We start from the raw sequence: 46508 nt of genomic DNA, 5'->3' as shown, positions 1-46508 counted from the left end.
CCCACGGCTACCCGCTGGCCGATCCGATCGTCGGCCTGATCATCACGGTGGCGATCCTGGCGGTGCTGCGCGGTGCCGTGCGCGACATCTTCCGCCGGCTCATGGACGCGGTGGACCCCGCGCTCGTCGACACGGCGGAAGCGACGCTGGCCGCCCGCCCCGGCGTCCGCAGCGTGCGCAGCATCCGGATGCGCTGGATCGGGCACCGCGCAGCACCGCCAGGATCGCCACCGTGATGATCAGGCCGACGATCGGATCGGCCAGCGGGTAGCCGAGCGCGACGCCGGCCGCCCCGAAAAGCACTGCGAGCGAGGTGAATCCGTCGGTGCGAGCGTGCAGGCCGTCGGCGACGAGGGCGGCCGAGCCGATCCGGCGGCCGGTGCGGATCCGGTAGACGGCGACGATCTCGTTGCCCGCGAAGCCGATGAGCCCGGCGGCGGCGACCCAACCCACGTGGCCGATGGCGACGGGGTGAATCAGCCGCAGGACGGCCTCGTAGCCGGCGACGATCGCCGACAGCGTGATCATGCCGATGACGAACAAGCCGGCGATGTCCTCGGCGCGGCCGTAGCCGTAGGTGTAGCGGCGGGTCGGCGCGCGGCGGCACAACGAGAACGCGATCCAGAGCGGGACGGCGGTGAGCGCGTCCGAGAAGTTGTGGATGGTGTCGGCGAGCAGCGCGATCGATCCCGACAGGACGGCGATCACCACCTGCACGGCCGCGGTAGCGCCCAGTCCGACGAGGCTGATCTTGACCGCCCGGATGCCGATCGCGCTGGATTCCAGGGCGGTGTCCACGCTGTCGGCGGCGTCGTGGCTGTGCGGACGCAGTTGGGCTACGAGGCCGCGAATCCCGTGCGCATGTGCGTGCTCGTGGTGATGGTGTTCGCTTCCCGCGCTCATCGGAGCGCTGTCCGCGTACCTGCATGCATACGCAGATAATAGGGCACGCGAGTGGTTCTCGCGATCGCGGACGAGGGCTAGCGGGTCGACGATCCGCGCGCACCCGCGCCTAGCAGTTGACGTGCGAGATGCAGCGTTGATTAGGGTGCTGCGGCGCCGGAAAGCGGAGCTTTACTACCCAGGGTCCGCACCGCATCCTCGGCCAGCAGGTTCTGCCGTTCACCGCGGAGCTCCGCTGCCAGGTCGTGCTCGAGCGCCGGCACTTGCAGCCCGCGGCGGCGCAACTGCCGATCCAGCGCGGCGATGAACAAGCCCTCGCCCGCGCGACGGCACCCGAGAACGGCGCGCTCGTTCATGACGTCGCGCGTAAGCGCGGCGGCGGGACAGGCCGCGACCACGTCCAGCGACGCTCGCATATCCAAAGTGGTCACTACCCCGCACGACGGCGAGGCGCCGATGCCCACGATGCCGGCCACCGTGAACCCGGACCGCTGGTAGTCGGCGACGTCGCGAACCGCCTGCTGCGCCAATCGCCGATACACGAGGCGGGTCCAGGCGACAAACGCGCGCAGCAACAGGCCGCGGAACGGGTACAGCAGGCCGCCCTTGGAGTGGTAGAGGGGCAGGCTGTGGGGTTTGAGCGCGCCGCCCCAGGCCAGCCGCTCCGGGCAGGGCAGCTGGTGAATCCCGTAGCCGGCGCCGATCAGCTCCTCCACCGCCTCCGCCACCGCACCCGGTCGGGTGGCACCCCCGGCGTAACGCGTGTTCTCGTTCAGCAGGCAGTGCGAGACGAGCATGACCCGTCGACCACGCTCGTCGCGCAGTTGGTCGAGCAGCAACCGCGGTCGTCTGCCACGCATACCGAGAGCATCGACGTCCGGCTGCCCGTTCAGTAGGGGAAAACGTCATCGAAGGCTGGTCCTCTTGGTTCTGGTGAGGTGCCCGCGCCACGCGGCAGATTGGGACGAGTTGTAGCGACTCAGGACGGAACCGACGTGTCAGTGCTGCAGGAAGTGTCGTTCGAGTCCGGCGGGGTGCCGTGCGCGGCCGATCTCTATTGGCCGGCGAACGCGGGCAACGGGCTCGCCTGCGTGGTGATGGGGCACGGCGGCAGCGCCACCAAGCGCCTCGGTCTGCCCGCTTACGCCGAGAAATTCACGGCGGCGGGCCTGGCGGTGCTGGCGTTCGACTATCGGCATTTCGGAGCGAGCGGTGGCGAGCCTCGGCAAGTCATCGACGTCGACGAACAACGGGACGACTACCGCGCGGCGGTGCGATACGCGCGCGGTCGTGACGACATCGATCGGCGTCGGGTTGCGCTGTGGGGAACGTCTCTCAGCGGCGGCCACGTGCTGGCGGTTGCCGCCGACGACCCGGATGTCGCCGCCGTGGTGTCGCAAGTCCCGCTGATCGACGGCTGGCACCGCGGCCGCGGACTACGCGAGCGTCTCAGTTGGGATGTGGCATGGCGGACGCTGCAATTCACCGCCGCCGCGGTCCGCGACGCGGTTGGGGCGAGGTTGGGCCAAGGGCCGTATCTGGTTCCTGTGGTGGATGACTCCGGCGGGACCGCGGTATTCACTGAGCCAGAGGCCGGATTCGCGTTCGAGGCGCTCGGCGGCGAAGCCGTCGGTTGGCGCAACTCGCTGGCTCCCCGCATGCTGTTCGCATTGCCGCGCTATCGCGAAGGCACCGCGGAGAAACTGCACATGCCCGTCCTGATGTGCGTGGGGGACCAAGACCTGCAGGCGTCACCCAGGTTCGCGGTACGGATCGCCTCGCTGATGAATAACGTTGAGCTGCACCGCTACCCGGTCGGGCACTTCGACGTCTACACGGGAAAGCTGTTCGAGGAGATCAGCTCGGTGCAGACGGAATTTCTGCACCGTCATCTGGTCTCGGTGGACGGCTGACGCAATTCAGGTCCAGGGGCCGGGGAAGTGTCCGTCCTGGTCCTGCACCATCACGATGTCCTTGCAGTCGCCGTTGAGGGCCACGGCATTCTCACCGCGGCAGATCAGCGTCCAGCCCGAGATCCGCGCGAAGGGCCGGACCGACCAGGTGGTGGCGATCGGTTCGGTGGCGGGCAGGGCGAGGACGGCGAACGTGTTGCCGACGTTGGTGATGTAGAGGTGGTCTTCGAAGAACGCCATCTTGGCGATCGACATCTTCTTCGCGTCGTCGCGCGTCTTCAGGAAATCCCACTGCTGGCTGCGCAGGTTCCACACCCCGAAACCGAACGGGGAACTGTCCGAATCATGGCCGTCGACAAACAATTTCCCGTCGGACAAGGTGGCGGACAGCCCGCCGCCGGGAATGCGGTCGGAGTCGCCGACCTTGATGACCGCTTTGGCGTTCAGGTCGTAGAACATCGTCGACAGCACGGGCGGGTTGTAGGAATCCCAGCGCGTGATCTTCACCAATTTGTCCGGGCCGTCGGACAATTCGGCGTCCACGCTGCGGATGTCGTTGTCCTGATAGATGGCCTCGCCGCTGGGCCGGCGCAGCTCGGCGCCCGACGTCTTGGCGGGGTCGGTGTTGCGCTGGAACGCGAGAACGTCCTGCCAGGCGCGCCCGGATTGTGGATCGTTCCAGGGCATCGAGAGATCGGTGCCGGACAGGATGACGGTCCGGGGCGGCGAATTGGGGGCGTGCCCGTCGGTGAAGGCGTTGACCCACGCCACGCCCGACGCGGTCGAGGACAGCGACCAGTCCTTCGACGAGGTCAGCTTCAGGTCCGGTGTCGGCGGCTGCAGCTCCTTCGTTGCCAGCGGTTGGCCCGCCTTGAAGTCGAAGGCGTACGCGGTCGCCTTGGCGGCCGCGGGTTGTTGGGCCTGGGCGGGTTTGACGGTCGTGACGACATAGACGACCCGCATGTCCTCCGCCGTGCCCGTCAGCGCGCAGATGGCGCCGGTCAGGTTCTCACCGGCGGGGACCACCGGGAGGGCCGGCGCCACGTATTGGCCGGTCTTCGGATCGAATATTTTCGGGCGGATGTCGTCGAGTGCGGATTTGCTGTCGGAAAATTTCTCCGGACAGCCGAAGTACGCCGTTCCGCCGTAGCTTTTCCAATCCTTCTCCAAGGGACCGGTGATGGGCGCGGGTGCGGCGACGGCGCTGGGCGCGGTTTTCGCCGAAGAAGTCGAGGTGGTGGGCGTCGCGGCGGGTGGGGACGCGGTTTCCGAACACGCCACGAGGGCCAGGCAGGCGGCCAGCGCGGGCAGGGCAGACCCGCATTTGGCCGCAGTTTGCCCCGGAAACGCACGCATCAAAAAACCCCCGTTAAGTTCGTGTAACCAGTGAGCGTAAAGCGGGCGGGGACCAACCGCGACTTGTGTCAGGCGGTCTTCGTCACACCGACGCCTATCGGTCGAACTCGATGGGCAGGCTCTTCGGGCCGCTCAGGCTCACCATCGGCTTCCACGGGACCGGCCCGGCGGTGCGCGGGTTGAGCAGGCGCCCCGCGATGACGTTCAGCGCTTCGGCGATCTCGCGCCGGGCCAGGTTGGCCCCCAGGCAGTAGTGCACACCCCCGCCGAACGTCAAGATGGGCGGGGCTCCCTCGCGGGCGATGTCGACCCGGTCGGGGTCGTCGTAGACCGCGGGGTCGCGGTTGGCGGCCGCCGTGTTGACCAGGACCATCGTGCCCGCGGGAAAGAGGTAGCCGTCCAGCTCGGCGTCCTCGACCACCAGGCGCAGGGTCCCGCCCGCGATCGGCGAGTGGCGCATGGTCTCCTCGACGGCGCGCATCGCCAGCTCGGGGTGCTCCTTGAGCAGGTCCCATTGCTCGGGGTGCTCGCAGAGGACGTGCACCGACGCGGCCACCTGGTTGCGGGTGGTGTCAGTCCCCGCCAGCAGCAGGCCGCCCGCCAGCATCCGCAGCTCGGCGGTGTTCAGGCGGTCGCCGTCATCCTCGGCGCGGATCAGGTCGGAGAGCAGGTCGTCGGTCAGGCTGTGCCTCCGCCGCGCCACCATGTCGTCGACGTAGTCGTCGAGCTCGCCCCACGCCCGCATGACGACGGGCTCGACCTCCCGGATGTCGACGCTGAAGCTGAAGGCCTTGAACACGTCGTCCGCCCATAGCGAGAACTGTTGCCAGTCCTCGCGCGGGGCCCCGAGCAAGGCGCAGATGATCGGCACGGGGTAGGGGCGGGCAAGGTCGGCGACGACGTCGCAGCGACCCGCGTCGATGACGGCATCGATGAGCCCATTCATCACGTCGACCATGGTGTCGTGCAGCCGCAGGGTCGCGCGGGGGGTGAACGCCTTGGACGTCAGGCTGCGCAGCCGGTGGTGCGCGGCGCCCTCCAGGCACAGCAGGCTGTTGACCACCTTGTCCCACAACGGGCCCGACGTCACCCCCTGGGCGAGCAGGTTGATCCCCGGCGGGATCTGGAATCGCGCATCGCGGAGGACGGAGCGGACCAGGTGGTAGGAGAGGACCTCGGGCCCGTGCGGGCCCATGGCGACCGGGGCGTGCCGCTGCGCCGCCTGGAGGCGGGGGTAGACGTCGGCGGGGGTTTCCTCGGCGTGGTACGCCAGCGTCGGCAGGTCGGCGTCGAAAACGCTTGTGGGGGCGGTACCGACGGCCATGACGGTCTCCTCGAGGTCGCGCGAAGCGAGGCGCCCGCGACAACTTTCACACAATGTATGACCGGCTGGGTTGTGTGTCAACGATATTGCGGGCCCAAGCCGGCCCTCGCCATACGTTGGAGCCGATGTGTGTGGTCGCCAGGGTTGCGGTCACCCGCTCCTTAACGCGCCGACCAGCCGGCCGCCGATCAGCAGGACCGCGAAGACGCCGCCCGTGACCCCCGAAATGAGCAGTGGCAGTTGGCCGTTCGAACCCCACAGGGCACCCGCCCACAAGCCGGCCACCAGCACGGCCAGGCCCACGGCGCCCTGGAACACGCCCTGCGCGCTGGCCTGGTGCCCCGGGTCGACCAACCCCGAGATCCAGGCCTTCCCGACGCCGTCGGTGCACCCGGTGAACATTCCATAGGCGCCGATCAGCAGCCATGCCGTGACGGCGTCCGTGGTCAGCCCCAGCCCGACGTAGCCGATCGCAAAAAAGGCCAGGCCGATGCCGAACAGCGCCGGCCTGCCGATGCGGTCTGCGAGCGCTCCGGCCGGGTAGCTGGCCAGCGCATACACCGCGTTGTAACCGACGTAGGCCAGGATCACCCCGACCACCGAGAAGCCGATCTCGTTGAGGCGCAACAACAACAGGGCATCGGGGAAATTGACCATGCTGAAGACGACCAGGAGCGCGGTCACCCGCCAATACGGCCTCGGCAACGAACGCACACCCGCCCACATGGACTGCCGCCGCTCCCGCGGGGCCCGGCGCCCGCGCTCGCGCACGCCGAAGACGAGTGCCACCGACAGGACGGCGGGCACGATGGCGACATACAGCAACGGCGCGATCCGATGGTCCAGCAGTTCGTAACCCACCAGCCCGAGCAGCGGACCGACGACGGCGCCGAAGGTGTCCATCGCGCGGTGGAAGCCGAAAACCCTCCCGCGCAAGGCGTCATCGACGTCATCGACCAACAGCGCGTCGCGCGGTGCGCCGCGAATGCCCTTGCCGAGCCGGTCGACCACGCGACCCGCCAGCACGCCCGGCCACGCCCCGGCCACCGCGATGATGACCTTGCCGAGCGCGGCCATGCCGTAGCCGGTGGCGATCAACGGGCGCCGGGCGAACCGGTCGCCGAGCGGGCCCGCCGCGAGCTTCGTCAGCGACGCCGCACCCTCGGCCGCCCCCTCGACTGCGCCCACCACCGACGGCGGGGCGCCCAGCACGGCCGTCAGGTAGATCGGCAACAGCGGGTACAACAGCTCGCTGGCCGCGTCTTGCAGGAACGAGACCCCGGAGAGCACCCGGACGTTGCGGGTCAGCCACCGGGGCCCCGAGATGGTTTCAGTCTTGCGCACGCAACCGCACCATCCGCGTCGTCGACGTCTCGTCCAACTCGACGACATCGGAGCGCGAACGCAGGAAATCGCTGAATGACCGGAATCCCAACGACCTTTCGCTGAACGACGGGTCCATCCGTTTCATCTGGGCCTTCACCGCGGAGTTGTGCAGCCAGTCGACGTCGTCCTTGTCCAGGCCGATCTGCAGCGCACGCGTCAGCAGCGCCGTGGCGGCCGCCTGGGGATCGGGCGGCTCCGGCTCCTCGGGCGCCGCATCCTTGGCACGCCCGGAGCGTCGCTTCGCCGGCTTGGCGTCGGCTTCGGCGGCCTGCGGTGCGAGCGCAGGCACGCCCGGCAGCGAGTCGTAGATGACGAACTCGTCGCAGGCCGCCGCCAGCGCCCGGCTCGACGCGCCGGCCACCCCGATCCCCACCACGTACCGGCCCAGCCTCTTGCAGCGCTGGGCCAGCGGGATGTAGTCGGAGTCGCCGGCCACGATCACGACGTGGGTCAGGTCGGGCAGCCGGAACATGTCCTCGACCGCGTCGACGGCCAACCGGATGTCCGCTCCGTTCTTGCCGTAGGCCGCCGCGGGGAACAACTGCACCAGGTCGACCGCGCGGCCCACCAGCTGCCCGCGATAGCCGGTGTTGATATCGGCCGACCAGTCGGCGTAGGCGCGGGTGAGCACCAGCGTCCCGAACGACGATGCGAAGTCGAGGATGGCGCCGACGTCCACCGTGGCCCGGTCCAGCCGCTCGCCGTACTGCTCGAGGCCCTTGGCCTTGTCCCGCTGGAACGAGTTGCGACCGTGCACCTGGTCATATCGCGAGATCACGATGTTGTCGAAGTCGAGGTAGACGGCCACGCGGGCCGCAACCGGTTCGGTCATGCAGTAGATCATCGCTGAGGCGTCCGGCACTGTGGCGGCCGGAAGCGTTTTCCCTCACAGATTCGCCCACACAGGCCTCTAAACGACGCCGGAGCGGGTACACCGGGGCCATGAACGAGTTGAAGTATCTCGAGCTGCACGGCGACCGGGTCGCCTACCGCGACGAGGGTGACGGCGAGGTGCTCCTGCTCATCCACGGCATGGCGGGCAGCTCAGAGACGTGGCGGTCGATCATCCCGCCGCTGGCCAAGAAGTTCCGGGTCATCGCCCCGGACCTGCTCGGCCACGGTGCATCGGCGAAGCCCCGCACGGACTATTCGCTGGGTGCGTTCGCGGTCTGGCTTCGCGATCTGCTCGACGAGTTGGGCGTCAGCCAGGCCACCTTGGTCGGTCAATCGCTCGGCGGCGGCGTCGCGATGCAGTTCGTCTACCAGCACCCCGACTACGCCAAGCGCCTGATCCTGATCAGCAGCGGCGGGCTGGGGCCCGACGTCGGCTGGGTGCTGCGGCTGCTGTCGGCGCCCGGGGCGGAGCTGGTGCTGCCCATCATCGCGCCCAAGCCGGTATTGGCCGTCGGCAATCGGCTCAGGTCGTGGTTGCGCGGGGCCGGCATCCACTCGCCGCGCGGGGCCGAAATGTGGAGCGCCTACTCGTCGCTGTCCGACGGCGAGACCCGGCAGTCGTTCCTGCGCACGCTGCGGTCGGTGGTGGACTACCGGGGCCAGGCGGTCAGCGCGCTCAGCAGGCTGCGGCTGCGCGAGGACCTGCCGGTGATGGCGATTTGGGGCGAGCGGGATGCCATCATCCCCGTCGACCACGCGTACGCCGCGCACGAGGCCCGCACCGACGCGCGGCTGGAAATCCTGCCCGACGTGGGTCACTTCGCTCAGGTCGAGGCGCCGAACCAGGTGGTGGAGCTGATCGAAGACTTCATCGCGACCGGCGACCGCCACGAGACGGATACCACCCAGCTGCGGATGTGAGCTGAGGGGGCGGCGCAAAGTAATTCCGCTCCGCCGCGCGGGCCCGTCGTAAAATGACGGGCGATGCGCAAAGCCGCGCGTTCCACGCTCCCGCCGGGGCCCCGGCTGCCCCGGGTTCTACAGGCCGCGTTGATGTTGCACCGCGGGTCGCACTTCGTTGCCGCCTGCCGGCGTCGTTATGGGAACGTGTTCACGCTGCGCGTCGCGGGGATGGGCACGCTGGTGTACTTGGCCGACCCGGCCGACATCAAGACGGTCTTCGCCGGCGACCCGCGCGTTTTCCATGCCGGAGAAGCCAATTCGATCTTGAGCGGATTGCTGGGCGAGAGCTCGCTTCTGGTGATCGACGAGGATGTCCACCGCGACCGGCGCCGGCTGATGCTGCCGCCCTTCCATCGGGACGCCGTCGCTCGCCAAGCCGGGCAGATGGCCGACATCGCCGCCGCCAAGATCGCCGAGTGGCCGGTGGGCAAGAGCTTCGCGGCCGCGCCCAAGATGTCGGAGATCACGCTGGAGGTCATCCTGCGGACGGTCATCGGTGCCACGGATCCGGCCCGGCTCGCCGCCCTGCGCGCGATCATGCCCCGGCTGCTCACGGTGGGCCCCTGGGCGACTCTGGCGCTGGCCAGGCCGGAGCTGCAGCGTTACCTCCCGTGGCGGGCGCTGCGGCGCCGGATGGCCGAGGCGGACCGCCTGCTCTACGCCGAGATCGCCGAGCGCCGCGCCGACCCCGACCTGGCCGAGCGCACCGACGTGCTGGCCATGCTCGTCCGTGCCGACGAGGGCGGGCACCCGATGTCGGACCGCGAGTTGCGGGATCAGCTGATGACGTTGCTGGTGGCCGGGCACGACACCACCGCGAACGGGTTGTCCTGGGCGCTCGAGCGGTTGACCCGCCATCCGGCCGTGCTGGCCAAGGCCACGGCCGCCGCCGAGGCCGGCGCCGGGAGCGATCCGGCCGGAGACGAGTATCTCGACGCGCTGGTGAAGGAGACGTTGCGGATCCGCCCGGTGGTCTTCGACGTGGGGCGGGTGCTCACCGAACCGGCCGACGTGGCCGGCTACCGGCTGCCGGCCAGGGTCATGGTGGCGCCCGGAATCGGGCTGGTGCACACCAGCGCCGCGGTTTATCCGGACCCGCACCGATTCGACCCCGACCGCATGCTGGGCGCCACCCTCACCCCGACGACCTGGTTCCCGTTCGGTGGCGGCAACCGCCGCTGTCTGGGCGCCGGGTTCGCCTCGGTCGAGATGCGCGTGGTGTTGCGCGAGATTCTGCGCCGGGTCGAGTTGTCTACCACGTCCGCGCCCGACGAACGCCAGCGGCTGAAATTCGTTGTCCTGGTGCCACATCGCGGGGCCCGCATTCGCCTGCGGGCGGTCAGGGACGTTCCCGCCGCGGCGCCCGCCGCCACCGAGGCCCCGGCCCGCTAGCTGTACTGCCCAGGCAGCTTCGACGTCGCCGTCGCAGTCCCTTTCGACTATTGGGATCGGTAGCAAACCCGGCGTGACCTAATGCCAGCACCATAAAGGCGAGCCTTGAAAGAAAAGAAGATTCATGAAAATCACAGCGATAGTCGCGTCCGGCCTCGTCGCCGTCGCGCTGGCGGCGGCCGGATGGGCGCAGGCCGAGACCGCGCCGGCGCCCGTCGGGAGCCGGTTCTACGCGCTGGCCCCCGCCCCGCAGCCCGATCCCGAGGCGGAGGTCGCCGAACTGCAGTGGCAGGTGAACGACCTGCACGACAACTGGGACAACCTCACCCCGGCGGAACGTCAGCAACGGCTGACGCAGCTGCAGCAGCAGTCCACCACGGTGTCGAACGACGTGCAGAACCTGCCTCCTGCGCAACGGCCCGGCGTCGAAATGCGGCTGTTGCAAACGATGCTGGCGCTGTTCGACCTGGTGCGAAAAGCCCAGGGGCCCAACCAGCCGTGCTATTTCCCCGCATGCCTGCCCGGCCTCTGAAACCCGTCGGTGTGAAATTCGGCCGCGGCGGTTTCGCGCCCGCCGAGGTTGGTGGCCGCGGTCACGACGGCCCGCTCGATCTGGCGCAGCGCGTGCACCGCGGTGAGTAATCGGCGGGTGTCGGGCATCGGCGATCCGGCCTCGCCGTCCCGCTGCCGGGCCAGCGTCTCCGCGGCGTCGAGCTCGTCTGCCGCCGACACCATGGTCGGCGCGCGGCCACTGCCGATGGCTGCGGCCAGCGCGTCGATGTTGCGCCGCGTCTGAGCCGCGGCCGCCGAAAAGGCCTGGGCCAGTTCGAAGGTGAGCGGCTGGGCCCCCAGCGGATCCTGGTATCGCTCGCTGCTACGCGCCAGGCTGCGCCCGTACCGGTCGCACGCGGCGAAGATGCGCAGGGCGCGGCGAATGCTGCGCCGGCCCGCCAGGCCGGCGACGCCCGCCAGCAGCGGCTTGGCGGTCACCCGGAACTGCTGGAGGTCCCGGTCCAGTTGGCGTGCCTGCTCGGACGGGCTCCCGCTCGCGTCGTCGCCGAGCATCGTCCCGGTCGACACCTCGACGAGCGCCGACAGGCTGGCGAGGAACGTTCGGGTGTCGTCGCGGATCGCCTCCCTGGTGTGCGTCGGCAACACGACCACGGCCACCGTCGCCCCGATCACCGCGCCGAGGGCGGTCTCTTCGATCCGCAACATCAGCACGCCGAACGAGAATTGCCCGAGCAGGCCGTACAGCAACGCCAGCATCGTCGTGATCCAGAAGGTCATCAGGCTGTACGTGACCGTCATGAAATAGAAGGCGCAGAACAGGCAGACGAAGATGCCGGCGAGCGCGGCCGTCTTGTCGCCGGCCAGCAGCGTGGCCACCAGCACGCCACACGGCACGCCGAGCAGGGTGCCGAGCAGGCGCTGCCAGCCTTTGGTCAGGGTTTCGCCCCACGAGTTCGTGCCGGCGAAGATGACGAACGCGGCGATCACCGCCCAATACCAGCGGGCGGGTGACACCAGCTCGCCCGCGATGATCGCGAGCGACGCGGCGACGGCGACCTGGATGGCCTGCCGGGTGGTCGGCCGGAGGCCCTGCGACGGTGCCTCGTCGGCGGGCTCGCCGGGCGCGTCCGTCGGCGCGCCGTCCGAGGCAGGCGGGCGCTCGCTGTCCCGGTTCTCCAGGGCGCCCGCCTGGCCGGCCGCGGCACGGTCGACAATGGCCCGAACGTCGGAAGTCGCTGTGGCGGCGTTGATTATCGCCAGGGCGAGGCGGCGCACGGCGGCGCTGCCCGGATCGTCACCGGCGGCGCCGCGCTGCTCGTCCAGCAGCCGTTGCGCCCGCGCGCCGGCTTGGCGGAGGCCGTCGGGCTCGGGCAGGCGGATGGCCCGCGCCAGCCGCGACAGCGCGTCGACGAGCGCGACCCGCGTCGGTGCGGGTATCGCGCTCGGGTCCTCCGACATCAGCGCCGCGGCCCGCCGCCCGGCCGTCGCCACCCACTCGATGGCCAGCTCCGCGTCCAGCAGCCAGGGGGCCAACTGTTCGGCGGTGACGCCGGGCCACAGCATCGCGGGGTCGGCCTTGTCCTCGATCTGGCTCTGCACCATCAGCGCGGTCTCGTTGAGCCGGGTGGTGCGCGCCCGCATCCGGCGCCTGCGCCGTTCGTCGAGGCGGCCGGTGCGGACGGCGTCCGCGGTGGTGTCGACGACGATCGCCATCCGCGCCCGCAACGCACGGACGGTCGCCCGCAGCACGCGGTCCGGCCGATCGGGCATGACGTAGGTGGTCATCACGAACGTGCACACCGTGCCCACCGCGACCGCCCCGATCATCCACGGCAGCTCCGAGACGCTCGCACGCAGATACAGCGTGAAGAAGTAGGACATGAAGGCGACCATGCCCAGCGCCCGGCCGCGCGCCCCGAAGCGGCGGACGTAGGCGGCGGTGAACACGACGAGCACGAACACCGCGTCACTGAACACCTGGTGGGGCGCGAGCGCCGCCGCGGCCGCGATGGCCACGGCGGCGGGCACGGGCAGCAGCGCCATGGTGATCCGCTGCTGCCCCGGGTCCGGCTCATTGACCGATCGGGAAGCGACCATCGTGATGACGACGCCCAGCAACGCGACCGTCAGCGGCTGCCCCGTCGCACGGGTCGCGGCGTACAGGACCAGCAGCGAACAGCCGAGCGCGGCCGTCGTCCGCGTCGCCATGCGCAGCCGGAGCAGACCGGGATCGGAGCCGACCACCCAGTTGCGCGCCCGTTCGTAGAAGTCGGTGATCGCCGCGCCCCCCTTCTGGCCTGCCGAACGCATCATGGGTTACCCGAACTTCGGCACAAGCTAGTCTTCGACATCGTGACAGCGCCGACGCGGGCCAAGCTGGCCGACGGCCGTGACCTGCTCTTCTTCGCGCTGCCCGGGCACCGCCCGGCGCCGGTCGACGACCGCAGGCCGCTGCCTGCGCGCGACGGTCAGCGATCCGAGCTGCGGTTCGACCAGACGACGGGGCAGTGGGTGATCGTCGCGGTGCTGCGCCAAGACCGCACCTACAAGCCGCCCCCCGACCAGTGCCCGCTGTGCCCCGGCCCGACCGGGCTGACCAGTGAGGTGCCCGCGCCGGACTACGACGTCGTGGTCTTCGAGAACCGCTTCCCCAGCCTGTCCGGCTCGGGTCCGGCGCCCGCGCTCCCGGGTGCCGGCTTCGTGTCCGCTCCGGGGCACGGGCGCAGCGAGGTGATCTGCTTCTCCAGCGACCACACCGGCTCCTTCGCCGGGCTGGACGTCGCGCACGCCCGGCTGGTCATCGAGGCGTGGCGGCACCGCACCGGCGAACTGTTGGCCGCGCCGGGCATCGAGCAGGTGTTCTGCTTCGAGAACCGCGGCGAGGAAATCGGGGTGACGTTGACCCACCCGCACGGGCAGATCTACGGCTACCCGTATCTGACGCCGCGTACCGCCGCCATGCTGGGGCAGGCGCGCGAGCACCGAATGCGCCACGGCACCAACCTCTTCGGCGACCTACTGGCCGGCGAAATCGCCGACGGCAGCCGAATCGTCGCGCGCGATGACCTGTTCACCGCGTTCGTGCCCTTCGCGGCGCGGTGGCCGGTCGAGGTGCACATCTACCCGAACAGGTTCGTGCGCAACCTCACCGAACTCGGCGAGGACGAACGGGAGGGTTTCGCGCGGATCTACCTGGACATGCTGCGGCGATTCGACCGGATGTATTCCTCACCGCTGCCCTACATTTCGGCGTTGCACCAGTACGCCGACACCGACGCCCAGGCTGACGGCTACTTCCACGTCGAGTTGATGTCGATCCGGCGCAGCGCCACCAAGCTGAAGTACCTGGCGGCCTCCGAGTCGGCGATGGACGCGTTCATCAGCGATGTCACGCCCGAAAGCGTGGCTGAGCGGCTGCGTGAGCTCGGATGACCGTCCGCTACGCCGCCCCCGGGCGGGTCAACCTGATCGGCGAGCACACCGACTACAACCTGGGGTTCGCCTTGCCGATCGCGCTGCCGCAGCGCACGGTGGTGACGTTCAGGCCCGACGGCAGCGATGCCGTCACGGTGGGCAGTGACCGCGCGGACGGGTCGGTGCGGATCGCGCTCGACACCGTGCCCGGCGACGTGGCCGGCTGGGCCGCCTACGTCGCCGGGGTGGTGTGGGCACTGCGGCGCGCCGGCCACCCGGTGCCCGGCGGCGCGATGCGCATCACCAGCGACGTGGAGATGGGGTCGGGACTGTCGTCGTCGGCGGCGCTGGAGTGCGCGGCGCTGGGCGCGATGGCGGCGGCCGCCGGGGCACGCATCGACCGCATCGAGCAGGCGAGGCTGGCCCAGCGCGCCGAGAACGAGTACGTCGGCGCCCCAACGGGTTTGCTCGACCAGCTGGCGTCGCTGTTCGGCCGGCCGGCGACGGCGCTGCTGATCGACTTCCGCGATCTCACGGTCGAGCCGGTGGCCTTCGACCCGGACGCCGCCGGTGTCGCGCTGCTGTTGATCGACTCCCGTGCCCGCCACAGTCACGCCGGCGGCGACTACGCCGCGCGCCGCGCGTCGTGCGAGCGGGCGGCGGCGGAGCTCGGGGTGTCGTCGTTGCGCGAGATCGGTGTCCGCGGGCCCTCGGTCGTGGCCGCGGTCCGTGACCCCGTCGACGCCCGCCGGGCCCGCCACGTGCTGAGCGAGAATCAGCGGGTGCTCGACTGCGTAGCGGCCCTCCGCGACGCGGACTTCGGCGAAGCCGGGCGGATCTTCAACGCCTCGCACGCGTCCATGCGTGACGACTTCGAGATCACCACCCAACACATCGACCTGATCGCCGACACCGCGGTGGGGGCCGGCGCGCTGGGCGCGCGGATGACCGGCGGCGGGTTCGGCGGCTGCGTGATCGCGCTCGTGCCGGCCGACCGGACCGGCGCGGTCGGCGAGGCGGTGCGACGCGCGGTACGCGACGCCGGTTTCGAGCAACCGGTAATCGCACGGACCCGCGCCGCCGCCGGCGCGGGACCGTGGGATTGACCGAGCCCGCCCGACACGGCCCGTTCCGCACTTAGCGGCCATAGCTGTAACGCGCCCGCAGATAGCTGTAACGTAACGGCTATGCCGGGGATGACATGCGCGATGTGCGGGGCGGGTTTCTCGGCCCGGGCCGATGCCGTCTACTGCTCGCCGGCCTGCCGGCAGAAGGCCCATCGCGTTCGAGCGGCGCGCCGCACGGCCGCGCTGCGGGAAACCCTGCGGCGGCGCTCCGCGACCGGTGCGGGCGCGTATTCGGCCTCTACCCGGTCGCTGCAGCCTTCGGTCGCCAGCTCCATGCAGCGCTCGCGTCAGCAGCTCGACCGGGCGCGCGAACTATGCCGCGTGTCCGCGCTGCGGCTGCAGGAAAGCGACGCCATCCGGAAGGCGTCGCTCGAAGGGAGGGCGGGGTGGGCGGCAAAGTCGGAGACGGGGCGTGCGCTGTGGCGTGGGAACTAGACGGCCAGACGGCGGCGGTGGAGGAGGCCCTCGCCGGCGGCACGCCGCAGCGGGCCGGGTGGTTTCGCTTCTACTTCGAGGACCAGCGCTGGGAGTGGTCCGACTCCGTGTACCGGATGCACGGCTACGAACCCGGAACCGTCACCCCGACGACGGAGCTGGTGATCGCCCACAAGCACCCGGCCGACCGCAACCAGGTCGCCGCAACCATCAACGACATGGTCGAACACCGGCAGGCGTTCAGCACCAGGCACCGCATCGTGGACACTCGCGGCAACACCCACGACGTGGTCGTGGTGGGCGACCAATTCTGCGACAGCAACGGCGAGGTGATCGGCACCCACGGCTTCTACGTGGACGTCACCCCGGCGCGCAGCCGCAAGCGCGAGGAGAGCATCAGCGAGCAGGTGGCCGAGATCGCCGAGCGTCGCGGCGCCATCGACCGGACCAAGGGCATGTTGATGTTGGTTTACGGCGTCGACGAGCTGGCGGCGTTCAACCTACTCAAATCCCTGTCGCAGGTGCGCAACATGAAGCTGGGCGCGCTGGCCGAGCAAATCGCGAAGGACTTCTCGGAGTTGGGCAGGGAGGTCATCACGTCGCGCTCGCGGTTCGACCAGCGCCTGCTCACCGCGCACGATCGGGCCTTCGGCGCCGACAACTGAGCGGCTATCCCACCGGGATCAGGCGCACCGCTCCCAGGTGCATCCGGTCGACCGCCTCGGCGAACTCGTCGCGTGTCGGTATCCGGTGATCGCGGAACTTGAGCCCGATCATCCGCTGCGCGCGCTGGACGCCGTAGGACTCGGCGCAGCGCAGGAAGAGGTCGGACACCGTGGCCCGGTCGCGGATGAGCTCGCCGCGCATCGCGGTCGTCTTGCCGTCGTAGACGACCTGAGCGGGTGCGCCGTCGCGGAAGTTCTGCTTCCAGGGCGCGCCGGTCAGCGCGTAGAGCTGACCGTCAATCACATGGGCGCTCAACGGAATTGAGAACGGCCGGCCCGTTTTTCGCCCGGTGAAGCTCAGCACCATCAGCTGTTTGCGGGCGGGACCGGCCAGCGGGGTGCGCAACAGGAAACCCATCATCGGGTTGACGATGCGCATCAGCGCCGACGGGGGATGCCCGGCCTCTATCTGATGCGACTGCTCGGCCATGCGCTTACCGTAAGGCCAATCGGGCCCCCGGCCTAGGGCCGAGGGGCAGCACGGTCCTAGGTCACGGCGTGATCGTCGTCTGGTCGTCGATGATCTTCGTGACGTCCATCAGCGGGCCCTGATCGGCCTGCGGGCCCTCGGCGTTGAGTTGGAGCACGTAGACGGCGCCCTGGCTGGGGATCACCACCGTCTTCTGGGCGATGACACGGGTGGCGCCGTCCTTCTGATAGGTGCCCCCGATTTGCCACGCCTGGAAACCGCCGAGCGTCGACGCGCTGCCGTCGCCGCTGCCGTCGAACCCGGGCAGGTTCTGCACCTCGCCCGGCGCGTACTGGATGACCTTCGCCGGGTCGACGTTGCCCGACAGCCGGGAGAACAGCGCCGAGACGGTGGGCGCGTCGGCGGGGTTACTGGGCTGGGTCATGACGATGCCGCCATATGACGTGCCCGCGTTCTGGTTGAGCTGCCAGCCGTTGGGCACCGGCAGGTCGACGTTCGGGCCGGGATCGCCGTGATGGACGGGGGTCTCCGTGATGTGGTTGTCCTTCACGTAGTCGGCGATGGTGTATTTGGCTTTGGCGGCCGGTGCCGCGCTGGTCGCCGACGACGTGGTGGATGTCGAGGCGGATGTGGTCGTCGATGTCGTCGATTGATTGCCGGATTTGTGGTCACCGCCGCAACCGACGAGCGCCAAACTCAGCGCCACGGAAATGGTTGCTGTCGTCAAATGTTTCATCGATCCAATCTCCCGAAAATTGGGGCCGGTACCAGCGCCGGCCACGCCGAGACGACAGTAGCCGAAATGGCACCCGCGTTTGCCGATATTTATTTGAACTTTGGGCGCCGCCGTGATCGTCGAAGCAAATCGTTATCCAATTCGGTTGGAAAACGCCCACTCAATACACAGTTGTCCAGTAAGAGACAGGTATGCGGGCACGAAGGACCATCGTCGCGATTCTCGCGGCGTCGGTCGTCTTCATGGCGTTCATCGCTGCCGCGCCGCCGATGGCCTATGACGGCGAGCCCACATTGGTGGCCAGCCCGGTCGACCACGTCGCCACGCTCATCGGCACCGGGACGGGCGGCCGGACGGTGGGGGAGATCAACAACTTCCCGGGCGCCACCGTGCCGTTCGGAATGGTGCAGTACTCACCGGACACGGTGGGCAACTACGCCGGTTACAACTACGACAACCCGCGCGCGAGCGGGTTCAGCATGACCCACGCCTCGGTCGGCTGCGCGGCGTTCGGTGACATCTCGATGTTGCCGACCGGCAACGGAATTGGCATGCAACCCTGGAAGTCCTGGGAGCGGATCGCCCACGACGACACCGAACAGGGTGTGCCGGGCTATTACACGGTGCGGTTTCCGGATACCGGGGTGAAGGCCGAACTCACCGCCACGACGCGCACCGGCGTCGGCCGGTTCAGCTACCCGCACAACGGCCGCCCCGCCCTGCTTCAGGTGCGATCCGGCGCATCGCTGGCCGGCAACTCCCGCGCAACCATTCAGATCGGCGAGGACAACACGACGATCACGGGCTGGGCCACCAGTGGCGGATTCTGCGGCAAGAACAACACGTACACGGTCTATTTCGCGATGAAGTTCAGCCAGCCGTTCACCGCCTACGGCGCATGGGATGGCTTCGCGGTTTACCCCGGCGCCCGCAGCGCGAATTCCCCGTACAGCGGCGGATACGTGCAGTTCCCGCCCGGCTCGGTGCTAGAGGTGCGTACCGCGATCTCCTACGTCGGCATCGACGGGGCGCGGGCGAATTTGGCGGCCGAGGGCGGCGCAAGTTTCGACGACGTGCGCGCCGCGGCGTCGCGGGAATGGAATGCCAGCCTGTCACGCATCGCCGTCGCCGGCCGCAATGTCGACGACCTGGACACCTTCTACACCTCGCTGTACCGATCCCTCTTGCACCCCAACACCTTCAATGACGCCGACGGCCGATACGTCGGGTTCGACGGCGCCGTGCACACCGTGGCCGCGGGGCGGACGCAGTATGCCAACTTCTCCGACTGGGACACCTACCGCTGCCTGGCGGCGTTGCAGGCGCTCCTCTTTCCAGACCGGGCCGGCGACATGGCCCAATCGCTGGTGAACGACGCCGAGCAGAGCGGCGCGCTGCCGCGCTGGGCGTTCGCCAACGCCGCGACCGCGGAGATGAGCGGCGACAACGTCGTGCCGCTCATCGTGAACCTCCACGCGTTCGGGGCCGAGAACTTCGACACCCGAACGGCGCTGCGCTACATGGTGAATGCGGCGACGAAAGGCGGGGTCGGGCTGAACAAATACGTGGAGCGGCCGGGCATCGCCACCTACCTGGAGCGCGGCTACGCACCCTTCACGCAGGAATTCGGCCTCGACGGCTGGATCGCCGACGCGTCGATCACGCTGGAATGGTCGGTCGACGACTTCGCCATCTCGCGATTCGCCGACTCGCTCGGCGAGGACGCCACGGCCGCCGAATTCCAAGCCCGGTCGCAGTATTGGCAGAACCTGTTCAACCCGAGCACCGGTTACGTCTCACCGCGCAGCTGGACCGGATTCTTCCGCGACGGCCCGGGTTTCGTCGAGCCCCAGTCGAGTTTCGGCCAGATCGGCTACGACGAGGGCAACGCCGCGCAGTACGTCTGGTGGGTGCCGCACAACGTGGCCGGCCTGGTGACCGCGCTCGGCGGCCGTGACGCGGTGGCCGCGCGCCTCGACGCCTTCACCGAGAGACTCAACGTCGGGCCCAACGAGCCCTACCTGTGGGCCGGCAACGAACCGGGCTTCGGGGTGCCGTGGCTGTACAACTACATCGGTCAGCCGTGGAAGGCGCAACACACGGTCGACCGGGTGCGGGGCCTGTTCGGCCCGACGCCGGACGGCGAGCCCGGCAACGACGACCTCGGCGCGATGGCCAGTTGGTATGTCTGGGCGGCGCTGGGGCTCTACCCGAGCACACCCGGAACGGCGATCCTCACCGTCGGCGCACCGCTTTTCGACCGCGCGGTGATCGCGCTCCCGCACGGCAAAGCCATCCGGATCTCGGCGCCCGGCGCGTCCGGACCGTACCACCTCAGGTACATCAGCGGCCTGCGCGTCGACGGTCGCGCCACCGACAACACGTGGCTGCCCGAGTCGTTCGTCCGCACGGGGGGCGAACTGGCGTTCTCGCTGGGCGCTTACCCCGACAAGCATTGGGGTACAAGCGAATCGGCGGCGCCCCCGTCCTTCGGCGCGGGTGGTTCGGCGGTGACCGTCAACGTCGCCAACCCGGTGGTCACGATCGCGCCGGGGAGCACGGGCACGGTGAGACTCGACGCGCAACGGATGGCCGGCGACGGGGGTTACACGGTCACCGGCGCCGCCTCGGACCGCGGGATCACCGTGACGCCCACGGCTGGCCAATTCTCCGCCGACGGGTCGGCGACCGTCGACGTTCCGATCGCGGTCGCACGGTCGGTGCCCGAGGAGTACTACCTGGTCAACCTGACTTCCAGGGTCGGCGAAAGCGCCCGCACGTCAACGATTCTCGTGGTCGTGCAGGCAGGGAGCGAGTGAGCGCGCTCAGCGCCCGTTAGATCATCTCGTTCTTGGTCAGCCAGCGCATCACGGGCCAGCCGACAAACACGGGCAGCCAGCAGGTGAGCACCCGGTACAGCAGCACGGACGGCACCCCGACGGCCGCCGGAACGCCGAAGGCGGCCAGGCCACCGATCAGCGCCGCTTCGACGGCGCCGACGCCGCCGGGTGTCGGCGCGGCGGAGGCCAGTGTCCCGCCGACCATTGTGACCACGGTGACGGTGACGAACGTCGTGCCGCCGCCGAACGCTTCGACGCTGGCCCACAGCGCCAGCGCCGCGCCGAGAGTCGTTCCCGCGCAACCGAGCAGGATCAGCGCCAGTCGCCGCGGCTCGCGGGCCAGCTTCACCAGATCGCCGGTCACCTCGTTCAGCTTCGGGCGCACCTCGGTGGCCAGCCAGCGCCGCGACTTCGGCACGAACAGCAAGGTGCCGACGATGCCGAGTGCCACGCCCCCGATCAGGTACAGCATCGTGGCGCTCGGCACGAAGTGCGACAGGTGCATCGACGCGCCCGCGACCACGCTGAAGAAGATCAAGAGCAAGAGGTGCACGATCACCTGCACGGCCTGCTGCAGCGCGACCGCCGCGGTGGCTCGCATCGCCGACAGGCCGCTCTTTTGCAGATACCGGGTGGACAGCGCGAGCCCGCCGACGCCGGCTGGCGTGGTGGTCGCGGCAAAGGTGTTGGCCACCTGGACGAATGACAGCCGCCAATAGTTGACCGTCCCGTCGGTGCAGGCCCATAGGGCCGCGGCCGCGCCGAGGTACGTCAGCGCCGACACCGCCAAGCCGAGCAGCGCGTACCACCAGTTGGCGGACCTCAGCTGGGAGAAGAACGTGGGCGCGGTGCTGATGAAGGGATAGGCGACGTACACCAGCGCGCCGAAGAGCACCAGCTGGATGAGCTGGCTGCGGGTGAACCGGGTGATGGTCTCGGTCTTGATCTGGTCGGCCCCGGTCTGGCGCTTCACCTCCGCGCGGGCCGCCGAGATGACGGCGCCCGCATTCGGGACGGACCTCCGAATGAGCCGCGGCACAGCCACTTTCGTCAACCGACGCGACGCGCTCAGGATGGTGTCCCTGTCGAACGCGTCGATGGCCGCGGCCACCGCCGATTTGGGGTCATACAGGGCGGAGGTGGTCACCAGCAGCTGCGCGATGTCGGATTGCAGTTGGGCCTCGCTGGCACCGTATTCGGCGTTGTGGAAGCCACCGAAGCGCACCGTGCCCTCATCGAAGGTGATCTCGTTGGCGCGCAGGTCGCCGTGGGCGATCTGCTGGTCGTTGAGCCTGCGCAGCGACCTCCACACCCGGTCCACGGGGGTCGACTGTGCGCACCGACCGAGCGGCAGGCCGTGGGGTGGCTTGTGCGAGTACAGAATCCAGCCTCGGTCGAGGGTGGCGACGGCGATCGTCGAGGTGTTCGCCAGGTCCACCTCCCCGATGGCGATCGTCATCAGGGCGCGGTGCTCGACGGCGCGGCGCATCGAGGTCACCAGCGGCGCGGTCTCGGTGTCGCGCAGCCGCAGCTTTATCCAGAGCTGCCTTAGTGCGCCGCCACTGCGCTGATGCGGTCCGTACAACTCGACGACCGCGGCGCCGTCTGGCTCCGCACAGCCGGCCGAGAGGACGAGCGGGCCGCGGCCGGCCGGGCGGACCACGGTGAGCCGGGTGACCACGAACCCGCGCCTTGCCATCGCGCGGACCGCGGCCTCGAGCGGCACCTCGAGCGCGGGGGTCCCGACCACGAGCACCACCAGCGAGCCGACCAGCCACCCGACCGCCAGGCCCAGCAGGGCGCGCGCCGGCACGATGGCGCTGACCACCAGGTGGATCGGCACGAAGGCCAGCAGCAGCGCCCACCACCAGTGCCGCCACCGCGCGGGCAGCCACGGCCCCGAGACGGTCAGCACCGCCGCCAGCATGCCGATCCAGCGCGGGTCGTCGAGGAACTGGCCCAGCACGGTCTGCAGCCGCTCGGAGAGGTCGAAGTGCCAGCGGGGCGCCGAAAACCCGTTGCCGCCGATCGACAGCGGTAGCGCCGCGAGCACCGCGGCGGCCGCGTACGCCCCGAGCAGCTTCCACTGCCGGCCGACGACCAGGCCGATCAGGATCATGAACGGCAGGGCCAGGATCGCCACGCCGTACGCGAGGTACACCAAATCGGACTGCCGCGGGGAGAGCACGCCGACGATCTGCGAGATCGACTTCTCCAGCGCGTCCCACTGCGGCCGGGTGATCAGCGAACTCGTGATCACCACGGCGAGGAAGGTCGCGCTCGCCGCGAGCCGCAGGATGTCGTTGGTGCGGCGGGTCAGCGGCTGCAGCAAGCTGCCGGAAACGATGACCTCGCGCCCGTCGACTCGCATGGTGTAACGATCCTTCGGATCCGTTCGGCGCCGCAAACAATTGCCGCTTGCCGGCTCGCCGACAACTTAACCGGATAGCCGGTTACGCGATAGCTCCCACCCATCCGGCGCGCGTACGGTCGAGTATGTAGGCGAACTATCGATTCGAGGGGATGCGCGTGGCCAGGACGGAGAACGACAGCTGGGAGATCACCGAGAGCGTGGGGGCCACCGCACTGGGCGTGGCGTCGGCGCGGGCCGCGGAGACGCGAAGCGACAACCCGTTGATCCGGGACCCGTTCGCGCAGGTCTTCCTCGACGCCGCCGGCGACGGGGTGTGGAACTGGCATTCGGCACCGCAGCTACCGGACGAACTCATCGAGGCCGAACCCGAATTGCCGCTGCAGATGCAGGCGATGGTCGGCTACATGGCCTCGCGGACGGCGTTTTTCGACGAGTTCTTCCTCGCCGCGACGCGCGCCGGCATTCGTCAGGCGGTGATCCTGGCCGCGGGCCTGGACGCGCGGGCTTGGCGGCTGTCCTGGCCGGACGGGACGACGACCTACGAGCTGGATCAGCCCCGGGTGCTGGACTTCAAATTGTCGACGCTGACCGAACACGGGGCAGAGCCCGCGTGCAACCGGGTCGCCGTCCCGGTCGACCTGCGCCACGATTGGCCGACGGCCTTGCGCGGCGCGGGTTTTGACCCGTCGGCGCCCAGTGTGTGGTCCGCCGAGGGGCTGATGCCCTACCTGCCGGCCACCGCCCAGGAGCTGCTGTTCGACCGCGTGCACGCGCTCACCGCCCCCGGCAGCCGGGTGGCCGTGGAGGCGCTCGGACCGAAGTTCCTCGACCCCGAGTTCCGCGCCAAGCGTCGCGAGCGGATGGACCGGGTCCGCGCGCTGATGGCGCGCGTCGACCCGGACCGGCAGGTGCCGAGGACCGACGAGCTGTGGTACTTCGAGGAGCGCGAGGACGTCGGCGACTGGTTCCGCCGCCACGGCTGGAGCGTGACGGTCACGCCGGCCGACGAGCTGATGGCCGGCTACGGGCGCACGGCGGCCAAGGAGGTCGCGGATGCGGTGCCGGGCAACCTGTTCGTGGCTGCGGAGCGCCCGCAGAGCTAGAGCAGGGCGCGGCATCCGCGGTAGTGGATCGCGCGCTCACGTGGTAACGCCCTAGCGCACCGCCCCAGGTAAGGAGCGCCCCGATGCGGGTATACCGATTCGACAACTCACGTGGACTCGACGGTCTGGAGATGAGCGACGAGCCCATCCCCGCCCCGCAACGCGGTGAACTGTTGCTCAAGATCCGGGCGGTGTCACTGAACTATCGCGACATCGCGATCCCGCTGGGGCGCTACGTGCGCGACAGCAAGTCCGGTCTCGTGCCGTGCAGCGACGCTGCCGCCGAAGTGGCCGAGGCCGGTGAAGGCGTTGAGGACTACCACCCGGGCGACCGCGTCATGAGCATATTCCAGCCCAGGTGGTTCGGCGGCCCGCTACCGGCGACGGCGAACTCCGACAGCTACGGCAGCGGGCAAGATGGCTGGCTCACCGAATACAAAGTGGTATCGCGGGAATCGGTGGTAGCCACGCCGGACGCCTTGACCGACGAACAGGCAGCGACACTGCCCTGCGCGGCTGTCACCGCCTGGAATGCGCTGGGCGGCCCCACGCCGATCCGCGCCGGCCAGACTGTGTTGACCCTCGGTTCGGGCGGTGTCTCCGTCTTCGCGCTTCAACTGGCCAAACTGCTGGGTGCTCGGGTCATCGCGACGACGTCGAGCCTCGAGAAAGCACGGGCCCTGACGGCGTTGGGGGCCGACGATGTCATCAACTACCGCGACCACCCGCAGTGGAGTGAGCGGGTCCGCGCCCTGACCGACGGCCGAGGCGTCGATCGCGTCGTCGAAGTCGGCGGCCCAGCCACCATCGACCAGTCTTTACGGGCGGTCGCGATTGGCGGAGAGGTGACGCTGATTGGCTTCCTCAGTGAAGCCAACCCCGGCATCGACTACTTCCTCCTCAAGGGCGCCGGCGCGACAACCCGGTCGATCACGGTCGGGGACCGCGGCGATACGCAGGAACTGGTGCGCGCAGTCGGCGCCACGGGAATGCAGCCGGTGATCGACCGGGTTTTCGAATTCGATGATGCCGCAGCGGCGTTCAACCGAATCGCGGAAGGCGCGCACCTCGGGAAGATCGTCATCCGAGTGGGCTGACCAGCGTCGGGGGTTGCCTCGCTGCCTCGAGCCGCTCACCACCGCGACGCTGTCATCTATCGGTGGCGGCCGGACCGCTGAGGTGCATCGTCGTCGCCGCCCTCTCCTTGGGCGCCGCGCGCGTGGGCGCGCCACCGTTGAAATCCGCGGCGCGCGGCGAACGCGCCGACGATCGCCGACACGCACCACACCGCGATCGCCGCGTACGCCAACGGCGACGATCGGTTGCCGATCGACGCGCCCAGCGCGGTGTAGACGAACGCGCGCGGCACGGAACCGACGAACGAGCCAATGACCATCTGCCACAAGGGCACCCCGAACGCCCCGAAGGCATACGACGCGAGCGCATCGGAGATGCCCGGGACGAATCGCTGGCCGACGACCGCCCACAGCCCGCGCCGCTCGATAAGCGCGTCGATGCGGTCGGTGCGTTTGGTGCCCAGCAGCGCCCGGGCGCTGTCGCGCCCGGCCCGCCGGCCGATGAGGCTCGCGACGATCGCGGTGCCTACCGTCGCGCCGAGCGTCACGAAGATGCCGAGGAGGGGGCCGAACAGCAGTCCGCTGGCCGCGGCCAGGATCGAGCCCGGCACGAACAGCGCGCCGAGCACGGCCGACGCCAGCACGTAGGCCAGCGGCGCGGCCGGCCCCGTCGCGGAGACCACGCGTCGCACGTCGTCCACGTGGATGACGCGCGCGATGGCCACCAGGTAGAACATCAGGAGCAGGAAGGCGACGAACACGCCGAGGCGCACGATGTGGACGCGCCGGGATGCGGGTGCCGGTGTCGGCGCGGAGTCGTCGTCGTCGTCGTTGTTGTTGTCCATGCTGACCGCGATTCTTCCGCACCGTGCGCGGCCGTCGTAGAGTGCCACACATCAGGGAGTCGCATACCTGTGAGAGGCGTTCTTCGAGATGTCCGAGCACCCTGAGCGACCGCGCGGCAAGCGGATCGTCGTCTGCCTCGACGGCACCGCCAACCAGATCGGGGCCGGCAACCTCACCAATGTCGCCAAGCTGTTCGAGATGTTGGACAAGGACGATCCGGCCGCCCAACTCGCCTACTACGACCCCGGCGTCGGCACGCTGGCGCCCGCATCGGCGCACTCGTCGCTGTCGCGCACAATCGACCTGCTGATCGAGAAGGCGTTCGGCCTGGGCCTGAAAGGCAATGTGGCGCAGGCGTACCGGTACGTGATGCAGCACTGGCGCCCGGGCGACGCGCTCTACATCTTCGGCTTCAGCCGCGGCGCCTACACCGCGCGCGCGTTGGCCGGCATGCTGCTGCGGCCGGGGTTGCTGCGGCCCGGTTCGGAGAACCTGCTGCCGTACGCGGTCGAAAAGTACGCCATCAACCGATATTTCACCGAGGACGAGTACGCCCACTGGGCCGAGTTCGCCCGCGCGTTCTGCTGGCGCACCGAGGGCGAGCCGCTGTTTTCGACTGTGCGGCAGAACAGCCCAAATCAGGTCTGGCACCACGCGGTGCCGGTCGCCTACCTCGGCCTGTGGGACACCGTGAAGGCGGCCGGCTTCCTGAGGTTCGGCAACCTGCGCTGGCCCTACACCCGCTCGCTGCCCAACGTCGCGCGCATCCGCCACGCCGTCTCGATCGACGAACGTCGCCGGCCCTATCGCGAATACCTTGTCGAACGCCATCCGCTGGGGCTGGAGGAACGCTGGTTCGCCGGCGTGCACGCCGACGTCGGCGGAACGTTCATGCCCGATCACCGGCTCGCGACGATCGCGCTGAAGTGGGTCACCGACGGAGTCGCCGGCGAACTCGCGATCGACGCAGCGGCCTACCGGCAGCAGTGCGCGGTGACCGAAGACTTCGCGGACGCGCCGATCCACCACAACGGCAAGCTCTGGTACCTGGTCGGCTGCCGGCGCCGGCCGATGGGTCCCGACGCGCTGGTGCATCCGAGCGTGCTGGTGCGCCGTCGCGACAACCCCGGCTACTTACCGAACCTGACCGAGGAGGCGCAACGGCTCAGCGCCGACCCGGCCGACTGGACGTCTCCCGCGATGTAAAGGAGAAACCGCCATGGCACTGCGTTCGCTCACCGAGTTGGACCAATACAAAGCCGCGCCGTTCCCGCCCGGCTACCCCGACGACACGCGAACCTTCTACAGCCCGGTCGACCAGGTGCACGAGGCGCTCAAGGCCCTGCTGACGTCGGCCAACAAAAGCATCGTGGTGGCGATGTACGGCTACGATGACGCCGAACTGAATTCGGTGCTGCAGTCGGCGCTGAAGGACGAAAAGATGTACGTGCAAATGAGTCTCGACTCCACCCAGGCCGCGGGGAAGTCCGAGCGGGCTCTGCTGGCCCCGTGGCTCAACGACAAGATCGGCAACAGCATCGCCATCGGGCACAGCGAGAAGTCGGCGATCATGCATTTGAAGATGGTGATCATCGACGGCGTCGACGTCATCACCGGTTCGACCAACTGGTCCACCGGCGGAGAATCCAAGCAGGACAACCAACTCACCGTGATCCGCGACCCGTATGTCTGCGCGGAGGCCCGTTCGCGGATCGACATCATCCACGACGTGATGCTCAAGCAGATGGCCGCCGGCGCGCAATCCGGAGGCGCGCACTAGGGCGACGCCGCACTCAGGACGACTGCAGCCGCTGGGCCAGCCCGCTCGCGCGCACCGCCCGGCGGTCGATGGCCGCCCGCACCGACGCCTCGGTGCCGGCCACCCGGACCTTGGCCTTCGCCCGGGTCACGGCCGTGTAGAACAACTCCCGGGTCAGCAGCCGCGAATCCTCCGGCGGCATCAGCACCGTCACCTCGCCGGCCTGGCTGCCCTGGCTCTTGTGGATCGTCATGGCGTGCATGGTCTCGATGTCCGTGAGCCGGCTGGTCGCGAAGCTCAACGTTCCGGTGGCGCCGGCGATGACCGCCCGCAACCCGTCGCCGCCGACCACGACCACCCCGGTGTCGCCGTTGTAGACCTTGAGCCCATAGTCGTTGGCGGTCACCAACAATGGCCGGCCCGCATACCACGCGGACGACGGCTGCTGACCCGTCTCCTCAGCGAGCCAGCGCTCTACCTGCCGGTTCCAGTGCGACACCCCGTAGGGGCCGCGCCGGTGCGCGCACAACAGCCGGTGCTCGTCGAGTGACGCCAGCGCCGCCCCGGTGGCGCCGAGGACGGCGGCCTGCCGCACCCGCAGCGCGTGCGATACCAGCACCGGGCGCAGCCGGTCGGCCGGCCCGTCGGAATCGAGCCACTCGACGTGCTCGCCGCCGGCCCGCAGCAGCCCCATCACGCGGTCCGCGTCGCCGACCCGGATCGCCTCGGCCAGCGCGCCGATCGACTCGCCGAATCGATGCGGTGTGCGCAGCGCCGCCACCCGCACGTCGGCTCGCGCCGTCAGCCCGTCCACCAGGTCGGCCAGCACCGCGCCGGCCTCCACCGAGGCCAGCTGGTCGGGGTCGCCCACCAGGATCAGCCGCGTATCGGGCCGCACCGCCTCCAGCAGCCGGGCCATCATCGTCAGCGACACCATCGACGTCTCGTCCACGACGATCACGTCGTGCGGGAGCCGGTTGCCGCGATTGTGCTTGAACCGCACCGACGTATCCGGCCGCGAACCCAGCAGCCGGTGCAGCGTCGTCGCCGGCAGCCCGGCCAGCCGGCCCCGGTCCGCCGCGTCCAGCCTCTGCACCTCGGCGGCGACCGCCTCGGCGAGCCGCGCCGCGGCCTTGCCCGTCGGTGCGGCCAGCGCGATTCGGGGCCGCGGCAACCCGGCGCTCTCGGCCTGCGCGGCGAGCAGCGCCAGCAACCGCGCCACCGTCGTGGTCTTGCCCGTCCCGGGGCCCCCAGTAAGCACCGTAACCGCTTGCGAGACAGCTATTTCCGCGGCCGCACGCTGTTCCTCGTAACCCGGGGGGAAAAGCCGATCCAAGTCCGGGGCGTCGCCCCTTACCCCGGGCATGGAGAGCGCGAGCAGGTCGGCGCACACCTGCTGTTCCTCGAGCCAGTACCGGTCCAGGTACAGAAGTTCACCGAACAGCCGCAGCACCGGCGGGGACCCGAGCAGCGGGCTGGCTCGCACGGCGGCCATCCAGCCGGCCGGGTCGGGCCACGGCAGGTCGGCGGCGCCGACCTGCGCCGCCACCGCCCGCAGGTCCACGCACACCGAACCGCTGCGCAGCGCCCGCACCAGCAGCCCGACCGCCAGCGCGACGCCCTCGTCGGGCTCGCCCGCGAGCGCCGTAAGCCGCTGCGCCACATGGACGTCGGCGGCCTCGAACACGCCGGCGTCGGTGTACGTCCGCAGCAGGCCCTCGGCGGTGATCGCCTCCAGCGTCACGCGACCGCCCTCCCATCGAGCAGGTCCGACAGCTCGGCTGTCAACGAGGCGGGCGGCCGCCAGCTGAACACTCCCGACGGATGACCGCCGACCACGGGGGTGGCCGCGCCGCACATTCCGCGCACGAACAGGTACAGGACACCGCCGAGATGCGCCTCGGGGTCGTATCCCGGCACGCGCCACCGCAGGAACCGGTGCAGCACAACGCTGTACAGCAGCGCCTGCAGCGGATAATCCGAATGCAGCATCGCCTCGACCAAGCGGGGCCGGTCGTAGTCGGCGGATGTCAACGGCCGGTCGGGGTCGCCGAGCCAGTTGGTCTTGTAGTCGACGACCAGGTAGCGGTGCCCCCCGCCGTCGGGCACCCGCAACACGGCGTCGACCGAACCGGTCAGATAGCCGCGCAACGGCTGGTCGCCGAGCGGGGGGCTGGCCAGGCGGTCGGCATAGGACGCCAGCGCGTCATCGGCCGGTAGGTGCGCACGCAACAACGCGGCCGTGTCCGCCAGCCGGATCTCGGGTGCGGTGGAACGCAGATCGCCACCGGCGAGCGGGAATTCGAAGTCCAGCTCGCGCAGTCGGTCCGAGAGCCCGATGCGCCGCAGCGTCAGGTCGCCGGCCAGCGGTCCCAGCGGCGTGTCATGCATGGGCACCATGGCCGCCGCGAGCTCGTCGGCGGGCACGTCGACCGGCCACCACACCGAGTGGGTGCGGATGTGCGCCTCGAGCTCGGCGGCCAGATCGGTGGCCAGGGGGTCGGCCGTCTCGAGCACGGCGTGCACCAGCGTGCCGAACTTCGCGCCCATCGGCAGGTCCGCCATCGGCGACGGCACCTGGCGCCCGGACGCGTTCTGCGCCAACGGTATTTCGCCGGCCTCGTCGTCCAGCTCGGTGACCTCCGGCTCGCTGCTGACGCCCGCGCCCGCGGAGTTTTCCGCGACCCGGATGAGGCCGGAGTAGGAGGTGCGCCGCCACCCGGTGTCAATGGCGCGGTGAAAGTGGCGGCTGTCGAGGTCGGCCGGCACCGGCGCCGGCGGCACGGACGGCGCGGCGGCCACCACCGACCGCTCGATCACCGGGCCGCCCGCCGCCTCCCATTCGCGCAAGCGGTCCAGGGCGTCGTCGTCGGGGATCTTCGCCGGCTCGCATCGGTCGGGCACGCACGGCTCTGAAGGCCGCCGGCCGCGCAGCAGCCGCGACAGCCCGCCGTTGGGTTCGTCGAACGCCGGCGACCACCACGCGACGACCTGCGACTGGGCCCGGGTCAGGGCCACATAGGTCAAGCGGCTGTCGTCGCTGGCGTCCTCCTTGCGGCCGAGTACCTCGACGGCCTTGAAGTCCGGGCTGTCCTTGCCGCCGATGTGCAGGCAGCGCACGCCGGCGTCGTGGAACAACACCACGTCGCGGTCCTGGGTGTTGCGGTTGAACGCGAACGGCAGATACACGATCGGGTATTGCAGGCCCTTGCTGACGAACACCGTCATGATCTGCACCGCGGCCGCATCGCTGTCCAGGCGCCGGTTGCGTTCGGGCGCACCGGCGCGTTCCTCGCGCTGCCTGCGCAGCCAGTCGCGCAGCGCCGGCAGGCTGGAGCGCTCGCGGTGGGCGACGTCCTGCAGCAGCTGCGCGACGTGGGTCAGGTCGGTCATGTGGCGTTCGCCGCCGCGGGCGGCCAGCACCCGGTCGGCCATCCCCGAAAGCTGCGCGGCCTCGAAGATGGCGGCGACGCCGCGCTCGCGCGCGTGGCCGGCCCACTCCCGCAGGGTTTCCGCGACCCGGTCGGTCAGCGCGTCACCGCCGGCCGCCAACGATTCCGCGGTCTCGCCGAAGAACATGGTGGCCGCCGCGGCGCGCACCATTCCCGGGCGGTGCGGCTGGTCGAACGCCTCCAGCAGGCAGAGCCAGTCTTCGGCCGCGTCCGAGCCGAAAACGTCGGAGTCGCCGGTGTACACCGCCGGCACGCCCGCGTCGCACAACGCCTTGAAGCAGGCGGCCGCGTCCTTGTGCTTCTCCACGATCACGGCGATGTCGCGGGCCTGCAGCGGCCTGCCCGCGAACGTCGCGCCGGCCGCCAGCAGGGCGCGGATGTCGGCGGCCAGGTCGGCGCCGATGTGGGCCCGCAGCTCGTCGATGGGCAGGTTCTGAATCCCGCTGCGCCCCAGGGTCGCTCGCTGGACCACCCGCAACCGGAACGGGTCGTTGTGCGGGGCGCCGGCGAGCCGGTGGCCCCGATGGTAGGCGTCGACGTCGTCCACGACGATCGCGGGATCGCCGAGTTGGGCGCCCCGCAGCACCACCTGCAGGCGCTCGACGAGCGCCGCGTCGCTGCGCCAATTGGTGGCCAGCGTCCTCTTCTCGCCCGCCGTCTCGGCCGCCCGCAGATAGGTCACGATGTCGCCGCCACGAAACGCGTAGATGGCCTGCTTGGGATCACCGATCAGGATCAGCGTGGAGCGGCCGCTGAACGCGCGGTCGATCACCTGCCACTGGACCGGGTCGGTGTCCTGGAACTCGTCGACCATCACGATGGGCCAGCGGTGGTGCATGCGCACCCGCGCGGGGGAATCGTCGGTGGCCAGCGCGTCGGCGAGCCGGCTCAGCAGGTCGTCGTAGTCCAGGACGCCCAGCCGGCGCTTGCGGGTGTCCAGTTCGGCCAGAACGTCTTTCGCGAACGTCACGCAGACGGCGGCTCGCGATCCGGGTTCGGGGTTCAGCGGCCGCAGCTGCGTCGACGGGTTCTTGACGACCTCGCGCGCCAGGCGCAGCGCCTCGCGATAGGCCAGCGCCGGGTCGTCGCGCTCGCGCCCGAAGTGGGCGAGGTACAGATCGTCGACGATCTCGACGATCAACTCGTCGACGCTTTCCAGCAGCGTGACGTTCGCGGCGGTGTCGCCGGCCACGCCAAGTGACTTCAACACCAGCTGGCAGAACTGGTGGGTGGTGGCGATGGTCGCCGCGTCGAAGCCCGCCAGCCCGTCGCGGAGCCGCTGCCTGCGCGCTGCGCGTTCCTCGTCGGTGCCGTCGAGCAGGTATGCCACCAACTGGTTGTCGCCGGCGGCCGACGGGTCGTCGAAAGCCGCCACCGCGGCGACGATTTGGCCGCGGACCCGTTCACGCAACTCCTGGCTGGCGGCCCGGCCGAACGTGATCAACAGCATCTGGTCCAGCGTCGCGGCGCCCTCGGCAAGGTAGCGGGTCACCAGGCCGGCCAGCGCGAACGTCTTGCCGGTGCCCGCGCTGGCCTGCAGCACCGTGGTCGACCGATCGGCGGGCAGCGGGCCGAGCAGATAGAAGCGCTCTGTCACCTGCCCCATCTCAGGGCTTCCTTTCGGCCCGCAGCATCGGCAGCCAGACCCGCGCGGCGTAGGCGCCCAACCGGGTGTCTTCGCCGTCGAACTCCTCACCCGGCCGCACGGGCCGCATCAGATCGGACAGCCGGGTGTTCTTGCCCCAGGCCCGCAGGTGCGCCGGCTCCTCGTGCTCGTACTTCCACCGGTACTGCGCCTCGCGCAGCGGATCGTCGCCGCAGTGCCGCGCGGCCGCCCACGCGTAGGACGTCTTGATGGGCAACGGAATCGGCTCCCGGCGGCCCGCGTCGTAGACCGCCACCAGCTCGCGCAGCAGTGTCAGGGCGTCGTCGCGCGGCCGTCCCAACCCCTCGACCCGCGGGGTGATGCCCCGCTTCAGGCGGCCGACGCACACCGCCGACCAGTCCCGGCCCGGGTCGTGAGCGATCAAGGCCAGCAACGGGATCCACGCCTCGAGCAGGTGCTTGCCGTCCAGCTTGGAGTACGTCACCGACACCAGCCGCTCGCCGTACACCGGCGACACCGTGCCCGTGAGCCTGCGCCCGGAGCCGAGATCGACGTCGACGTCATACGCCCGGGCGTCGGCCCCCCGGTATTGCTGCGCTTTGGCCGCCAGCAGCGCGGCCTGGTCGCGGACTTCCGTCGCGGTGCGCCAGCCCAGTTGGCCGGGCGGCAACGTGCCCCGCCGCCACTCGGCCTGCCGGGCATCGTCCGGCGTCCACCCGCGCAGGATGTCGCCCAGCATCCGGTCGCCGACGGTCCACTCCTCGAGGGCGTCGAGGTCGACGGGCATCGCGTCTTGCACGCCGTCGACGTCCCGCGGCAGGGTGAAGTCCAGCGCGCGGAAGAAGCCCTTGACCGGATCCTTGAAGAAGCCGACGAGGTCGGCCAGGATGACGTCGTCGGCGGGCGGTGGCGGCAGCGGTCCCGCGATGAACCGGGGTGCCTCGCCCCGCTCGCCCGCGGCGACCCTGGCCGCCCGCAACACGGTCGGGTCGAAGCTGAAGGGCACCGTCGGCACCAGCCTGCCCGGGATGACGTTGCGAATGTCGAAGGGCTGCAACGGATGTTCGACCACGATGCGCCCGCGAATCTTCTCGCCCGACACCGTCATGTCCAGCGTGTCCAGCAGTTCGGCCAGCGGCACCGCCGGTGGGCGCGGCTGGCCCGAGTACTCGTTGGCGCCGGTGTAGGTGATCACCAGCTTGTCGGTGGCCGCGCCGACCGCGTCGAGCAGCAATTGCCGATCCTCGGAGCGGATGTCGCGTTCGCCGGTCATCGGGTCGCGCGCCAGCGCGTCGTCGCCGTCGACGACGCCGAGCCGGGGGAACACCCCGTCGTCGAGGCCGACCAGGCACACCACCCGGTGCGGCACGGAGCGCATCGGGACCATCGTGCACACCGTCAGCGTGCCGGTGCGGAAGTTGGCGCGCGTCGGGCGCCCCGCCAGGCGTCCCTGCAGCAGCGCCCGGATGTCGGGCAGCCGCAGCGGTGTGTCGGCCCGCGGCCCGGCGTCGGCCAGCGTCGAAGCGAATTCCCGTTGCATCTGGCCGGTCTGCCACAGGTCCGCGTCGTCGACACGGGTCAACAGCTCGATCCCGTCGGCCAGCGCGGCCAGCCAGTCGCGCAACGGCCTGGTGCCCGTGAGCGAGTCGACCACGCGCTGCAGCCGCGACACGAATTCGGCGAGCTGGCCGGCCAACTGGACGCGGTTGCTGCTGACGTCGTCCAGGGGCAGTGTGGCGTCGATCCAAGCGTGCGAGTCGTCGGACATCGCGACGCCGGCCAGCACCCGGTCGATGCCGAAACGCCAAGTGTTGTGTACGAAGTCGACGTGGTAGGGCCGTCGGTGCTCCTGGTCGAACCCCCACCGGATGTTGGCCTGGCGGACCCAGCGGGTGATGGCCTCCAGGTCGTCGTCGGTGAAACCGAAGCGGGCCCGCACCGGCGCGGCCTCGGCGAAGTCGAGCACCTCGCTGGCGGTCACCCGGCTGCCCGCCAGCGCCAGCAATTGCGAGGCGACGCCGAGCAGCGGATTGGTTTGCAGCGGTGAGCGATCCGCGAGCCGCACCCGCAACCGGTGCGCGGGATGCGCGCCGCGCACCACGTCGCCGAGCCCGAAGTCGGCGACGATCAGCGGCGCGTACGTCTCGATGTCCGGACACATCACCAGGATGTCGCGCGGCTCCAGTGTCGGGTCGTCCTGCAGCAGGCCGAGCAGGACCTCGCGCAGGACGTCGACCTGGCGCGCCGGACCGTGACAGTTGTGCACCTGCACCGATCGGTCGTCGTCGGCGAGCGTACGCCCTTGTGGCCGAACGGCATTCGCGGCGATGTCGGACTGCAGCCAGCCGAGCAGCGTGTCGGGCCGCTCCGGCGCGGGCAGGTATTCGTCGGTGCGCGGGTCGGGGGGCAGGCCGCGTTGCAGCTCGCGCAGGTCGCGCCCGAGCGTCGCCAGCAGGGGATGGTTCACGCTGCGGTGGCCGGTGTCGGCGCGCCGCGGGATCGCCCCCCGGGCGCCGGCCAGCGCGCGCCACAGTTCGTCGCTGGGATGCGGCAGCCACAGGTGCAGGTCATGGTGGGTGGACAACGCGTCCAGCAGCTCCACGTCGGTGCACGCCAACCGGGTGTGCCCGAACAGCGACAGCCGCCCCGGCAGGTCGGCCGGGCCCCCGCGGAGCCGGGTCACGGCCCGCTGATGGCGGACGTGCGGGGGATCGGCGGGCACCGCGTCCACCAGCGCCCGCCAGAGCTCGGGCTGCCAGGCCAGGTCGGGGTCTAGGTCGCCCCGCTCGCCGGCCAGCCAATCGGCGAGCAGCCCCGGACGCTGCCTGGCGTACGAGGCGAACAGGCCGGCCAGCCGGCGCGCCACCGAGTATCTGCGCCCGCGGCGCAGCTCGGCCTCCGCCTCCGTCGACGCGAAGTGACCCAGATGCGTTGCCAGCGTGCGGCACCACGGCTCGTCCAGCGAGCAGTCGATCACGGCCAGCAGCGGCCACGCCATCGCGTCGGGCGACCACGGGTCCTCGTCGGCGGTGCCGGTGAGTTCGGCGATCAGGGACGCCGGGCTGCGGAACGCCACCCCGGCGCACACCCCGTCACCGCCGCGGGCGCGGCCGAGCACATGTGACAGCCGCTGGCTGAGCCAGCGTTCGACGCCGCGCGCCGGCACCAGCACCAGTTCCTCGGTGAAGGGGTCGGTCGGCGGGTCGGCCAGCAGGGCGCCGAGGCCGTCGGCAAGGAGGTCGGTGCGCTCGGCGCGGTGGAGATGAAGCGACATCGCGGTGCCACGATAGCCCCGGACACCGACACGAGTGGGTTACTTGGCCAGCGTGAACTGATTGATGTCGATGTAGCCGTCCCGGAACGCCTTGGCGCAACCGGTCAGGTACCTCATGTATCGCTGGTAGACCTCTTCGGACTGGATCGCGACCGCCTCGCTGTGGCGGGCCTCCAGCGCCGCCGCCCACAGGTCGAGGGTGCGGGCGTAGTGCAGCTGCAGCGACTGCCTGCGGGCCAGGTTGAACCCCATCTTCGAGGCGTGGAACTCCACCATCTCGATCGGCGGCAGCTGGCCGCCCGGGAAGATCTCGGTGGCGATGAAGTTGTTGAAGCTGGTCTGCTCCTCGGTCATCGGCAGGCCGTGCTCGACGATCTGCTCCGGCGTCAGCATGGTGATCGTGTGCAGCAGCATCACCCCGTCGTCGGGCAGGACGCGGTAGGCCTTCTGGAAGAAGTCGTCGTAGCGGTCGTAGCCGAAGTGCTCGAACGCGCCGATGGAGACGATCCGGTCGACGGGCTCGTCGAACTGTTCCCAGCCCTGCAGCAGCACCCGCCTGCTGTGCGTGGTGTCCATCGCGTCGAACAGCTTCTGCACGTGGGCGGCCTGGTGCTCGGACAGCGTCAGGCCGATGACGTCCACGTCGTATTTCTCGATCGCGCGGCGCATCGTGCCGCCCCAGCCACAGCCGACGTCCAGCAGGGTCATCCCGGGCCGCAACCCCAGCTTGCCCAAAGCCAGGTCCATCTTGCGCAGCTGCGCCTCTTCCAGCGGGATGTCGCGCATGCGGTCGAAGTATGCGCAGCTGTAGGTCATCGTGGGGTCGAGGAAAAGCCGGAAGAAGTCGTCGGAGAGGTCATAGTGTGCCTGGACGTCTTCGAAATGCGGCGTCAGGTTCTCAGTCATGCCGGCTACGCGCCTTTCTGCATCCGGGGCCATTCAGCTGTACACGAGCGCGCGGCGCAGCTGGTTCACCATGGCTTCCCGAATGGGCCGGAATAAAACTTCGGCGTGCCCGTACGCGGGGAATTCCGACGACGTTACCCCTGTTTACCGGGGGTCAGGTGGAAAACGAGGAGGGACACATGGAGGCTTGGGACGCGATACGCGCCCGGCGCAACGTCCGGCAGTACCGGCCGGAGCCGGTTTCCGAGGAGGACCTGAACCGCATCGCCGAGGCCGGCTGGCGCGCGCCGTCGGCGAAGAACCGGCAACCGTGGGACTTCGTGATCGTCACCGACCGGGCGCAGCTGCAGGAGCTGTCGACCGTCTGGCAGGGGGCCGGTCACATCGCCGCCGCCGCGGCCGCGATCGCGATCGTCGTGCCCGTTCCGCCCGACGAGCGCCGGGTGATCACCGACAACTACGACGTCGGCCAGGCCACGATGGCGATGATGATCGCGGCCACGGACCTGGGGATCGGGACGGGCCACTCGTCGGTGGGGGACCAGGAGAAGGCGCGCGCCATCCTGGGCGTCCCCGGGGACCGGCTGGTCGCCTTCCTGCTCGGCGTCGGGTATCCCGCCGACCGTCCGCTCACCCCGATCCGCAAGCCGAACCGGCGCCCCTTCGCCGAGGTGGTCCACCACGGGCGTTGGTGAGGCAAGCCGCCGTAGGCTCGTCACCGTGCACGACCACCGGGGCGACTACGGAATCGACGGCTCGTTTCACACCCTCTCCGTGCGCTTGCAGGCGATCGGTCTGGCCGCCCAAACCGCCGCGCTGGCCGGGTGGGCCGCGCTGAGCTGGGCGCGCGGCAAGCGGCTGACCGCCGCGCTGGCGGCGACGTCGGCGGCCGGAATCGCTTCGAGCGCAACCCTTTACGTTTACGCCACGCGGGTGGGCAAGTTCGTGGTGTGGGCGCGGGTGCTCGACGAGCTTCGGCTTACGGGCGACGAAACGGTGCTCGACCTCGGTTGCGGACGGGGGGCGGTGCTGCTGGCCGCGGCGAAGCGGTTGCCGCGGGGCCGCGCGATCGGGGTCGATCTGTGGCATGCCGACCAGACCGACAACTCCCCGGAGGCGACCCTGGCCAACGCGGCGTTGGAGAGCGTCGCCGATCGCGTCGAGGTGCGCACCGCCGACATGACCGCCCTGCCGTTCGCCGACGCGAGCGTCGACGTGATCGTCAGCAACCTGGCCATCCACAACATTCCGACGGGCGCGGGCCGGCGCAAGGCCCTCGCCGAGGCGGTTCGGGTGCTGCGCCCGGGTGGCCGGCTGGCGATCGCGGACCTCTGGGAGACCCGTCAGCACGCCGCGCACCTACGGGAGCTGGGTTGGCGAAACGTGCGTCGCCGCAACCTCGGATGGCGCATGTACTACGGCGGTCCGTGGTTCGCCACCCGGTTGGTCACCGCGACGAAGCCGGCGTGAGCGCCGGCGGTCCCGGAGGTACGCGCCCCCGGTCCCGGGCATGCTTGGGGGCTATGAACAGACATGAGATCACCGAGCAGATCGTCCTGGCGCGGCTGAGGCGCGGCCTGACGTGGCAGCAGCTGGCCGACGCCATCGGCAGGCCGGTGGTATGGACCACCGCGGCGCTGCTGGGTCAACACCCCATTCCCCCCGAGCCGGCACGGGTTCTCGTGGAGAAGCTCGGACTGGACGAGTCGGTGGTACCCGTGCTGGCGGCGCCGCCGATGCGTGGCGGGCTGCCGACCGCGGTGCCGACCGACCCGACCATCTACCGCTTCTACGAGGCCCTGCAGGTCTACGGCGGCGCCATCAAGGAGCTGATCCACGAACAGTTCGGCGACGGCATCATGAGCGCGATCAACTTCAGCGTCGACCTGCAGAAGAAGCCGCACCCGTCCGGTGATCGCGTCGTGGTGACCCTTGACGGGAAATTCCTTCCCTATCAATGGGTTTCGGCGGCGAACTGAATAACGCTTGCGACCGAACCGGTAGACCCGGCGCTTTCCGGTGGCGGCGCGGAACCGGTGAAGTGACGACGCTTCGCGCGCGTGTCACACTGGCGTCGAGGAGGCGAAGGGAACGCGGTGGCGGCCAGCAGCGGCCACCGCGTTCGCCGTTCAGCTCATCCTTCAACGTCGCGTTGGCGCAGCGCGCCCGTGCGCCTAAAGGCCGAACTCGGCCTCGATGCCGTCGATCCCCGCGCGGATGGCCTTGAGCGCGTCGGCGCGGGCGCGCAGTTTGGTCGCGGCGTGGGCGTGCTGGCGCAGACCGGCGAATTCGCGCGCGGCCTCCTCGGCGCGGCTCACCACCATCTCCGGCAGCACGATCTCGTCGACGAAACCGGCGGCCAGCGCCGTCTCGCCGAAGAACGTCTTGGCCAGCCCGGCGGCCTGCTGGTACGCCGACTGCGTCAGCCGCAGTTTCATGATCTCCAGGGCGGCGTACGGGATGACCATGCCGATCGCCACCTCGTTGGCCTGAATGTTGTAGGCGTGCGCGGCCACCCGGTGGTCGCCCGACGCGAGCAGGAACGCCCCCATCGCGATGGCGTGGCCGGTGCAGGCCATCACCACCGGCTTGGGATGCGACAACAGCCGGTAGGACAGCTCGAAGCCGCCGCGCAGCATGTCGATCGCCGGCTGCGCCTCGCCGGACGTCAGGATCTTCAGGTCGAACCCGCCGCTGAACACCCGCTCGTTGCCGGTGATCACCAGCGCCCCGGCGTTGTCCGCCTCGGCCCGGTCGATCGCCTCGCCCAGGGCCTGCTGCATCGTCGGGCCCAGGGCGTTGACCTTGCCGTCGTCCATCCGGATGACCGCGATGGAATCCTTGAGGCTGTAGTGGACCGGGCCGCTCATCGTTGCTGGGCTCCTTGCCGTCACGCCGGCTGGCTGTGGTGTTTGCCCAGGTCGTCCGGGGCCTCACTCCAGCGCAGGCTGACATCGGTGGGGTCGTCGAGCTGGCGGGTGCGCCATCTGTCCTGCGTTTCCCGCACGGCGCCGTTGATCCGTTCGATCTCGCTGCGGAACACCTCGGGGCGGGTTTCCTTGCTCGCGTAGTGGAAGTAGGTGAGCAGGCCGCGCAGCAGCTCCAGCTTCTGCTTCTCCCGCTTCGCCAGATCATGGGTGGTCATCAGCTCGATGCGCTGGACGGGCGGCAGGGAATCCCAGTCGAGCGTCACCTGAGTTTCCAGCGGACGGCGGTCGCGTTCCCAGAACCGCCAGCCGCGCGGACGCTCGGGTTGATCGAAATAGCTGATCGTGCCGGTGAAGCGGGACTCGATGCCGCTGCCTATCTCGGCGCGGTCCAGCGCCGAATCCCACACCATCCGCCATTCCTGGCCGGGGGCGAGGTACGGCAGCTCGCGGGGGAGCCGCAGTTCGACGACGTCGGCGTAGCCGTCGGTCGCGTTCTCGTACTCGGCCACCGTCGGCGGGTTGACGAAAGAGAATGTGACGTCGTACGCCGCGGTCTGGCCGAAGTTCCTGACCACCAGCTCGATCACGTGCCAGTCGGCGGGGTGCGGTTCCATGAACATCGAGACCTGCGGGCGCGTCTGCTCCGCGGCCAGCCGGCGGTTGCGGGTGATCTGCCTGTTGGTGAAGACCAGGGTGATGGCGGCGAGCGCAATCGCCGCCCACGCCGCCCACGCAATCCAGGTGCTGGATCCGACGTTTGTGATCCCGTGCCAGCTGTCCTGGATCCACCCCATGGAATCCACCCTCCGCTTATATCACAGGCCGGTGGCCGGCCCGTTGTGGTCGAGCGACCGTCAGCCGCCCATCAACATTCGCCATTGGGCGAGGTCCGCGGCGCGATACACGTAGTTGGAACGCTTGACTTCCGACAGCGAAGCGCTCGGCTCCGCCGAATACCAGTGTCCCGGAAAGACCGTCGGGTCACCGGGCAGTGTCGCGAGTTGCTGCAGGCTGCGGTACATCTCGTCGGAGTCGCCGCCGGGAAAGTCGGTGCGCCCGCAGCCCTCCAGGAACAACGTGTCACCGGCGACCAGGCGACCGTCGAGCAGGAAGCACTGACTGCCGGGCGTGTGGCCGGGCGTGTGCAGCAACTCGATCTCGATGTCCCCGATGCTGACCTTGTCGTGATTCTCGTGGGCGGTGAGATCCCCGAGGCTGATCCCGGTCACCCGCGAAACCCATTGCGCCTCATGGGTATTGACGTGTACCGGCACGGCTTTGCGTTCCAGCAGCTCGGCCAGGCCCTGCAGCGAGAAGCCCATCATCGATCCGCCGACGTGATCGGGATGGTGATGGGTCACCAGCACTCCGGACAGGTGCATGCCGTCGGCCTCGAGCGTGTCGAGAAGATCACCGGCCGCGTACGCGGGGTCGACCACCACGCAGTCGCCCGTTTGGCGGTCGCCGATCAGGTAGGCGAAGTTGCGCATCTGGGTCGCGAACATGTCGCCGGCGGCGAAGTCGCGGCCGGAGAGCAGTTGGCGAAAGTACAGCCGGTCCGTTGACACGTGACCAGACTAGGGCGTGCTCGGCCGGGGGCCACGGCCCCGGCGTGAACTTTGCCGGACACCGCCCGCGAGCAGCGATTGGGCTCACGCCCGCTGGGTATTGTTGGCGCATGAGGAAGAAGGTCGAAATCGAGATCGACGTCGATCTGATCGACGAGGCGATCCGCCGCTTCCATCTGGCCGATGCCCGCGAGGCCGTCAACCTGGCATTGCGCACCCTGCTCACCGAGGCCGACGCCGACGAACCGGCCGAGGAGTACGACGAGTTCAGCGACCTGAGCGCCTGGCGGCCCCGTCCCAGCGGTGGCGCCGCCCCGTAGCGCCCGTGGGTTTGGTCCGGTTGCGGGCCAGGCTGTACCCTCTTTTAGGCCCGCGGCACCGCGTCCGATTCGGGTGAACGGCCCCCTTAGCTCAGTCGGTAGAGCGTTTCCATGGTAAGGAAAAGGTCAACGGTTCGATTCCGTTAGGGGGCTCGGCGGACGCCGAGCAGGCGTGGGCGGCCCTACCCCAAAAGGGGTGGCCAGAGGCGATGTAGCTCAGTCGGTTAGAGCGAACGACTCATAATCGTTAGGTCGCCGGTTCGAGTCCGGCCATCGCTACAACACAACAACGCGCACTTTTTAGAGAGTTGAGAGAGAACCGTCATGGCTTCCAGTACCGACGTCCGGCCGAAGATCACCTTGGCCTGCGAGGTGTGCAAGCACCGCAACTACATCACCAAGAAGAACCGCCGGAACGACCCGGACCGCATGGAACTGAAGAAGTTCTGCCCGAACTGCGGCAAGCACCAGGCCCACCGGGAAACGCGCTAGCGGCGACCCGCGACCCGTTATTCGCCCCTGACTAGGTAGATTTTAGAGCCGTGCCGTTAAGCGAGAGCATCGTCGGGATGCACTACCGCTATCCCGACCATTACGTCGTGGAGCGGGAGAAGATCCGTGAGTACGCCGTCGCCGTGCAGAACGACGACGCCATGTTCCTCGAGGAGAAGGCGGCCGCGGAGCTGGGCTATGTCGGCCTGCTGGCGCCGCTGACGTTCATCTGCGTATTCGGCTACAAGGCGCAGTCGGCGTTCTTCAAGCACGCGAACGTTGCCGTCCACGACGCGCAGATCGTGCAGGTCGACCAGGTGCTGAAGTTCATGGCGCCGATCGTGGCGGGCGACACGCTGTACTGCGACGTCTACGTCGACTCGATGCGGGTTTCGCACGGCACCCAGATCATCGTGACCAAGAACATCATCACCAACGAGGCCGGTGATGTTGTGCAGGAGACCTACACGACCCTGGCTGGGCGTGCGGGTGAGGATGGAGAAGAGGGATTTTCTGATGCCACTGCGTGAGTTCAGCTCGGTGAAGGTGGGCGACCAGCTCCCGGAGCGGACCTACCCGCTGACCCGCCAGGACCTGGTGAATTACGCGGGCGTCTCGGGTGACCTGAACCCGATCCACTGGGACGACGAGATGGCCAAGGTCGTCGGGCTGGACACCGCGATCGCGCACGGCATGCTGACCATGGGCATCGGCGGCGGCTATGTCACCGCGTGGATCGGTGACCCCGGCGCGGTCACCGAGTACAACGTGCGGTTCACCGCGGTGGTGCCTGTGCCCAACGACGGCAAGGGCGCCGAGCTGGTCTTCAACGGCCGGGTGAAGTCGGCTGACCCGGAAACCAAGTCCGTGACCATCGCGTTGACGGCCACCACCGGCGGCAAGAAGATCTTCGGTAGGGCCATCGCGTCCGCGACCCTCGCGTAGCCCATGGCGCTCAAGACCGACATCCGCGGAATGATCTGGCGGTACCCGGACTACTTCGTCGTGGGCCGTGAACAACTCCGCCAGTTTGCGTTGGCCGTCAAGGACCGCCACCCGGCCCATTACAGCGAGGACGCGGCCGCCGAACTCGGCCACGACGCGATCCTGGCGCCGCTGACCTATGCGACGATCTTCGCCAAGCTGGTCCAGCTCGACTTCTTCCGCCACGTCGACATCGGCATGGAGACCCTGGTGATCGTCCAGGTCGACCAGCGGTTCGTTTTCTCCAGGCCGATCAAGGCCGGCGACAAGCTGTGGGCCCGGATGGACATCCACTCGGTCGACGAGCGGTTCGGCGCCGACATCGTGGTCACCAGGAACACCTGCACCGACGATGAGGGCCGGGTGGTCCTGCAGTCCTACACGACGCTGATGAGCCAGTACGCAGAGTCGGAGAACCTCAAATGGGACCCGGAGTCCGGCCAGGTCGTCAGGACGGCGTAATTAGTATCTGACTCCCGCGTCGATGTACACTCGGACCTCGGGGTTTTCCCAGCATCAGCGCGCTTTCCGGGATTCGAGCGATCGGAGGGCGCGCGTGTCATGTAAGCCCCGGTAGGTAAGCGCAGGTTGGCCTGCCAACCGCGAAGGGGCGTAGCTCAACTGGCAGAGCAGCGGTCTCCAAAACCGCAGGTTGCAGGTTCAAGTCCTGTCGCCCCTGCTGAACGCGACGTCTGGCGACGATGCGGGCCGCACCGGGCCCGAGGAGGAGCCGGACAATAGAAAGGCGTGCCATGGTGGACACTGGAATAGTGGCCGTCCACCACGGGACGGCCCGCGGGAGACCGGCAAACTTAAGGAGCATGCGGTGAGCGACGAAGGCGACGCTGCCAACGACGCCACAAGCGACGGCGCCGACAGGGAGGACGACCGCGCGAGCGGCGGCCGGACCGCTGTGGTGACGCGGCCGCAGCGCCCGACCGGCAAACGATCTCGGCAGCGAGCGGCCGACACGGGCCAGGACGTCGACGTAGAGTCGGCGGACGAGGCGGAGGCCGCCAAGGAGGACAAGGGCGCCAAAGCCAAGAAGGCCAAGAAGGGCAAGAAGCCGAAGAAGCCCGGAGACCGTTCGGCCAACCCGTTCGTCTTCGTCTTCAACTACCTCAAGCAGGTGGTTGCGGAGATGCGGAAGGTCATCTGGCCGAACCGCAAGCAGATGATCACCTACACGTCGGTGGTGCTGGCGTTCCTGGCCTTCATGGTGGCGCTGGTCGGCCTCGCGGATTTTGGCCTCACCAAGCTCGTGCTGCTGGTGTTCGGCTGAGCGATGGATAGAGAGGACTGAAAACCGTGACTACCTTCGACGGTGACACGTCCGCGGGTGAAGCGGTCGACGTAGAAGAGCGCACCGAGGACGCCGAGACCACGGAAACCTCGGCGGCCGAAGCCCCCGAGGAGTCGACCGAAGAGGTCGACCCGGCGGCCGCGCTCAAGGCGGAGCTGCGCAGCAAGCCGGGTGACTGGTACGTGATCCACTCCTACGCGGGATACGAGAACAAGGTCAAAGCCAATCTCGAGACCCGCGTGCAGAACCTGGACGTCGGCGACTACATCTTCCAGGTCGAGGTGCCCACCGAAGAGGTCACCGAGATCAAGAACGGCCAGCGCAAGCAGGTCAACCGCAAGGTGCTGCCGGGCTACATCCTGGTGCGCATGGACCTGACCGACGACTCGTGGGCCGCGGTCCGCAACACCCCCGGCGTCACCGGGTTCGTCGGCGCGACGTCGCGGCCGTCGGCCCTGACGCTTGACGACGTGGTCAAGTTCCTGCTGCCGCGTGGCGCGGCCAAGAAGGCCGCCAAGGGCGCGGCCACCACCGCCGCCGCCGCCGAGGCCGGCGGGCTGGAGCGGCCGGCCGTCGAGGTCGACTACGAGGTCGGCGAGTCGGTGACGGTCATGGACGGGCCGTTCGCGACCTTGCCCGCGACCATCAGCGAGGTCAACGGCGAACAGCAGAAGCTCAAGGTGCTGGTGTCGATCTTCGGCCGCGAGACGCCGGTGGAATTGACGTTCAGCCAGGTTTCGAAGATTTAGAACGTTAGCTAGGAAGGAACACCAACACCCATGGCCCCGAAGAAGAAAGTCGTTGGGCTGATCAAGCTGCAGATCGTGGCCGGGCAGGCCAACCCCGCCCCGCCGGTCGGACCCGCGCTCGGCCAGCACGGCGTCAACATCATGGAGTTCTGCAAGGCCTACAACGCTGCCACGGAGAACCAGCGCGGCCAGGTCATCCCGGTGGAGATCACGGTCTACGAGGACCGCAGCTTCACCTTCGCGCTCAAGACGCCGCCGGCCGCCAAGCTGCTGCTAAAGGCCGCGGGCGTGGGCAAGGGCTCGGCCGAGCCGCACAAGACCAAGGTCGCCAAGGTCACCTGGGACCAGGTTCGCGAGATCGCCGAGACCAAGAAGACCGACCTCAACGCCAACGACATCGACGCGGCCGCCAAGATCATCGCCGGCACCGCCCGGTCGATGGGGATCACCGTCGAATAGGGACGAACACAGCTAGACGTGGGAGGGCCAGCTTCGGCCCGACTAACCACAACCAACCACGAGATTGGATTGATCGAATGAGCAAGAACAGCAAGGCATACCGCGCCGCCGCCGAGAAGGTGGACCGCAACAACCTGTACAGCCCGCTGGAGGCGGCCAAGCTCGCCAAGGAGACCGCGTCGGCCAAGCAGGACGCGACGGTCGAGGTGGCGATCCGGCTCGGCGTCGACCCGCGCAAGGCGGACCAGATGGTCCGCGGCACGGTCAACCTGCCGCACGGCACCGGTAAGACCGCCCGGGTCGCGGTGTTCGCGGTCGGCGACAAGGCCGAGCAGGCGCAGGCCGCCGGGGCCGACATCGTCGGCAGCGACGACCTGATCGAGAAGATCCAGGGCGGCTTCCTGGACTTCGACGCCGCGATCGCGACGCCCGACCAGATGGCCAAGGTCGGGCGCATCGCCCGCGTCCTGGGTCCGCGCGGCCTGATGCCCAACCCCAAGACGGGTACCGTCACCCCGGACGTCGCGAAGGCGGTGGCCGACATCAAGGGCGGCAAGATCAACTTCCGCATCGACAAGCAGGCCAACCTGCATTTCGTCATCGGCAAGGCGTCCTTCGACGAGAAGGCCCTCGCGGAGAACTACGGCGCCGCCCTCGACGAGGTGCTGCGGCTCAAGCCGTCGGCCTCGAAGGGCCGTTACCTGAAGAAGATCACCGTGTCGACGACCACGGGCCCGGGCATCCCGGTGGACCCGTCGGTCACCCGGAACTTCGCCGAGGCCTGAGTCGCGGGGCGGCTACCCGCCGCACTCGGCGATGCGCCGCCGCAGGAATTCGCGGCCCGGCTCGGAACCGTTGACCGCCAACGCTTCTCGGTACCAGGTGACGGCATCGGCCGGCCTGCCGGCGCGCCGCAGCAGGTCGGCGCGCACCGTCGCGACCAGGTTGGAGCGGCT

The 46508-nt window shown here is 69.3% G+C and carries 43 protein-coding genes, 3 tRNA genes and 1 pseudogene; 28 read left to right on the top strand and 19 right to left on the bottom strand.

The features are described 5' to 3' along the window. Window positions 1-903: pseudogene (locus tag A5704_RS04025) on the bottom strand (cation diffusion facilitator family transporter); the annotation flags it as partial. A 140-nt stretch (window positions 904-1043) separates the two neighbouring features. Next, window positions 1044-1763 carry a DUF523 domain-containing protein gene (locus A5704_RS04020; RefSeq protein WP_082954765.1) on the bottom strand — a complete coding sequence of 240 codons (720 nt, stop codon included), beginning with the start codon at window positions 1761-1763 and terminating at the stop codon, window positions 1044-1046. 135 nt (window positions 1764-1898) lie between these two features. Between A5704_RS04020 and A5704_RS04015 the strand changes: the two genes are divergently transcribed. Further along, a complete protein-coding gene (locus A5704_RS04015; RefSeq protein ID WP_067887484.1) occupies window positions 1899-2816 on the top strand; it encodes an alpha/beta hydrolase in 918 nt (305 codons plus the stop codon). A 6-nt stretch (window positions 2817-2822) separates the two neighbouring features. Here the strand turns inward: A5704_RS04015 and A5704_RS04010 are convergent, their stop codons facing one another. From A5704_RS04010 to A5704_RS03995, 4 genes are all read right to left on the bottom strand, one after another. After that, window positions 2823-4172 carry a hypothetical protein gene (locus A5704_RS04010; protein WP_067785741.1) on the bottom strand — a complete coding sequence of 450 codons (1350 nt, stop codon included), beginning with the start codon at window positions 4170-4172 and terminating at the stop codon, window positions 2823-2825. A 94-nt stretch (window positions 4173-4266) separates the two neighbouring features. Then, complete coding sequence (locus A5704_RS04005) at window positions 4267-5496, bottom strand: cytochrome P450 (protein ID WP_067754794.1); 1230 nt, start codon at window positions 5494-5496, stop codon at window positions 4267-4269. A 150-nt stretch (window positions 5497-5646) separates the two neighbouring features. After that, window positions 5647-6840, bottom strand: a complete 1194-nt coding sequence (locus A5704_RS04000; protein WP_067754783.1) for an MFS transporter — start codon at window positions 6838-6840, stop codon at window positions 5647-5649. Further along, complete coding sequence (locus tag A5704_RS03995) at window positions 6827-7726, bottom strand: NYN domain-containing protein (RefSeq protein WP_067887481.1); 900 nt, start codon at window positions 7724-7726, stop codon at window positions 6827-6829. The genes A5704_RS04000 and A5704_RS03995 overlap by 14 nt, the downstream gene beginning before the upstream one ends. Before the next feature lie 98 nt (window positions 7727-7824). Between A5704_RS03995 and A5704_RS03990 the strand changes: the two genes are divergently transcribed. The 3 genes from A5704_RS03990 (at window position 7825) to A5704_RS03980 (ending at window position 10663) form a co-directional block, all read left to right on the top strand. Beyond that, window positions 7825-8697: an alpha/beta fold hydrolase gene (locus tag A5704_RS03990; protein WP_067754777.1), complete on the top strand. Its 873-nt coding sequence runs from the start codon at window positions 7825-7827 to the stop codon at window positions 8695-8697. A 63-nt stretch (window positions 8698-8760) separates the two neighbouring features. Next, window positions 8761-10131 (top strand): cytochrome P450, encoded by a 1371-nt coding sequence (locus A5704_RS03985; RefSeq protein ID WP_067887478.1) that lies wholly within the window; start codon window positions 8761-8763, stop codon window positions 10129-10131. Between the two features lie 124 nt (window positions 10132-10255). Next, window positions 10256-10663 (top strand): hypothetical protein, encoded by a 408-nt coding sequence (locus A5704_RS03980; RefSeq protein WP_067785750.1) that lies wholly within the window; start codon window positions 10256-10258, stop codon window positions 10661-10663. On the opposite strand, the gene A5704_RS03975 is transcribed toward A5704_RS03980, so the two are convergent. Further along, complete coding sequence (locus A5704_RS03975; RefSeq protein WP_082954767.1) at window positions 10633-12888, bottom strand: FUSC family protein; 2256 nt, start codon at window positions 12886-12888, stop codon at window positions 10633-10635. The two genes, A5704_RS03980 and A5704_RS03975, sit on opposite strands and share 31 nt — an antisense overlap. Before the next feature lie 108 nt (window positions 12889-12996). On the opposite strand from A5704_RS03975, the gene galT reads away from it, so the two are divergent. The 4 genes from galT to A5704_RS03960 all read left to right on the top strand — a co-directional run bounded on the left by galT (window position 12997) and on the right by A5704_RS03960 (window position 16285). Further along, on the top strand, window positions 12997-14076 hold the full coding sequence (gene galT / locus A5704_RS03970) for a galactose-1-phosphate uridylyltransferase (RefSeq protein WP_197508445.1): 1080 nt from the start codon (window positions 12997-12999) through the stop codon (window positions 14074-14076). Beyond that, the gene (locus A5704_RS03965; protein WP_067887473.1) at window positions 14073-15164 is read left to right on the top strand and encodes a galactokinase; all 1092 of its coding nucleotides are present in this window, start codon (window positions 14073-14075) and stop codon (window positions 15162-15164) included. The genes galT and A5704_RS03965 overlap by 4 nt, the downstream gene beginning before the upstream one ends. A gap of 81 nt (window positions 15165-15245) precedes the next feature. Beyond that, a complete protein-coding gene (locus tag A5704_RS29030; protein WP_156670099.1) occupies window positions 15246-15620 on the top strand; it encodes a hypothetical protein in 375 nt (124 codons plus the stop codon). Then, window positions 15605-16285 (top strand): PAS and ANTAR domain-containing protein, encoded by a 681-nt coding sequence (locus A5704_RS03960; protein WP_067754762.1) that lies wholly within the window; start codon window positions 15605-15607, stop codon window positions 16283-16285. The genes A5704_RS29030 and A5704_RS03960 overlap by 16 nt, the downstream gene beginning before the upstream one ends. Window positions 16286-16289: 4 nt before the next feature. Here the strand turns inward: A5704_RS03960 and A5704_RS03955 are convergent, their stop codons facing one another. Together A5704_RS03955 and A5704_RS03950 are read right to left on the bottom strand one after the other, a co-directional pair. After that, on the bottom strand, window positions 16290-16775 hold the full coding sequence (locus A5704_RS03955; protein ID WP_067754759.1) for a hypothetical protein: 486 nt from the start codon (window positions 16773-16775) through the stop codon (window positions 16290-16292). A gap of 61 nt (window positions 16776-16836) precedes the next feature. Beyond that, window positions 16837-17511 (bottom strand): LpqN/LpqT family lipoprotein, encoded by a 675-nt coding sequence (locus A5704_RS03950; RefSeq protein ID WP_067754756.1) that lies wholly within the window; start codon window positions 17509-17511, stop codon window positions 16837-16839. A gap of 191 nt (window positions 17512-17702) precedes the next feature. Between A5704_RS03950 and A5704_RS03945 the strand changes: the two genes are divergently transcribed. Then, window positions 17703-20330: a GH92 family glycosyl hydrolase gene (locus A5704_RS03945; protein ID WP_067887470.1), complete on the top strand. Its 2628-nt coding sequence runs from the start codon at window positions 17703-17705 to the stop codon at window positions 20328-20330. Between the two features lie 16 nt (window positions 20331-20346). Here A5704_RS03945 and A5704_RS03940 read toward each other — a convergent pair whose 3' ends face one another. Beyond that, a complete protein-coding gene (locus tag A5704_RS03940; protein WP_067754749.1) occupies window positions 20347-22722 on the bottom strand; it encodes a lysylphosphatidylglycerol synthase transmembrane domain-containing protein in 2376 nt (791 codons plus the stop codon). A gap of 158 nt (window positions 22723-22880) precedes the next feature. On the opposite strand from A5704_RS03940, the gene A5704_RS03935 reads away from it, so the two are divergent. Continuing rightward, a complete protein-coding gene (locus A5704_RS03935) occupies window positions 22881-23828 on the top strand; it encodes a class I SAM-dependent methyltransferase (RefSeq protein ID WP_067887491.1) in 948 nt (315 codons plus the stop codon). Window positions 23829-24001: 173 nt separating this feature from the next. Next, window positions 24002-24925 (top strand): NAD(P)-dependent alcohol dehydrogenase, encoded by a 924-nt coding sequence (locus A5704_RS03930; RefSeq protein WP_231968774.1) that lies wholly within the window; start codon window positions 24002-24004, stop codon window positions 24923-24925. 56 nt (window positions 24926-24981) lie between these two features. Here the strand turns inward: A5704_RS03930 and A5704_RS03925 are convergent, their stop codons facing one another. Continuing rightward, the gene (locus tag A5704_RS03925; protein ID WP_067754743.1) at window positions 24982-25749 is read right to left on the bottom strand and encodes a TVP38/TMEM64 family protein; all 768 of its coding nucleotides are present in this window, start codon (window positions 25747-25749) and stop codon (window positions 24982-24984) included. An 88-nt stretch (window positions 25750-25837) separates the two neighbouring features. Between A5704_RS03925 and A5704_RS03920 the strand changes: the two genes are divergently transcribed. After that, window positions 25838-26956, top strand: a complete 1119-nt coding sequence (locus tag A5704_RS03920) for a DUF2235 domain-containing protein (RefSeq protein ID WP_067887464.1) — start codon at window positions 25838-25840, stop codon at window positions 26954-26956. A gap of 13 nt (window positions 26957-26969) precedes the next feature. Continuing rightward, complete coding sequence (locus tag A5704_RS03915; RefSeq protein ID WP_067783283.1) at window positions 26970-27530, top strand: phospholipase D-like domain-containing protein; 561 nt, start codon at window positions 26970-26972, stop codon at window positions 27528-27530. A gap of 13 nt (window positions 27531-27543) precedes the next feature. On the opposite strand, the gene recD is transcribed toward A5704_RS03915, so the two are convergent. From recD to A5704_RS03895, 4 genes are read right to left on the bottom strand one after another with little or no spacing between them, the layout of a single operon-like run. Next, window positions 27544-29253: an exodeoxyribonuclease V subunit alpha gene (gene recD, locus A5704_RS03910; RefSeq protein ID WP_067887461.1), complete on the bottom strand. Its 1710-nt coding sequence runs from the start codon at window positions 29251-29253 to the stop codon at window positions 27544-27546. Beyond that, on the bottom strand, window positions 29250-32567 hold the full coding sequence (gene recB, locus A5704_RS03905) for an exodeoxyribonuclease V subunit beta (protein ID WP_067887458.1): 3318 nt from the start codon (window positions 32565-32567) through the stop codon (window positions 29250-29252). The genes recD and recB overlap by 4 nt, the downstream gene beginning before the upstream one ends. Before the next feature lies 1 nt (window position 32568). Continuing rightward, complete coding sequence (gene recC, locus A5704_RS03900) at window positions 32569-35841, bottom strand: exodeoxyribonuclease V subunit gamma (RefSeq protein ID WP_067757380.1); 3273 nt, start codon at window positions 35839-35841, stop codon at window positions 32569-32571. Between the two features lie 39 nt (window positions 35842-35880). After that, a complete protein-coding gene (locus A5704_RS03895) occupies window positions 35881-36747 on the bottom strand; it encodes a cyclopropane mycolic acid synthase family methyltransferase (RefSeq protein ID WP_067757383.1) in 867 nt (288 codons plus the stop codon). 179 nt (window positions 36748-36926) lie between these two features. On the opposite strand from A5704_RS03895, the gene A5704_RS03890 reads away from it, so the two are divergent. The 3 genes from A5704_RS03890 to cynS are packed head-to-tail and all read left to right on the top strand — an operon-like array spanning window position 36927 to window position 38726. Continuing rightward, window positions 36927-37442 carry a nitroreductase family protein gene (locus A5704_RS03890; protein WP_067757462.1) on the top strand — a complete coding sequence of 172 codons (516 nt, stop codon included), beginning with the start codon at window positions 36927-36929 and terminating at the stop codon, window positions 37440-37442. Between the two features lie 25 nt (window positions 37443-37467). Then, entirely contained in the window at window positions 37468-38217 is a 750-nt protein-coding gene (locus tag A5704_RS03885; RefSeq protein WP_067887455.1) for a class I SAM-dependent methyltransferase, read from the top strand. A gap of 53 nt (window positions 38218-38270) precedes the next feature. Next, window positions 38271-38726 carry a cyanase gene (gene cynS, locus A5704_RS03880; protein WP_067757393.1) on the top strand — a complete coding sequence of 152 codons (456 nt, stop codon included), beginning with the start codon at window positions 38271-38273 and terminating at the stop codon, window positions 38724-38726. A 195-nt stretch (window positions 38727-38921) separates the two neighbouring features. On the opposite strand, the gene A5704_RS03875 is transcribed toward cynS, so the two are convergent. From A5704_RS03875 to A5704_RS03865, 3 genes are read right to left on the bottom strand one after another with little or no spacing between them, the layout of a single operon-like run. Continuing rightward, on the bottom strand, window positions 38922-39617 hold the full coding sequence (locus A5704_RS03875) for a crotonase/enoyl-CoA hydratase family protein (RefSeq protein ID WP_067757396.1): 696 nt from the start codon (window positions 39615-39617) through the stop codon (window positions 38922-38924). Between the two features lie 20 nt (window positions 39618-39637). After that, window positions 39638-40471: a hypothetical protein gene (locus tag A5704_RS03870; RefSeq protein WP_067780481.1), complete on the bottom strand. Its 834-nt coding sequence runs from the start codon at window positions 40469-40471 to the stop codon at window positions 39638-39640. Between the two features lie 60 nt (window positions 40472-40531). Next, a complete protein-coding gene (locus A5704_RS03865) occupies window positions 40532-41245 on the bottom strand; it encodes an MBL fold metallo-hydrolase (RefSeq protein ID WP_067780484.1) in 714 nt (237 codons plus the stop codon). A gap of 110 nt (window positions 41246-41355) precedes the next feature. Between A5704_RS03865 and A5704_RS03860 the strand changes: the two genes are divergently transcribed. The 12 genes from A5704_RS03860 to rplA all read left to right on the top strand — a co-directional run bounded on the left by A5704_RS03860 (window position 41356) and on the right by rplA (window position 46337). Then, window positions 41356-41565: a type II toxin-antitoxin system VapB family antitoxin gene (locus A5704_RS03860; RefSeq protein ID WP_067757413.1), complete on the top strand. Its 210-nt coding sequence runs from the start codon at window positions 41356-41358 to the stop codon at window positions 41563-41565. Window positions 41566-41645: 80 nt separating this feature from the next. Further along, a tRNA-Thr gene (locus tag A5704_RS03855) sits at window positions 41646-41718 on the top strand. A gap of 52 nt (window positions 41719-41770) precedes the next feature. Then, window positions 41771-41844: transfer RNA gene (locus A5704_RS03850), tRNA-Met, on the top strand. A 45-nt stretch (window positions 41845-41889) separates the two neighbouring features. Beyond that, entirely contained in the window at window positions 41890-42057 is a 168-nt protein-coding gene (gene rpmG / locus A5704_RS03845; protein ID WP_007167776.1) for a 50S ribosomal protein L33, read from the top strand. A gap of 50 nt (window positions 42058-42107) precedes the next feature. Further along, complete coding sequence (gene hadA / locus A5704_RS03840; protein ID WP_067887452.1) at window positions 42108-42587, top strand: (3R)-hydroxyacyl-ACP dehydratase subunit HadA; 480 nt, start codon at window positions 42108-42110, stop codon at window positions 42585-42587. After that, window positions 42574-43002, top strand: a complete 429-nt coding sequence (hadB, locus tag A5704_RS03835; protein WP_067274995.1) for a (3R)-hydroxyacyl-ACP dehydratase subunit HadB — start codon at window positions 42574-42576, stop codon at window positions 43000-43002. The genes hadA and hadB overlap by 14 nt, the downstream gene beginning before the upstream one ends. A gap of 3 nt (window positions 43003-43005) precedes the next feature. Then, a complete protein-coding gene (gene hadC, locus A5704_RS03830) occupies window positions 43006-43503 on the top strand; it encodes a (3R)-hydroxyacyl-ACP dehydratase subunit HadC (protein WP_067780489.1) in 498 nt (165 codons plus the stop codon). A 144-nt stretch (window positions 43504-43647) separates the two neighbouring features. After that, a tRNA-Trp gene (locus A5704_RS03825) sits at window positions 43648-43720 on the top strand. A gap of 147 nt (window positions 43721-43867) precedes the next feature. Next, window positions 43868-44323, top strand: coding sequence for a preprotein translocase subunit SecE (secE, locus tag A5704_RS03820; RefSeq protein WP_067780491.1), 456 nt, complete (start codon window positions 43868-43870; stop codon window positions 44321-44323). A gap of 26 nt (window positions 44324-44349) precedes the next feature. After that, window positions 44350-45093 (top strand): transcription termination/antitermination protein NusG, encoded by a 744-nt coding sequence (nusG, locus tag A5704_RS03815; RefSeq protein WP_067757427.1) that lies wholly within the window; start codon window positions 44350-44352, stop codon window positions 45091-45093. 30 nt (window positions 45094-45123) lie between these two features. After that, on the top strand, window positions 45124-45552 hold the full coding sequence (rplK, locus tag A5704_RS03810) for a 50S ribosomal protein L11 (RefSeq protein ID WP_066952006.1): 429 nt from the start codon (window positions 45124-45126) through the stop codon (window positions 45550-45552). Between the two features lie 77 nt (window positions 45553-45629). Continuing rightward, window positions 45630-46337: a 50S ribosomal protein L1 gene (rplA, locus tag A5704_RS03805; RefSeq protein WP_007167783.1), complete on the top strand. Its 708-nt coding sequence runs from the start codon at window positions 45630-45632 to the stop codon at window positions 46335-46337. A gap of 12 nt (window positions 46338-46349) precedes the next feature. Here rplA and A5704_RS28190 read toward each other — a convergent pair. After that, on the bottom strand, window positions 46350-46508 hold a 159-nt coding region (locus A5704_RS28190; protein ID WP_369827124.1), incomplete at its 5' end, for a tetratricopeptide repeat protein.

The organism is Mycobacterium sp. E735, assembly GCF_001666955.1.
Lineage (GTDB): Bacteria > Actinomycetota > Actinomycetes > Mycobacteriales > Mycobacteriaceae > Mycobacterium.
The sequence above is the reverse complement of the archived record's forward strand: the minus strand, read 5'-3'. Positions and strand labels throughout refer to the sequence as shown.

Bases quoted from the DNA above. Each gene is read 5' to 3' on its own strand.
- A5704_RS04020 (WP_082954765.1), bottom strand. From the start codon at position 1,763: ATGCGTGGCAGACGACCGCGGTTGCTGCTCGACCAACTGCGCGACGAG.
- A5704_RS04010 (WP_067785741.1), bottom strand. From the start codon at position 4,172: ATGCGTGCGTTTCCGGGGCAAACTGCGGCCAAATGCGGGTCTGCCCTG.
- A5704_RS04005 (WP_067754794.1), bottom strand. From the start codon at position 5,496: ATGGCCGTCGGTACCGCCCCCACAAGCGTTTTCGACGCCGACCTGCCG.
- A5704_RS03995 (WP_067887481.1), bottom strand. From the start codon at position 7,726: ATGATCTACTGCATGACCGAACCGGTTGCGGCCCGCGTGGCCGTCTAC.
- A5704_RS03990 (WP_067754777.1), top strand. From the start codon at position 7,825: ATGAACGAGTTGAAGTATCTCGAGCTGCACGGCGACCGGGTCGCCTAC.
- A5704_RS03985 (WP_067887478.1), top strand. From the start codon at position 8,761: ATGCGCAAAGCCGCGCGTTCCACGCTCCCGCCGGGGCCCCGGCTGCCC.
- A5704_RS03980 (WP_067785750.1), top strand. From the start codon at position 10,256: ATGAAAATCACAGCGATAGTCGCGTCCGGCCTCGTCGCCGTCGCGCTG.
- A5704_RS03965 (WP_067887473.1), top strand. From the start codon at position 14,073: ATGACCGTCCGCTACGCCGCCCCCGGGCGGGTCAACCTGATCGGCGAG.
- A5704_RS29030 (WP_156670099.1), top strand. From the start codon at position 15,246: ATGCCGGGGATGACATGCGCGATGTGCGGGGCGGGTTTCTCGGCCCGG.
- A5704_RS03955 (WP_067754759.1), bottom strand. From the start codon at position 16,775: ATGGCCGAGCAGTCGCATCAGATAGAGGCCGGGCATCCCCCGTCGGCG.
- A5704_RS03950 (WP_067754756.1), bottom strand. From the start codon at position 17,511: ATGAAACATTTGACGACAGCAACCATTTCCGTGGCGCTGAGTTTGGCG.
- A5704_RS03945 (WP_067887470.1), top strand. From the start codon at position 17,703: ATGCGGGCACGAAGGACCATCGTCGCGATTCTCGCGGCGTCGGTCGTC.
- A5704_RS03940 (WP_067754749.1), bottom strand. From the start codon at position 22,722: ATGCGAGTCGACGGGCGCGAGGTCATCGTTTCCGGCAGCTTGCTGCAG.
- A5704_RS03925 (WP_067754743.1), bottom strand. From the start codon at position 25,749: ATGGACAACAACAACGACGACGACGACGACTCCGCGCCGACACCGGCA.
- A5704_RS03920 (WP_067887464.1), top strand. From the start codon at position 25,838: ATGTCCGAGCACCCTGAGCGACCGCGCGGCAAGCGGATCGTCGTCTGC.
- A5704_RS03915 (WP_067783283.1), top strand. From the start codon at position 26,970: ATGGCACTGCGTTCGCTCACCGAGTTGGACCAATACAAAGCCGCGCCG.
- recB (WP_067887458.1), bottom strand. From the start codon at position 32,567: ATGGGGCAGGTGACAGAGCGCTTCTATCTGCTCGGCCCGCTGCCCGCC.
- recC (WP_067757380.1), bottom strand. From the start codon at position 35,841: ATGTCGCTTCATCTCCACCGCGCCGAGCGCACCGACCTCCTTGCCGAC.
- A5704_RS03895 (WP_067757383.1), bottom strand. From the start codon at position 36,747: ATGACTGAGAACCTGACGCCGCATTTCGAAGACGTCCAGGCACACTAT.
- A5704_RS03890 (WP_067757462.1), top strand. From the start codon at position 36,927: ATGGAGGCTTGGGACGCGATACGCGCCCGGCGCAACGTCCGGCAGTAC.
- cynS (WP_067757393.1), top strand. From the start codon at position 38,271: ATGAACAGACATGAGATCACCGAGCAGATCGTCCTGGCGCGGCTGAGG.
- A5704_RS03875 (WP_067757396.1), bottom strand. From the start codon at position 39,617: ATGAGCGGCCCGGTCCACTACAGCCTCAAGGATTCCATCGCGGTCATC.
- A5704_RS03870 (WP_067780481.1), bottom strand. From the start codon at position 40,471: ATGGGGTGGATCCAGGACAGCTGGCACGGGATCACAAACGTCGGATCC.
- A5704_RS03860 (WP_067757413.1), top strand. From the start codon at position 41,356: ATGAGGAAGAAGGTCGAAATCGAGATCGACGTCGATCTGATCGACGAG.
- rpmG (WP_007167776.1), top strand. From the start codon at position 41,890: ATGGCTTCCAGTACCGACGTCCGGCCGAAGATCACCTTGGCCTGCGAG.
- hadB (WP_067274995.1), top strand. From the start codon at position 42,574: ATGCCACTGCGTGAGTTCAGCTCGGTGAAGGTGGGCGACCAGCTCCCG.
- hadC (WP_067780489.1), top strand. From the start codon at position 43,006: ATGGCGCTCAAGACCGACATCCGCGGAATGATCTGGCGGTACCCGGAC.
- rplK (WP_066952006.1), top strand. From the start codon at position 45,124: ATGGCCCCGAAGAAGAAAGTCGTTGGGCTGATCAAGCTGCAGATCGTG.
- rplA (WP_007167783.1), top strand. From the start codon at position 45,630: ATGAGCAAGAACAGCAAGGCATACCGCGCCGCCGCCGAGAAGGTGGAC.